We start from the raw sequence: 57,418 nt of genomic DNA, 5'->3' as shown, positions 1-57,418 counted from the left end.
CATCGGGGGTCGAAAAGGGAAGGATTGCTGACGTCACGTCCCCGTGTGGCAGCTATAACTTTTTGTAATGTAACGCTTTTCTTAAGACCCCTGCGTCATAGCGCCGCTTTGAGGGCACTCTGCAGGAGAAGCAAATCCTCCGGCAAAGGCGCCTCCCAGTGGAGTAATTCTCCGCTTCTCGGGTGCTCCAATACCAGAAGATAGGCATGCAGGGCCTGCCGTCCGAGCGCGGCGAGGGCGGCCTGCGACTCGGGGCCAAGCTGGTTGGCCTTGGTCTTGAAATGCGGGCCATAGACCGCATCGCCCATCAGGGGATGGCCGATATGGGCGAGGTGGACGCGGATCTGGTGGGTGCGCCCGGTCTCGAGCTCACAGGCGAGCAGCGTTGCGATCGGCTTGCCGTCGCGCCCCGTAAAGCTCTCCAGGATCTCCCAATGCGTCACCGCCTCGCGGCCGCCCTGGCGCACCGCCATCTTCTCGCGCGCATGCGGATGGCGGTCGATCGGGGCATCCACGGTGCCGCGATGCCGGCCGGGCACGCCCCAGGCAAAGGCCATGTAGCCGCGCCGCATCTCGCCGGTGCGGCCGTGATCGGCGAATTGGGCCGACAGCGAGGCGTGGGCCATGTCGTTCTTGGCGACCACCATCAGCCCGGTCGTGTCCTTGTCGAGCCGGTGCACGATGCCGGGCCGGCGCACGCCGCCGATGCCCGAGAGCGAGGCGCCGCAATGGGCGATCAGCGCGTTCACCAGCGTCCCCGTCTCGTGGCCGGCGGCGGGGTGGACGACGAGGCCCTTGGGCTTGTTGATGACGATGATGTCGTCGTCCTCGAACACGATGTCGAGGGCGATCTTCTCGCCTTTGGGCTCGGCGGGCGCCGCCTCCGGCACCTCGATTGTGATCGTATCGCCGGATGCGACGTGATAAGCGGGGTCGCGGACGGGGGTGGCCTTCAGGCTCACCGCGCCCGCCAGGATCAGGGTTTTGAGCCTTGATCGCGACAGGTCCGGCAGGCGCGCCGCCAGCACGCGGTCGAGCCGGGCCGAGCCCTCGTCGCCCTCGACCACGACCTCTAACCTCTGCGCTGAACCCGGGCTTTCCATGACGACGTCTGATACCGCTGTTCCCGAACCGACCCCCGAGCAGGCCGCGCTGTTCGCGCGGGTGCGGCGGATGATGCTGATCGCGGGGTTGACCACGGCGCTGGCTGTCTGCGCCGTGCTGATCGCGGTGGGCTACCGCCTTTTCAAGTCGGAGGGAAGGGCGGTCGAGCCCGCCGGCGACGTCACGGCCATCCTGCCCAAGGGCGCCAAAATCGTCTCCACCGGGATCGCCGGCGACCGCCTCGTGGTCACCCTGGACCTCGGCGGGGTCATCGAGATCCGCACCTTCGACGCCCGCACCTTGAAGCCGACCGGAAAGCTGAAATTCGCCAATGAGCCGTAAAAGCCCCATCGGGGTCCTTGCGGCGGACAAATTTCGAGGTTATTGGCTAGCCCACACGCTCCCTTCGTCTAGCGGTTAGGACGCGGCCCTCTCAAGGCTGAAACAGGGGTTCGATTCCCCTAGGGAGCGCCAGCAAACTCAGGCACTTAGGTAGCCATCAGCCACGTTCGTCGAATAATGGTTGAATAAGACGCTGGTGAACAGCGGCGAACGCTTGGGGAATCTGCTGCCCACATCATCAGACCTATCCTCGGCGCGACTCCTCACTGTCGCTGGCGCATTCGCGAAAAATTTCCTCGTCGCCCTTGGTGTCCGGAAATATTCAAACCGTCGCTGACGTGCGCTGTCGTACGCGAGCGCCCTCGGATGCTCGCATTGACGTTGCTCGTCGCACAATCAACTCTTGTCCTGTCGAGCGTTGTGCGAATAGGAGGGCCACGTGAGATACAATCGACGAGAGAAAACTGGCGGACAACAGTCACAAGTCAGTCTATCCGCTCCGAAAGTCGCAGAACCGAGCACGCCATTCGCCCAGCGGCTCACTTGCACGATTGACGATGCATGCGAAGCGACCGGCTTGGGACGCACGAAGCTTTACGAGTTGATAGGAGCTCGGCGTATCGTCACGACAACGATCGGACGGCGGCGACTAGTAGTGGTGCGCTCACTTGTGGCGCTCCTTGACACCAACATGTCGAACTAATGGACGTGCGACTTAAGGGAGCAACCCCACTTTGAACGCGCTTTTCCTCAGGCACTCATTTGATGAAACGACCGTACTCACTTAGCCGGTCGAGCCCGGGAGCCCAACACCGCATCATCCGCACGGCGCGCCTGTCAGAATTCGGCGGCATGGGTATATGCGCCGCGGATCTCATTCGCCGCCATGCGCAAGTCGACGTTCGATCGCATACGCTTGCACCTGCCGCTTTCGTTCGGGGACGTTGACGCGGTGGATCGCACACCATGAATGGTCAATTCGATCTGGTCGAATCTGAGACGCGCGGCGCTGCGTTAAGGGTGCTGTCAATGATTGGGCGATGCCAGGATCTCACCGACGGGAAGAGATATCTTGATCCGCCAGTGATTTTGGCGGGTATGCGCCATTCCCCGTCAGCCAGGCTGAACTCGGTCCATTCCGCCTGTCGCAACTCGACGAGGTCGCGCAATGTCCAGCGGAGCTAGTTCGGGGCATAACTCGTCGCGGCGTCCTCGTAGGACCGCTCAACGATCCATGGCGGCGGGAAACGGCGGGGATCGGCCATCCTGTATTTGAGAACAAAGCTAGAACAATAGGCAATGATGAAGTAAGGTGGTGCGATCAGAAGATGAGAATCAGAGGTTGCGCGGAACCCGGTGGAACCCCACATAGAGATCAAGGGGGTTAAAAGCGCACTAAATCTGGGGGGCCAGAATGGCCGATTATTGGGAAGTTGATTTTCTACAGGTAAATTCGTCCCGCAGCGGGGACGCGATTACCGCTCGGTATCAGGTCGGTTCGACCTTCTGGGTTCATGTCATCGACGGCGGCTACGCGGCCGACGCTGAGCGGATCGCACGGCATATCCGCCAGCGTTACGCCACAAACATCATCGACCACATGATCGTCACGCATCCCGATCAGGACCATGCCGAGGGGCTGGCTGGGCTTGCCGAGCTTTGCGAGGTGAGAAATCTCTGGATGCTGCGGCCTTGGCACTACGCCGACGAGCTGATGCCCTATTTCACGACCTACTCTTCCGTCGATCGGCTCATCTCGAAACTGCGCTCGTCATACCCGTACATCGACGCGCTTGAGAAGGTCGCAATCAAGAACAAAATCTCCATCTCCGAGCCGTTCCAAAACGCGAGCATCGGTATGTTCAAGGTGCTGGCGCCTTCGCCGCAGCGCTGGGCGCATCTGGTAATCGATTCCGACAAGACCCCGGAGAACGAAGATACCGGCATTCTGGGCAATCTCTTCGAGATAGCGAAGTCAGCCGTCCGCTTCATTAAGGCTGGCTGGGGCAGCGAAAAGTTCTCAGCGGAGGACACCAGCAACGAAAATGAAATGAGCGTCGTCCAGTATATGAATTTCAACGGCAGCAAGGTCGTGCTGACGGGCGATGCTGGCCGTGGCGGCATGATCGAAGCGGCGGTCTACGCGCCCCAAGCTGGACTGATTTTGCCCGGTGTAAGCCACTTCCAAGCGCCGCATCACGGCGGACGGCGGAACGTTAATTCGGAGATCCTCGATACCTGGCTCGGGCCAGTCGTGCCGAGTCTTCCTGCGCCTGGCACTGAACTGTTCACCGCTGTGATCAGCGCGTCAGCCGAAGATGCGGCACACCCGCGTAAGGCAGTGCGGCGCGGTCTGCTTCATCGTGGTGCAAAGCTCTTGACGACCGAAGAGCACAATATCTGGCTTCACAGCACAGGCGCTCCCGCGCGCCCCGATTATCACGCCCTGCCGAACAATCCCTATCCCGACGAGCAGGAGGATTAAGGCGTGTTCAAGTATCTCGACCCGTACACGCTGCGCGCTCGCCTGTCCCCCGCAATCATCGCAGCAGCCCCCGCATTCGCGGCAATCGCGCTGCTGCTGTCGTGGACGCAGTTCTCGCTGTCCAACACCATCGCGTCCGTGGGGCTAGTCGCGCTCCTGTTTGCCCTGGCCGATATCGCGCGGCGGCGCGGCAAGAAAATCCAACCTCAGGTCTATGCCGAGCTTGGCGGCATGCCCTCGACCACCATGCTCCGGCACAGCGACCCGACGTTCGACGCGGCATCCAAAGCCCGGTATGTCGCGTTCCTGGCCGGCAAGATCAATGAGGCTGCGCCGACCGAGGCGCAAGAGAAGGCCGATCCGGCGGCAGCGGACGCCTTCTACACCCGCTGCGGTGATTGGTTGCGCGAGAACACCCGCAACGCCAAAAAGTTCAACATCCTGTTCAACGAGAACGTGACCTACGGCTTCCGGCGCAACCTGCTCGGAATGAAATGGTCAGCGCTAGCTCTGAATCTGCTGGTGGTCATTGTTAGCGGGTGCGTGCTGTACCACGGCTCGGTCCCGTTTCAGAATATCCAGCATGTCGAGGAGCGCGTTATCGTCGTGTTCGTTGTCGCGGTGTTGCACGCGCTCTATATCGGGTTCGGCGTGAACCGCGCGGCGGTAGCAGAGGCAGCCAAGTCATATGCCCGGCAGCTCGTTCTCTCCAGCGAAACGTTGTTGGGGAAGGTGAAGCTTGCGCCTGCGGCAAAGCCGCCCAAGACGCCCAAGAAAGACAAGTAGGACGACATGACCGGCGATGAAATGAAACAGCGCAATATTGAAATGATGGGCGAGGCGCTCGGTATTCAATACACTGCACTGTTTCAGGAGTTCGCGTCGCTGAACCTCTACTGGAAGGAATTTCTGGAGCTGTTCGGCACGAACGACAAGCGCATTGCGCGCATGAATAAGTCAGCGCCGGGCTTCTTCCAGATGCTCCAAGAGCAACAATTCGAGACAAACATGTCTCATCTCGCACGCCTGACCGATTCCCCCAAGTCGGTCGGCAAGGAAAACCTGACCATACAGAATTTGTCCGAATTGGTTGCCGATCCGGGCCTGAAAATCGATCTGGAAAAATTCGTTGAGGATATCAAAGAGAAAACGAAGTTCTGCCGAGACTGGCGCAATCGTCGGTTCGCCCATCATGACCTGTTGCTTGCCACCAAGGACAGCAGGGCGAAACCCCTAGAACCGGCTACGAAGGAAAAGATCGTTGCCGCCATGCAAGCGATTTCGGACATGCTGAATGTGATGGAGCGGTTCTATTACCGAGGTGGTTGTGCCTTCGATGTTATCGCTGCGCACAACGGTGCAAACACGCTGCTTTACCTCTTGGGGTTTGGCGTCATGGGACGCGACGAGATGATCGAGCGGATCAACAAGGGTGATTTCTCGGGCGGTGACACGCCTGAGCACATTTAGCACATGCGACCCGACCTATTAGAAGCCCAGGCCTGTGTCGATTGGCCCATGAGCCAATTTGGCGACCTGAACAAGCGGCTCGAAGAGTGGTTGACGCGCGGTGTAACGATTGAGCTGAAAGAGCTTCCCCCGCCGGCTGAATCGAACCTCATCGTCGCTACCGAGAACGAATTGCTGCCTCTCCATTTTCAGGCGGAGGTTGGCGCATATATAAACTCGATCCGCAGCAGCCTCGATGTGCTGGCGATGGTGCTGGTGAAAAGGCACAATCTGCAAATCCGAGAGAGTCGCGTCTTCTTCCCGATCGTCAAAAGCAAAGAGGAATTTGAGCGAACCGGAAGCGATGCGCAGAAATTCCTCGAAGGTCTGCCCAAGCTAGAGCGGCAGTTAATGGAGCATCTGAAGCCGTACCAAGGCGGCAATGATGCCCTGTGGGCGTTGCATCATCTCGACATCGTTCGGAAACATCGTCGTCTCCTCAACGCGCGGCTCAGGCCAATCCATATGTCGATCCAAGGCACACTCGCCGAAGGCGACTTTACGCCGCTGGGCGGTGAAGGCTCGATCCAAGTCGGCGCTGAAACGGTGCTTGGAATGATAAAGAAGGGTGTGCCGCCGCTCGCAGTCCACACCCGGTTCTACGTTGGTATCGATGAGGAGGGCTTCGCTGCGAGGAAACCGGCTACCGCGGTGTTGGTGCAACTAATCAACGCAGCTACCTACGCCATCAAGCTGTTCGACGATTCATGACGAACAATATACATTTTGCGAAGCGTCACGCGCGCAAGTTTTCTACGCCGGGACGGGCGCAAGCTTCAACCATCCGAGCGGGCGGTAGCTATTGATGATGGCCTCCACACGCTCGATGTCCTCAGTGACATCTTCTGCCTCGTAAATCTTGAGGGGATAGCCTTGTCAGAGCAAGTAACTACTGAGGCGCCGCAGCTAGCGCCAGCGAAGCCCGCGGTCACGGCGTCGCAAGTGATCGCCTTTATCAAGGAATATTTTGTCCTTGTCTCGGCGGCGGCGCTACTGCTCGGTGTCACGCTATCGACGACGTTCCTGGCCGCGTACCTTTCGGTGTTCGATTGGCATCTGCTCTGGTTCGTCCAGTACACGGACATTATCACGTTCGGCCTGCTCGCTGTCGGCGTCATCACGGGGTCTCTGACATTCATTCAGGCGTCGGCGCAAACGGTGCTTGGCTTGTTCGGCATGAAGGGAAAGAGCCAGCGCGCGCATGCGGTCTTCCTATTCTTCTTCATCGCTGCCATCATCGCGTTTCAGGTATGGGGCGCGAGACTCAATGGCGACGGCTACTTCCATGTCCTGATGGGAGCGATGGTCCTGGGCCTTGGCATCGTTATCATCATGCAGGTCATGGGTTATGTGATGGCGGCAACGTTTCCGAACACGACACAGGCATTTTGGCTGATCCTGTCGTTGGGGTTCGCGACCGTTAGCCTGGGCCAATGGCTCGGCTACTCGGTGCAAGAATCAGCGAAAGGACAAGAGATCACGCTGAAGGACAAGACTCTTAGCGATGTGAAAGTGGTGCTTGTTATGTCGCGGCACACGATATTGTTGAAAGACGGTATGCTCTATGTCGTGCCAACGGCGGATATCACGAGCTTCAAGGGTGGCGACCAATTCACGCCGTCGAAACCGGCCGCGAAGTAAGGCACAGTTCCGTACTGTTCCTCCAGCCCGCAAGAAGCAGGCCATGTGAGGTGGAATTAGAAGAGGCTTGCTTAAGCAAGTGTTCTTCTTTCGCGACGAGCGTCCCCAAAGACAATCCTTGTCCATCGGCACGAGGCCATTGCTTGCCGCTGTCGCTCGCCCATGTCGTAACCCGCCATGTCATCGAGCTGCTCGCGCAGCTTGTCCACTCCGGCAGCGTCGCCGTCGGCGGCAAGGATCGGTAGATCGGCCCATACGCTTGCGAGGGTTTTCCGGCAAGATCCGTGTGACGTGCATTCTCAAGAGTCTCTATTCCGACCTTGCGAACTGGGCGAACGCCTAGCGCCTCGGTGTCCTCCACAAGAGTCCCGTTCAGGGGCTCTTTGGCTTCCCATACTGGTGATCGACGATAGGGCGGCAAATTGCTTCTACCTGTGTCCGAAACCCGTCCGCGAGATCCCCGATCTTGTCCTTATCCTTGCTCTCCGTCGGTCCGCGATAGACTATTTCTTTTATCTCTCGCAATTGGTCCCTCGAAAACGCATCATCGTCGTCGTATTCAATGCGACCCATCTCGAACAGTTGCCCGGCCGCGGCCTCAAGCTGAGTACGAGCGCTGTATAAGCGCGAGAATATTTGTTCCGTTTCGGCCCCGAATACCGCCATGAAACGAGGCTCAATCTTTGTAACGCGGTCGAAGAACTCGGCGCTGTTCTGTATTCGCTTCAGCACCGCATACGGGCTTCGTTGAGCTTCTCTGAGCTGAATCTTGATGCCGCCGGGGACGGCATAGCTTTCGTCGCTTCCGTCTTCGTGTTCGTCACTGGTGAATGCCCGAGCTCGGATCGACTGGAAAACAAACTTCGATTCGTACGCGAGCGTTAGGGCGTCAAGGGCGACTTCGATGCGGCGCTCTTCAATCTTCTCGCGCTTGAATTTGGCGAAGGACTTAAGTCCGAGGACAGCCACAGTGCCGGTGACCGCAATGCCAATCAGAGTTACAACGGGCGCGGTAAAATCCTTGAAGAACTCATACAGGTAGGTATGTTGCACGCCACTTCCTTACTTGCCGTAAACGCCACGGTAGAGGCGCTCCAATTCAGAATTCAAGATTTCAATATTTCTGCAAACGTCGTTCGCTCTTTCCCTAGAGTCTTGTGTCGGCCCGAATTCGATTATTTCTTCGATCCTCGAACGAATCATGCTCTTGCCATATTGATAATCGGTCAGGATCGAATCGAGTTGGCGCGAAACCTTCGAGCCCGCGAGCTTGCCTCGAAGCATCGCAAGGTCCACCAGCGTTTGGTTCACCTTTTCCTGCGAGGATCGGAATTTCTTTTTCAGCTCGACGAATGTCTTTTTTTCTTTGTCGCCTTTCGCAATGTTTTTGAGCAGGCCTAACATGCCATCGCCCCAGAACATGAGCTGACCGGCTTGCGCTGCGGCCTTCCGCTCGTTTCGCTGTGCCCACGCGTCAACGAACGGACGCAATAGAGCGATCACCGCCGATTCTGACTCTGCCATGACATACCCCGGCCCCGACTTTCCCCTGGAATCTCAAATTCCGGGGAGATGGAACCATATGAACCACACAACTTACAAGCTTTACGGCAAGTCTTGGTAGCAGTCCTCATTCCTGTTCTCTGGCAACGACACCGATCCAATGGCAGGGAGACAGTCGGTCCTTTCCCTGCTTTCGCATCAATGCCCTTACGAGAGCCTGATTTGCGTTTTCGTTTTGCAGCGGTCGTATTTTACGTCGTTTAATCCAAACCGACGTTTGCTGTGTGGAGTGAAAGAACCGAGATTGGCTGGTGGGGGAAGCAAACACACCAAAGGCGCGTCCGTTTCCTTCAGCAAATGAGGCTCAAGATATAAAGTACCCAAGCGTCCTTTATCCTCGCGCCTCTCGGCCTACGATCCTTCCCAGTGCTCATTGATGATATTTCGCCGAGCTAGAGCCTCGGACTCAAGTTGCGCCAGGAAACCGGTGCAAACGCCACACGCTTGCTCGGCGAGATCCTTATCACCGAGCGTTTTCGCATATTCCGCCGGCTTCGGTTCGAGTGCTTCGATGTAGACCTTTCGCAGATAGGCCATCTTCTCGTCGATTTCTTCCGAGTCGAGATTGTGGGCCAGCTTGTTGCGGAGCTGGTTTATTGCCCAGAAGACCGGCCACATCTCATCGTTGACCCGGCTAGCCGCCAGAGAGACCGCGAAGTTGCCTTTCACATGAAAATTCGTTCGGTCTAGCTTCACCTGCTCAGGATTGAAAAGCGCTTCCTCAAGAAACTCATTTAGCGCTTCTTCCATGATAAGGTGGCCCTCAAGGACAGCGAGCCTCAGACCGACCAATTTCTTGCGGCGCTCCTGAGCGGCTGCGACCCGCTCTTTTATTTCCTCTTCGTTGAGCTTCATCTTTCCCTCCCGGCGCGTTCTGGTTGATCATGCATTCATCGTGGCGGGTGGGGAGATCACGAAGGCGGCACGCAATTGGCTCGGCGGCAAACTGGACCAGACCAAACGCAGCCAGATTATTTTCATGGACCGCGAGGATATTTTGAATCTGTTCGTCGTGAATAACATTCCCTTGCCGGCGGCGGCACTTCCCGATCGGCCTCAATCCTCCATGGACGACGATATTCCCTTTTGACCCCGTGGCCTTGAGCAAATCCACATTTGCTCAAATATGGAACAGGGGCAGCGCGACGCAGATCAAACCGACGATAGCCTGCCCAGGCGTTTAGGTTCGTGAACGCAGGCGGGCATAGGTGGACTTAACCAGCTCATCGAGGGCGGTCGCCGCGTCTTTGTTGAGATTGGGATCGTCACGGATGATCGTGGAAATCTGGGCGAGCGGGCTCGCGCCACCGAATCCCATCTGAGGGACACCCATAAAGCGATCGGCTGATAGCCCCAGCCAATGCGTAAGGGCGGTCAAGCTGTCCACGTCAGGCCGTTTTCCCTGCGAAAGGCGTGTCAGGGTCGAAGCGCTGACCCCCGACTCCTCCGACACATCCTTCCAAGTCAAACCGCGGGCAATGCGTTCGGCGTCGAGCGCCGCGCTTAGCGCACCAACCTGGAACTGGGTTGTCTCATTTTTTTTTGATTTCACTCTTGCAATTCTCCGTCAAGGATGCAATATTCAATTTCACATTAGCAATTTAGTTTCACTATTGCAAGGAGGTTTTGATGAGCCAAGACAAGGAAGATAAAGAGAAAAAGCCTGATCCGGGCTCTGGACATGCCGGTGATGGAGACCATGGGGGTGGCGATTCCGGTCCCGGAGGTGATTACGGCGGCGGCGACCCGGGTCCCGGCGGCGATCATGGCGGCCACGGCGAGAAGATCACGGTCCTGGTGAACGAAAAGCCGGTGACCTTCGAAAAGGAGAAGCAGACGGGTCTTTCCATCAAGCAGGCGGCTATCGCGCAAGGCGTGCAAATCCAGATCGATTTCGTCCTGAGCATCGAGCGTGGCGGCGGCAAGACGGAGCTCATCGGTGATGGCGACTCCGTGAAGGTGCGTGACGGCGACCGTTTTCTCGCAATTCCGAACGACGATAACTCATGACCCAAATGCAGCCCCAGATCGAGAAGGCGATCGGCGAAATCCGATCGTCGTTTCCGGGCCTCAATGTAGAGGCGGAAGCGGATGGCGCGGGTGGCGCGCATGTCATCGTCCATGATGTGCCACTCGGTCCGCCTTATGCGCAACAGACAATCTGGGTCGGCTTTCAAATCACGTTTCAATATCCGTATGCGGATGTGTATCCGCATTTCACCTGTCCCAACCTTGCGCGCACTGATGGCAAGCCTTTGGGCGAGGGTATCGGTAATGGCGCCAATTTTCGCGGGAAGCCCGCGGTTCAACTCTCGCGCCGTTCCAACAAACTGAACCCCGCAACCGATACTGCGGCGCTTAAACTCCTGAAAGTGATGCAATGGCTCCGAACGCACCCGTAAGACCGTGGCGACTGACAATTCCCGAAGACATGTATGCAAAGCTCACACAGCATCTGTTTCCGGGCGACGGCGACGAGCACGGCGCGATCATCCTCGCGGGTCTTTGTGAATCCGACCGGGGATTGCGCCTCGTTGCGCGCGAGCTGCACCTTCCGGTCGATGGCGTGGATTACGTCCCCGGGAAATACGGCTATCGCATGTTGCGCGCCCAGTTCATTCAAAGCCGTATTCTACGAGCCCGCGATATGAAGCTTGCCTATCTGGCAATTCACAATCACGGCGGCACGACCTCGGTAGGGTTTTCGTCAGATGACTTCGCCTCGCATGAGCGGGGGTATCCTGCGCTTCTCGATATTTCGCGCGGCATGCCGGTGGGAGCGCTTGTCTTCGCGCGGCAGGCGGTCGCAGGCGATCTCTGGTTTGCGGGCAATAAGCGGGCCGAACTGGGCACGGCCGAAATTGTCGGAAACCGCCGGCAGCATATTTTCCCAACACTGCCGGGGAAACGTTCTGCCGATCCTGCGTATGACCGTCAGAGCAGACTCTTCGGTGATGCTGGGCAAGAAATTCTTTCCAAAGCCCGCGTCGGAATCATCGGGCTTGGCGGCGGGGGCTCGATCTTGGCGGAGCTGCTCGGACGGCTTGGGGTTGGGGAGTTCGTGCTGGCCGATCCCGACAAGGCCGAGTTCACGAATTTGCCGCGCTTGATCGCGGCAACTGAAAGGGACGTCTGGCCTTCCTGGCTCCCAGTCTTTCTTCGCGAGCGGTTTCGCCGGTTCAAGGTCGATATGGCCGCGCGCAATATCAAACGCGCTAACCGCCACGCGAAAGTCACGTCCCTCGCGCGCGATTTTCTGGATGCCGATGTCGCCGAGAAATTCAAGGATTGCGATTATCTGTTCCTCGCAGCCGATACGATGAGCGCCCGTCTGCTCTTCAACGCGATTGTCAATCAATATGGCATCGCAGGCGTGCAGGTCGGCGCTAAAATTCCCGTCGGGCCGCATGGCGAGGTTGGCGACGTGTTTTGTGTGTCTCGTACGGTCAGGCCCGGTCATGGGTGCCTGTGGTGCAATGGCCTGATTAATCCCTCACGTCTTCAAGACGAGGCCGTGCCGGCGAGTGCAAAGAAAGGTTACGCTTATGTCGATGACGCCGGGGTTTCTGCCCCAAGCGTTATCACAATGAACGCGGTTGCGTGTGCGCACGCTGCCGATGACTTTCTCTTTCACATGACCGGCCTCAAGAACGAAAATGCCGAAGCTGGATGGTTTCGGTGGAATGCTCGGAAAGGATTGGCGAGCTATGATAGCCCGCGGAAAGACCTCGAGTGTATGGAATGTTCCGGCGCAGAGCATAGCCGGCTGGGTCGCGGCGATAATTTCCCACTTCCCACGAGGCCCAGGAGTTAAGGGCCTTTTTTTTCCCGGCAGTGGTACAGAGTATCATCTTTGATGACCGTGACGATTTCCTTGTCCTTATCGACATCGCGGCGTATGAGCACTCCCGGCAGATGCAAGGCGAGAAGGCCTGCCTCATCTTTGCCGGTCGAGGTCGCGTCGAGGATGCTGTGGCCGTACATGCGCCGCATGCCAGGTGACGCTTGATTATAAGAATCAACCGTCGATATCTCGGTGATCCATGTGAAATGCGGCAAGTGCATTCTTGCGAGTACGTCCTTAAGATCGTCGCAGGCGGTGCCTTGAGTGATGTGCTTGCGATACCCAGATGCTGACGTGAGATAGGTGCGCAGCACGATTTTTTTGTTTTTGTGGGCTTCGATCAATTCATCGAGCAATCGGTCATTAATTGATGCGCCTTGATCAGCAAGCTTTGCCCGGATCGAGGCCATGTTGGCGATGGCGAACTCCAGTCGCCCGACGGCAGTGCGTTCAGCCGCGCGTGCGGTGGCGAACACGCGCATAGGCATCAAGGCTACCCCGAACACAGCATGTTGCTCGACGTTGAGGTCGATCGGATTCGTGGTGCTGAAGCGATGTCGGACAAGCTGATTGTTATCGAAGTTGTGAGCTTTCGCCGATTGATCGGTCCGCGGCAACAGCATATAGGGTCCTGCCTGATCATCATGAACAATGTAGGCTGGCACATATTCTGCCAATTGATTGGTTGGCGTGCTCTTTGATGCGAATACACGGCCGACGACGGTTACGGCGTGTCCAAGTGAGCGATCGACGCGTAATCCCAAGATGACAGGTAGTCCCGATTCTACATACGGAAGGATGTCAGCAGCGATATCTTTGCCTGCACCGTCGATGTACAGCGGTTGAAAGCCCATTTCATGAATGGCGTGGATCATATGATCGGGCGTGAGAAATTCCGAGCCTGCCGGAAGAGATGTTGCCTGATAGGCAGTCGTCGGAGCAGCCATTCTTGTGATGTCGGCGACCGAGAGCCAATTGTATTTGTGGCGCTGATGCATGTGGCGTGCGCCAATCCAGATGGCCACTTGGGCGCAAGCGCCGACACGCGAATCTTGTTGCATAAAGGAAGCGGACGAAACATCGAGCTCCGCGCCAAGCAAATTGGCGCGGACGTCGGCCCGGCACGTGACGACGGATTCCAGGCTAGCGCCAGTTGGTCCGGCTTGGAGAAGGGCAGTGCGTCCGATCGGAGCGCTCGGCAGTGGCCGCACCACGCAAAAGCCAAGGTAGCTACGCTTCGACGTTCTTTGAAGCGCGGCTACCCGTTCACTCCACGAGGGAAGAGCAAGAATATTGCCCACATCTTCCTGGAAGAAATGGACACGCTCGCAATGACGGTCGTAGGTGCGGAAAGTCTGGGCGTAAAACCGGCGGTAGTCGGCCGAGTAGTCACGATCGATGTAACGCGATTCGACAAGATACGATTTGGCGCCGACGGTGATGAGATGGCGGATAATGCTCTGAACGGGTCGTTGGTGAGCTCCGCCTAGAACACCCGCGAGCGTTGCCCAGTCTGCGCTAGTCTCCAGTTTGCCTACGGCGTAATCCAAGTTCATCGGCGATCGTTCTCTTACGAGCGAAATTCATTGGTCTTCCAAAATCGGAGGAAAGAATCAGAGCGCTATCTTAGCGCAAATTTCTTGACGTCCTGCGCTGCCTTGATCGCGTTTTCTTGAATTTGTTCGATATCGCGGATCGTCTGCTCGTCGCTCTTGAGCGTGAAGCCGATAGATTCGGCGCTCAACTCAATGCGTTGAGAAGTAGGCGGGATGGTGGTTGGCGCTGCGGGCGTTTTTTCGGTCACAATCGTGGCGGTTGCTAGAGGTTGTCTGAAAAGGACATGCGGGCCACACGCTTCAGGCAGGCGCCTGGGGATCAGCACGAAATCCACCGAATCATTTAGGGCCGGACAGGCTGCTTCGTCAATCGAAGACCTGGGACGTCCGCTCCCTGAAGGCCTGCAAACAGTGAATTTCACCTTTCGTTCTGTATGCCGCACTAACCAGGTCGTTCCTGTGAGTTAAGGTATTGTTTTAAAAGAGAAATTAAAGAGATTTGGTAAATCTCGATGTTGATATGCACACGTCATTTCGTCTTCAAAAGAAATCGACGCGAATTCCTGCTTTTGCTGGTCAGCAAAGGCATCGGCGGCAGCAAAGCTGCTGACGAGATTACAACGGCAGCGCCAGCTGTGGTTCTACGTCGTCGACACGATGCAGCGCCGATAGCGAGACTCCCAGGAGCCGGACCGGCTTGGGGACCGGCATCTCGTTCTGCAGCAAAGCAACCGACAGGCGTTCGAGGTCGCTGCGGCTCGAAACCGCGCCGGGCATCGACCTGCTGCGCGTAATCACCTCGAAGTCGTTAAATTTTACCTTTAGGGTCACCGTCCGCCCCCGCGTTGCCTTGCCTTCGCAGTGCTTCCAGACCTTGTCGATCAGTGGCTCAAGTTCGGCAGCCATGGCTTCGAACTCGGTCAGGTCGTTGGAGAAAGTATTCTCTGCGCCGACCGACTTCCGGATTCGGTCCGCGCGAACCTCGCGATTATCGACGCCTCTCGATATCCAATAATAGTATGCGCCCGCCTTGCCGAAATTCGCCTGCATGAATTCGAGCGACTGATTGCGCATGTCGAGCCCCGTGTAGAGGCCCAGCGCATTCATCTTGGTGGTGGTCGCAGGCCCAATGCCGTGGAATTTGCCGACAGGCAGTGATTCTACGAATGCCGCGCCCATCTCCGGCGTGATGACGTACTGGCCGTTAGGCTTGCGGTGGTCGGAAGCGAGCTTTGCCAGAAACTTATTGTAGGAGATGCCGGCCGAAGCGTTGAGGCCGGTCACCTCCTTGATCTTCGCACGGATCGCCAACGCGACGTCCCGCGCCAGCGGAATGCTCTGCAGATTTTCGGTCACGTCGAGGTAGGCCTCGTCCAGTGACAGCGGCTCGATGATCGGGGTGTGTTCGGCGAAGATTTCACGGATTTGCAGGGAGACCGCCTTGTACACCTCGAAGCGCGGCTTGACGAAGATCAGGTCTGGGCATTGTCGCTTCGCGGTAACCGATGGCATGGCCGACCTGACGCCGAACTTGCGCGCTTCGTAGCTGGCCGCCGCCACGACGCCGCGCTCCCGGGATCCGCCGACGGCGACCGGCTTGCCGCGAAGATCCGGATTGTCCCGCTGCTCGACCGATGCGTAGAAGGCATCCATGTCGATGTGGATGATCTTGCGCTGGCGGCTCGGGGAAGCCGCTTGGTCGTCATCGTCCTCGATGGTCACGTCGCTAGCCCGGCCGTATCTTCCTTGACGCCGCGGGCGACAATCCGGAGCGTTCCGTCGGCAAGCGGCCGCTGCAGCTTCAGGGCCTCGTCCAGAGGGGCCGTCATCCAGGCCTCCACTTCGTCCGGCGTTGTCAGGATCACCGGCATCGCCTTGGGGTGGATGGCACCGACCTCCGCATTCGGCTCGGTCGTGAGGAACGCGTAGAGGTCGTTGGTCGTCTCGCCTTCCTTGACCTTCCGGACGGACGTCCAGTTGGTCCAGATGCCGGCGAAGCAGGCGAGGGGGCGGGTCTCGTCGAGCGCGAACCAGATATCACCGCCCTCGGCCTTGTTGAACTCGCTGAAGGAGTTGAACGGCACCACGCAGCGGTTTTCGGCTTCCAGCCATCTCGTCCAGTGCTTGCTCTTCACGTTGCGGATGTTCGTCGTGCCGCCGTCCGGCTCCATCCGTAGCAGCTCCTTGAAATCGACGGTCTTGCCCTTGGCCTGCAGCTTCTCGGCCCGTTTCTTGGTGGCGTCCATCAGCGCTTTTGACGACGACGGCATTCCCCAGCGCGCCGTGGCGAGTTCGCGGCCCTCGGCCCCGTTGCGCACGATCGGTGCCTTGTAATCGGGAAAAACCCCGGGCATCGGCGCCAGATTGCCGACGTATCGGTTCACGACGCGGAACAGCGCGCTGATGGCGGCCTGGTTGGTCGTGATCGAGTAGAGATTGCACATCGGTCAGGCTTCGGTCCGAGGGTGGCGCGGCTGCCAAGCTAATTGTAGCAGAGTCGCGGAAGGACGCCGGCCCGCCTTGGCGCATTTGCGGCAGCGCAGCCGGCTGGCGAGATCGTGCACGAAGGTGGTCGGCGGATGCTTCATCGCCGCGAGGTCAACGTCGCTCGGCGCCTTGCAGCGCGCGCACTGGATCTCCAGCCAAGGGAAGCCGCCATTCACGGCTTGGTCGATCGTCGGGGATGGATCAATCGGTTCTCCGTCTGACGGCATGCGTTCGTTCCAACTCTCGCATAGCAGCTTGTCGGCCCGCTGGATGAGCGCTTCCCCCTTCGCCCGCGTCTCCGCCGATTGGGTAGCCAGGATGTTGGCCATTGCCCGCGCCTTGCCGAGCTCCTTCGCCAGAGCCTTTCGGTCGCCGCCCGACAGCGGCGTAGGGTGATACTTCGGGGCCATCCGGACATCCAGGCGCTAAAAGATCGGATTGGCGATCCGGAGCGGGCTACGGCGTCTCGAACGCCGGCCAGCACCCGTCTTCCTCATGCCTGCCGGTGCGCTGCTGGCAGGTGTTGTCGAGCAGCCTCTGCGCCACGTCCTTCCAGACGGCGTTGCCGCCATATAATCGGACTGCATCGGCGGTCTGGATTTCCACGGTTCGCTCGCAGCGGCGGCTGGAGACGCGCAGGATGTGGCGCTGAATGTCCGATAGACGTCGCTGCCGCATCTCGGCCCCGGTCGTGCCGGCGCGAGGATCTTTGAGTACCGATTCCCAGTATTCGGCCGGGAGCGGCGCATCTGGAGCCGCAGCGGGAGGAGCCGGCCTGCGGGCGGCTTGAGCGGCCAGTTTTTCCATCTGCTTCGGGGTCGGCATGCGCCAGCTCGCGGGTCGATCGGTCATTCTGAATTAGAACATAAAGAGAACAAAAGTCGAGTCCGCTCGGGCAGGCATCTGAGAAAAAATCACCAAGTTGGGAGGGGAGCGATGTCGGAACCAAGCCGGGCCGTTCGTCTTGAATCCAGCGTCAGTATCGGAGTTCCCCCGTCATGGCCCCCCGCGCTAACTGGAAAGGCTTCCTCCGCCTTTCCCTGGTCACCTGTCCCGTCGCGCTGTATCCGGCCACGTCGGAATCCGAAAAAGTCTCCTTCAATCAGCTCAACCGGAAGACCGGCCACCGCATCAAGTATGCGAAGGTTGATGCCGACACCGGCGAGGAGGTGCCCAACGAGGACATCGTCAAGGGCTACAAGGTCGACACCGACACCTTCATAGAGGTGACGAAGGAGGAGCTTGAGAACGTCGCGCTGGAGTCGACGCGAACGATCGAAATCGACGAGTTCGTCGACCGCAGCGAAATCGATCCCAGGTATCTGATCCGTCCCTATTACCTAGTACCGGACGGAAAGGTTGGCCATGACGCCTTCGCGGTCATCCGCGAAACGATCCGCGAGATGAACAAGGTCGCAATCGGTCGCGTGGTGCTGACTAACCGCGAGCACATCATCGCGCTCGACCCGCTCGACAAAGGCCTGATGGGAACGCTGCTGCGGTATCCGTACGAAGTTCGCTCCGAAAAGGAATATTTCGACGACATTCAAGACGTCAATGTCACCAAAGATATGCTCGATCTCGCCAGGCACATCGTCAATCAAAAGGCAGGTCATTTCGAGCCGGACAAGTTCGAAGACCAATACGAAACCGCGCTCATCGATCTCATCAACCAGAAGCGCGCGGGCAAACCGATCACGGCGAAGGAGCGTCCCAAAGGCAACAACGTGGTGGACCTGATGGATGCGCTGCGTAAGAGTATCGGCGGCGAGAAGGCGGCAGCGACAGAGGCGCCGAAAAAGCCAGCCAAGAAGGCGCGCAAGGCGACGGCCGGGCAGAAGGAAATGCTCATGCCGATTGCCGGCAAGAAGCCGGCGAAGGAGGCTGCGGCAAAGAAGCCGGCGGCGAAACCGCAGCGGAAGTCGGCTTAAGGACTGATTAAGCGGCGACCTTGCCAATTCCGAAACGAGTTTTGAGCGCCTGAACCATTTCGGCAAACGATTCGACGCGAGCGGCTTGGGGAGGGAGTTTGGTCACGCTCGATAGTCGAAGATAGCGCTTGGTCATAGCCACAGCCGGAATCAATACGCAGTCGGCAATCTCGCGGTTGGCGGCGCCCAGTCTCAGCACAGCCAGCATGTCGGCTTCTATCTCCTGCCGCCGGTAGACGCGCCAATGCGTGGTGTGGCCAGGCTTCAGCTTCTTCGTTTGGCGGGCGACCATGAACGTTACGCGAGCCGTTCCCTGCACCTTGATGGTGTGATCGACCGCCGAGATGTCCGACGGATGTGCCCGGATCGACGCCAATACTTCCGCAACATAGGCCGCGTGCTTTCTGATCACCTCAGCCCAGGAGTTCCGGGTGTCGATCCAATCGCAGTCGCGCTTCGTGACGTATCCGATGCGCTCGAACGCCGCTCTCAACGTTCCGAAATGCAGAACGAATGCCGACACCGAGGGTACTCCTGGCGTCTCATTGATCAGCCTGCTGCTGAGCCTGCCTTTACGATGAAGTAACAGTCGCAATCTGCGCAGCATCTCGTCTTCGGGCAGCTCCATGCGCCGTTCTGCCAACATCTTCTGCGTTCGCGCGAACAGGTTGGCATCGACGACGGGGTCGATGACACCGTTGTGCCGAACCCATTGATCGGAAGGATTGGCGATCAGTTTCTGACCGAGCCGGCGTGACGTTCTGTTGTAGACGAGGTTTCCGACATAATTCTCGTTTCCGAGGATCGTTCGCACCTTGCCATCGGTCCATCGGACTTTGTCCCCGCAGGGCACAAGGTTCCGATTGAGCCGGCGGGCTATCTCGGTAAAGGACAGCCGATCGGTCACGAATGCATGAAATATCCAGCCGACGACGGCCCTCTCTTCCTCCGAACCGAGAACGAGCTTGACGCGGTCCGTCTTCAGCGCCTTGTGCTGGCCTTTCGACAGTTGGCCTCTCGACTGATGGGCCTCATCGAGTAACTCCCGGCGCAGTCCAAAGCCAACCGGCCCGCCCACGCGATAGCCGAGACCGGCGATCCGGGCTTGTCCGGCATGCACCTTGACCCCCAGCTCCCGGCTCCATTCACCTGCCATTGCCCGCTTGATGTTCTTGGCGATGTTGGACAGCAGACTTCCGTCATTGCTGAACTGCTCAGCGCAGTAGACGACCTTGATGCCGTTTTTCTTGCAGATGAATTCGTAATACGCGCTTTCGTCGACATCCTGGAATCTTCCCCAGCGAGTGACGTCATACACAAGGATGTGGTCGTAGTCCGCCCGCCCGGAACTGGCATCGTCGATCAATTCAGTCAGCCCGGCCCTGTTCCTGATCCGGAGTCCACTGCGCCCATCGTCCCTGTAGGTTCGAACGATCGCGAGATTGTTTTGTTGCGCATAGATCGCGATCGTCGCAGCCTGGTTCTGGATCGAATACCGTTGATCGTGTGTCGACATCCGAAGGTACTGCGCGGCCCGCAACGTCCTGTCGCGTTTCGCAACATTCGTGCCCTTGCGTATGACGAGCGAGTTGGCCATCGGCCTCACTGCCTGGCTTGGCTCGAGGTATGTTATCGAAGCCCCGGAGCTGGATTGATTGTTTGGCTGAATTAGCCCAGCGCCTTCATCTTGACGCTGGTTGACGGCAATTATGAGACCGGCGACCAGGCAACGGAAGTCGGCATGAGGCAAAGGCGCGTCCTTCGTTGGGTGGGCGCGTCCGCTGGCCGCGGACCGGGCTCTCGTGAACCGTGCCGCTTCGCGTCACGGCCATGCGGCTTCGATCCCTCGCGCGATCACGAGTCGCTCGCCGGAGGCACTCGCTCTCGGTCCCGCCGTCACTTCGTTCCGGCGTCGCTATCACTGCCCTTCGTTCGGGTGCCTTCTTAACCGGTCTCGCGACTGCAGTCGCCTCGGGTCCCGCGGTCATTTCATGCCCGCGTCGCTATCACTGCCCCTTCGTCGGCTGCCTTTTTCCCACGCCTCCGCTTCGCTTCGGAGCTTTTTTTAAGGCACGAAGCCACGTGATGAATCCGTATTCCGTGTCACTTCCTTGAGTTTGTGTCGCGCGGCAGAGAGTGAGAGGGAAGTCGATTCCTCTGTGACGGGTTGGAGGTCGAGAGAGAGTCTCCCGATCGCCCGTCGTGGAGACTCCGACATGGCAAGCGCCGTTCAGAAAATCAAACTCAGTCCCTCCCGTGATATTCCCTTCAACAAGCTGGTGCTCAGCCAGTCCAACGTTCGGCGCGTCAAGGCCGGCGTCTCGATCGAGCAACTGGCAGAGAGCATCGCCCAGCGCACGCTGCTGCAGAGCCTGAGCGTTCGTGCGGTCGTCGATACCGACGGTCAGGAGACCGGCATGTTTGAAGTACCGGCGGGCGGGCGGCGGTATCGTGCGCTTGAACTGTTGGTGAAGCAGAAGCGCATGGCCAAGACCCAGCCCGTGCCGTGCGTGGTCCGGGACGGTGGCATCGCCGAAGACGATTCCCTAGCCGAGAATGACGAGCGGATGGGCCTGCACCCCCTCGACCAGTTTCGCGCATTCCAGAGCTTGCGTGACGGCGGGATGAGCGAAGAAGAGATCGCCGCACGTCACTTTGTGAAGCCTGCGATTGTCAAGCAGCGCCTGCGGCTAGCGTCGGTCTCGCCGAAGCTGCACGAGGTCTATGCCGAAGACGGCATGACACTCGAACAGCTCATGGCGTTCTCGGTCACTGCCGATCACGCCCGCCAGGAACAAGTCTGGGAGAACGTCAGCCGGTCCGGTAGTGACGAGCCATACCAGATCCGCCGCATGCTCACCGAGAACACGGTACGCGGGTCAGATCGCCGGGCGCAGTATGTCGGAATCGATGCTTACGAGCAGGCTGGGGGCCCGGTCCTTCGGGATCTGTTTGAGAATGACGATGGCGGTTGGCTCCAGGACGTCGCGCTCCTCGACCGTCTCGTCACCGAGAAGCTGAAGATCGAAGCCGAGGCAATTGCGTCCGAAGGCTGGAGGTGGATTTCGGTCGCGGTCGATTTCTCATACGGTCACACCGGGGGCTTGCGAGAATTGGAAGGAAAGCCTGTAGATCTCACAGTCGAGGAGCAGGCGACCATCGATGCGCTCAACGGCGAGCGTGACAGGCTCGAGGCCGAATATCAGGATGCGGACGAATTGCCCGACGCCGTAGACCAGCGTCTGGGTGAGATCGAAGCGGCGCTACTGGCCTTCGAAGACCGATCCGTGGCCTACGATCCCGCCGATATCGTTCGTGCCGGCGTCTTCGTCAGCATCGATTCCGAAGGGCGGCTCTCGGTAGATAGGGGTTATGTCCGACCGGAGGACGAGGCGCCCGTGGCCGATCCCGAGATCGGGCAGGGAGTCGCTACGTCATCGACCGGAGGCCAAGATGTTGCGGCCTCGGTGCCTGGCACAGTCATTTCGGTCGCGGGTAACCCGACCGAGGCTGAAGAGGACGACGAGGACGTCGCAAAACCTCTGCCGGATCGGCTCATCATAGAGTTGACGGCACATCGCACATTGGCGTTGCGGGATGCACTGGCGGAAAATCCGGCGATAACGTTCCAGGCGGTGCTGCACAACTTCGTGCTGACGGCCTTTTACCGGTTCGCTTCGGGCGGCGGCTGTCTGGAGATCGGGCTTCGCACACCGACTTTTCCCACTCAAGCTCCCGGGCTGAGGGAGAGCGTGTCCGCGAAGGCCGTTGCGGCGCGGCACGAGTCTTGGAAAGCGCGGTTGCCGCAGAGCGAGAACGCTCTCTGGGATGCGTTGACCACCCTCGATGGTGACGCACAGGCTTCCCTGTTCGCTCATTGTGCGTCATTTGCGGTGAACGGGCTCTACGAACCTACCAACCGCTTCAATCAAGGCCGTGTTTCCGCCCAGGGCGTTCGCACCCGGCTTGACCACGCGGATGTCCTGGCGCGGGCCGTCGGGCTCGACATGGTCCAGGTAGGGTGGAGACCAACGGTCGACAACTATCTCGGCCGGGTCACAAAACACCGCATCCTCGAGGCGGTCAGGGAAGCAAAGGGCGAGCCGTCGACGCAACTGATCGACCATCTGAAGAAGGCCGATATGGCCAAAGAAGCCGAGCGCCTTCTCGAAGGTGCAGGCTGGTTGCCGGAGCCGCTCCGTCTCGTCGACGCGACGTCGGCGCAAGAGCAGGATGGCGAAGCCGGACCGCTGCCCGAGTTCCTTGCCGACGACGAGGACCGAGACAGCGCCAGCGACGACGATCGGCCACAACTCGACGCAGCAGAATGACTTCTTGATCGCAGGCAGCTTTTGTTGCCGCGCACGCTTTGGGGACCGGCGTCGTCGCCGGTCTCCGTTCTTTGTGCGGGCTTGAGAGGGAGAGGGCGGCCGGGAAGGGTTTGAGCCGTCGCGGTCTGAGGAGAGCGCCTGACGGTTCGACCCATTCCCGCTCTCCCGAGACATCCTCCCATGACCGAACCTCTCGCCGGCGGCGCCGTCGCGCCGCTTTCAATCCGTGCCACCGCATCTCTCACCTCCGCCGTCATCAGAGCTGCGCGACAGCTCTTGACCGATCTCGAACGCGGGCGTCGCGTCGATGCTGCTGTCCTTCGCAGCGCGATGGAGGCTGCCTTCGGCGCCTCCGACGCGACCGGCGCCTGGAACTGGAAAATTGCCTACGACGCCTGTGAGGTGGCGACCGTCCTTTTCCTTCGAAAATTCGGCGCGGGCATCCGTGCCAGGGCCGGTTCGCCGCCCGCCATGCTGCCGATGCTCGCGAAGATCGCGGCTCTGCTCCCGACCCATACACGGCGTTCCCTGGAAAGCGAGATGTTTCAACAATTCTCGACGCCGATCCCGCTTGGCTTGGCCGCATGCACCGCGGCTGGCGTTACATCTGATGACCGCGTTCTGGAACCGTCAGCGGGGATTGGCTTGCTTGCCATCTATGCGGAGCTCGCCGGCGGCACCGTGGTGCTGAACGAGTTGGCCGAGGATCGCGCCACCTTGCTCGATCATCTGTTTCCCCGGACTAGCGTGACGCGGTTCGACGCCGCACAGATCGACGATCACCTCGATGTCGACATTGTTCCGAGCGTGGTTCTGATGAACCCGCCATTCTCGGCGATGGCGAACGTCGATCGCCGCATGGCGGATGCAGCTCTCCGGCACATCACTTCAGCCCTGGCGCGCCTTTGCGACGGCGGGCGTCTTGTCGCCTTCACCGGAGCGAACTTTGCCCACGACAATCCAGCTTGGATCGACGCCTTCGAACGTCTCCAGGAATGTGGGCGTGTCGTGTTCTCTGCCGCAATCGATGGCGCTGTCTTTGCGAAACATGGGACCCAAGTCGATACAAGGCTGCTTGTGATCGACAAACAGCCCGCCGTCGACCCGACCGTGTTTCCCGTCTCGCCGGGCATGGCGAGCGATGTCGCCACATTGCTCGACTGGGTAATCAAGCATGTGCCGCCCAGGCTGGCATTTGCAGCCCCGATTCCGGTCAACGCCATCAGGCGTCCTGTGATGCCACGAGCGGTCGGCGCTTCCACAGCGTGCCCGTCGTCTACTCCGACGCTGCTAGCACCAGAAGGCGTTGAACTCTCCTACGAGACGGTCGAGTGGACTCCGCCGGAAGGCGGCCGGCTGACCGAAGCGCTCTACGAGGAATTCGTGCTGCAGTCGATCCGTATTCCCGGATCCCACGCGCATCCGACAAAGCTCGTACAATCCGCGGCGATGGCGTCTGTGGCGCCTCCGAAACCATCTTATCGGCCACACCTGCCTTCGAGTCTGGTAGGTGACGGACTCCTGTCGGCCGCCCAACTTGAAAGCATCATCTATGCTGGCGAGGCTCATTCGGACTTTCTTGCCGGCTCCTGGACGGTCGATGCGACTTTTGACGTCGTAGCCGCCGCGCGTGACGATGCTTCGAATGCCGTCCGCTTTCGCCGCGGCTGGTTTCTGGGCGACGGCACAGGCGCCGGCAAAGGCCGGCAAGTCGCGGGCATCCTGCTCGACAACTGGCTGAAGGGCCGTCGTCGTGCGATCTGGATCAGCAAGTCGGACAAGCTGATCGAGGATGCGCAGCGCGATTGGTCAGCGCTCGGCATGGAGCGGCTTCTCGTTACGCCCCTGTCGAGATTCCGCCAGGGGACACGGGTCCGGCTAGCGGAAGGCGTCCTCTTTACCACCTACGCTACGCTGCGCACCGATGAGCGAGGCGAAAAGCTTTCGCGCGTGCAGCAGATCGTCGAATGGTTGGGCTCGGACTTTGACGGCGTCATCATCTTTGACGAGAGCCACGCGATGCAGAACGCGGTTGGCGGTAAGGGCGAGCGCGGTGACCAGGCCGCGTCACAGCAGGGGCGTGCGGGGCTTCGCCTCCAACACGCGTTGCCGAACGCCCGCGTCGTCTACGTCTCCGCGACGGGCGCCACGACGGTGCACAATCTTGGCTACGCCCAGCGGCTCGGCTTGTGGGGCGGCGATGACTTCCCATTCGCCACCCGTGCGGAATTCGTCGAGGCGATCGAGCAAGGCGGCGTTGCCGCAATGGAGGTGCTGGCGCGCGACCTTAAGGCGCTTGGCCTCTACGCCGCCCGCTCGCTCTCTTACGAAGGCGTCGCGTACGAAATGGTCGAGCATCAGCTTACGCCCGAGCAGGTCCGCATCTACGATGCCTATGCCGGCGCGTTCAGCATCATCCACAACAACCTCGAAGCCGCGATGCGGGCCGCCAATATCACGGGCGAAACCGGCACGTTGAATGGACAAGCGAAGTCTGCGGCCCGGTCTGCCTTCGAAAGCGCCAAGCAGCGCTTCTTCGGTCATCTCTTGACCTCGATGAAGACTCCGTCACTGATCCGGTCGATCGAGCACGATCTTGACGCTGGACACGCCGCCGTCATCCAGATCGTCTCGACCGGCGAGGCCTTGATGGAACGCCGTCTGGCCGAGATCTCGACTGAAGAGTGGGCCGACGTCCAGGTCGACATTACCCCGCGCGAATATGTCCTCGACTATCTCGCTCATTCCTTCCCGGTTCAGCTCTATGAGCCCTTCACCGACTCGGAGGGCAACCTCTGCTCCCGGCCGGTCTATCGCGACGGCCAACCAGTCGAGAGCCGGGAAGCCGTCGCGCGCCGCGGCCGTTTGATCGAGAAGCTCGCCTCGCTGCCACCGGTGCCGGGGGCGCTGGATCAGGTCGTCCAGCGCTTCGGGACCGACATAGTGGCCGAAGTGACGGGTCGCTCGCGCCGGATCATCCGAAAGGGTGATCGGCTGGTGGTCGAGAACCGCGCCGGCTCCGCCAACCTCGCTGAGACCGCGGCCTTCATGGACGACGTCAAGCGCATCCTGGTGTTCTCGGACGCCGGCGGCACGGGGCGCAGCTATCATGCCGAGTTGTCGGCACGGAACAGGCGGCTGCGTGTTCATTACCTGCTCGAACCTGGTTGGAAAGCGGACGCCGCCATTCAAGGCCTCGGCCGCACCAACCGGACCAACCAGGCGCAACCGCCGTTGTTTCGCCCCATCGCAACCGACGTTAAGGCCGAAAAGCGCTTTCTCAGCACCATTGCCCGCAGGCTCGATACGTTAGGGGCCATCACGCGCGGTCAGCGGCAGACCGGCGGGCAGGGCCTGTTTCGGCCCGAAGACAATCTCGAAAGCCAGTATGGCCGCGATGCCCTGCGACAACTCTACACGCTTCTGGCGCGTGGCAAAGTCGACGGCTGCTCGCTCGAGAGGTTTGAGGATGCGACCGGCCTGAAGCTTTTGGATACCAATGGGCTGAAGGACGAGTTGCCGCCGATCACGACCTTCCTCAACAGGTTGCTGGCGCTCACCATCGAGTTGCAGAATATTCTCTTCACCGCCTTCGAGCAGTTGTTGACCGCCCGCATCGAGGGCGCAATCGCGTCCGGCACCTATGATGTCGGGCTGGAAACGCTCCGCGCCGAGAGCTTTGTCGTGACCGACCGACAGACGATTTATGAGCATGCGGCAACCGGCGCCGAGACGAGGCTGCTCACGATTACGCAGCGCGAGCGCAATCGTCCTTTGAAGCTGGATGACGCGCTTGATCGGCTCTCCGATCATCGTGCTGTCCTGTTGATCAATGATCGGTCGGGTCGTGCCGCCGTTCAGGCATCGGCCCCAAGCTTCATGCTGGATGACGGCGAGATCGAACGGCGGGTCCGGTTGATCCGTCCGATGGAGCAGCACAGCGTCCCCCTGAAGATGATGGAGAACAGCCATTGGGTCGAAGCAGATCGCGAGCGCTTTGCCGCGGCCTGGCGGGCGGAACTTGCGGAAGTGCCCGAGTTCACGGAGAGAGCGATCCACGTCGTGGCAGGCTTACTGCTGCCGATCTGGAAGCGGCTGCCAAACGAGTCGACCCGCGTTTATCGTCTGCAGACCGATGTCGGCGAACGCGTCATCGGTCGCAAGGTCTCGGCCGTCTGGGTCGCAAACGCCCTTACGACCGACGCGCCCAAGCTGACGCCGGACGCTGCGTTCGCTGCGCTGATCGAGGGACGAGCCGTTCTCGACCTGGCTGAAGGCCTTCAACTTCGCCGCGTCCGAGCCATGGGGGCACATCGCATCGAGCTCTCTGGCTATACCGATGCCATGCGCGACCGGCTCAAGGCCTACGGCCTCTTCCACGAGATCATCTCGTGGAAGCTGCGCATGTTCGTGCCGTCAGACGCGGCAGGCGTGGAGATCCTGGCGAAGGTCCTCGACCATTATCCGATCGTGCGCGTCGGCGAACGGGAGGCCGCGTGATGGCCCGCGACGCCTCTGAATTGGCGCACCGCCTCGCGCGCGAGGCCGAAGCGGTGTGCCGGCACTATCTCTCCAACGGCCGGCGAGAAGGGCGGTACTGGCTGGTCGGCGACGTTCACAATACACCGGGTCGCTCGATGTTTGTGCGTCTACAGCAGTCGACGAAGGGGCCCGCCGGTAAATGGACCGATGCTGCGACCGGCGAGCATGGGGATCTCCTCGATGTCATTCGCGAAAGCCAGGGCTTGCGCGATTTCCGCGAGGTTGCCGAGGAGGCAAGACGCTTTCTGAAGCTGCCTCGCACCGAACCGGAACTCGCCCAAAAGTCGGTCTGTCCACCAGCACCGTCCGGATCACAAAATGCCGCAAGACGGCTGTTTGCGATCTCAAGTCCAATTGAGGGGACTGTGGTCGAGACATATTTGCAACGTCGTGGAATTGCCCACGTGCACCACGGTGGGAGCCTGCGCTTCCATCCACGCTGCTACTACCGACCTGACGAGCACTTGCCGACCGAAACCTGGCCGGCAATGATTGCCCGCGTCACCGACATCGCTGGTCGGATCACCGGCGTGCACCGTACCTGGCTCGATCCGGAAGACTTCGATCGCATTCGATTAGGCAAAGCTCCGATCGAAACGCCACGACGGGCGATGGGCGACCTGCTCGGCAACGCGGTTCGTTTCGGCTTGGCGGATGACGTGCTTGCCGCCGGCGAGGGGATCGAAACCATGCTGTCGTTGCGCTGTGTGCTGTCGACCCTGCCGATGGCCGCAGCACTCTCCGCCAATCACCTCGGTGCTATCGACTTCCCACTGAGTTTGCGCCGGCTCTACATTGCCCGCGACACCGATGCCGCCGGAGACACTGTGGTGGCAGTTCTGACGCAGCGCGCGAAAGCAGCCGGCATCGAAGCGATCAGATTGTCGCCCCGGCTGGGTGACTTCAACGAAGATCTGCATATCTTCGGCCTCGATACTCTCTGGGCTGGGTTACGGATGCAACTCGTACCGGAGGACGTCGATCGCTTCCTGCCGGCGTCGATTGCGGTCGCATAAGGTCCCGCGCCATGGATCAATGTCGACAGATCAGCCAGGTGAGGGGCACCCCGCCGGGCTTGGTCGCGCTCACGGCCTTCTAGAGGGCGATCGGACGGCAAGCGGCCCGACCCGGCAATGGCTGCGCCCGGCTATTTTCCGCCGCGCGCCGGCATCGAGAAAACACGTCTTGGATGATTGAATGGCGCGCTTTGCATCGCGAGGCAAAATAGCCGGCCTCCGCCATCCTCCGCTATCGCTGCGGCCCTCCGCTTCGCTTCGGGTTCTGGTCCGTTCCGCCTGCCGCCTGAGCAATCGCCACGAAGGCCGCGATGGGCGCGGCCAATCCGACAAGGAACCGTCTCCCATGACCGATCATGACGACATCGAACCACCGCACTCCACGTCTCCGACCGAACACGTCCTCAACGAGCTGCAGCTCTTCGGCCACCGTCCATTCGACGACCAACCCGATCCGAGACCGCTTCCCGAGGGCAAGATGATCACCGGCGCTGTCGCCGATATCTTCGATGCCCTGGTTGCCACCCTAAGCGACACCCGGCTTGAACCTGATCTCGAGGATCTGCTCTGGTCGACCGTCAACTTGTTCCACCGTGCTGGGGACCGGATTGGACGCGAACTCGACAACAACGAGCAAGCGCAACGCAAGAGTCAGCACGAGCAGAACGGCTCGGAGGTGAGATCGGTCGAACTGGAGCGACTGACGGCCGAAGGCATCACGTTGATCGAGCGCCGCAATTGTCTGGAACTGTTCCGCGATCAGGCCATCGAGCGCTTTGAGGCCCACACTGGTTCGATCTGGCGCCCCCGATCGGGATCACTTATCAACCACCGCGCGCTGACCGCGGCGATGATCGACTCCAGAGACTATCTCGCCGCCAAGCGCCGCGCCGAAAACGAGGTCTTGTTGCCGTCCGGGCCGAAGATCGCACTCACCGGCGGCCTCGACTTCAACGATCACCGTCTGATCTGGGATCGCCTCGACAAGGTCCACGCAAAGCATCCCGACATGGTCCTGGTCCACGGCGGTTCGCCGAAGGGCGCTGAACTGATCGCCGCCAAATGGGCGACTAACCGCAAAGTGCCGCAGGTCGCTTTCAAACCGGATTGGATCAAGCACGCCAAGGCAGCACCGTTCAAACGCAACGACGCCATGCTCGAACTACTGCCGATCGGCCTCATGCACTTCCCAGGCACGGGAATCCAGGACAATCTCGCCGACAAGGCGAAGCGTCTCGGCATTGCCGTTTGGAAGTTCGGCGGCGTGTGAGCGCCGTCTTGGCTACTTTCCGAAATTAGGCGGAGTCGCATGCGCCGCAACTCCGCCAAGTTTCGACTTTATGTCCAAAATTGCGCCGCGGTGGTGGTGGAAGGCGCGACCGTTCCCTCTATGCAAACGGAGCCACCACCATGCTTGCCCTTGGACTTGTTCTCAACACCGTCGGTCTCGGCTTGTTCTGCTGGCTGATCTTCGCGCTTGCGGTATATGCCGTGCCGTTTTTCGTCGCCGTCAGCATCGGCATGTTGGCGTTTAATAACGGAGCTGGCGTCGTCGGCGCCGTTCTGGTTGGCACTTTCGCCGGCGCATCGACGCTGGTTCTGGGTCAAATCGCTTTTGCAATGACGCGGTCTACAATCGTGCGCGCGGCCATCGGGACCGTTTTCGCTGTCCCGGCAGCCATTGCCGGCTATCATGTGATTCTCGCAATGGCGCAGATCGGAGTGCCTTCCCTGGCTTGGCGTGAAGTCTTCGCTTGTCTCGGCGCAGTTTCCGTTGGCGCTACGGCATGGGTACGATTGACCATCTTCGCCGAACCCCGCCCGTTGGTAGCGATCGGGGCTTAGAGGAGCCGAGCCTCACTCGCCGTTCTTCCCCTGCCCGCCACGTGCGGCGCATAGTCCTCCGCCACCTTCATCATCGAACAGGTTTGCGTAAATCAGCGCATTGAAGGGAGGATCGTCGAGCTTGAGCGAGGAGTAGCATCCTTCCTTCCGGAGGGCATCGAGCAGACTGCGCCGATCTCGGCCCGGCCCACATGGATTCGATGGTGGGGTGGTACGTTAGAGGCCATGGTCTGCTGACAATGCCGCCGTTTCCTGCACCTCGTTTCTTTCTCTACGCCCAAACGTTGCTACCTCTTGTTCGTCACAACCGAGATGCGCCAAGTCTTCTCCCGACATTGTGGTTCAGCACGCGGACGCACGTGGCCTCATTGATGGCTCGATCTGGCCGAAGACCGGCTACGCCTCGATCGTCTGAGCCGCAACGCCGTCGCTTAAGACTTTCTTCCCCTGGGCTAACGCCCATTCCTCGCGAGGCAAGAAAGTCTTCACGCCGGCGTCCTCCGCTACGCTGCGGCCCAAGCGGGTGCGTCGCCGATCGTCCTCGGCCTGTAGATCGCCATCGAGGCCGCGGTGGTCGCGGGCTCGAAACACAACAGGAGAAGTGACATGGCTACCATCGGTTCTTTCAAGAAGGTCGGAAACGATTTCCAGGGCGAGATCGTCACTCTGAGCTTGCAGGCCAGGGGCGTTCGCATCGTGGCTGATGCCAACCGCTCCAACGAAAACGCTCCCAGCCATCGCATCTACGTGGGCCGAGCCGAGAACAGCGCAAGTCACCGAAAATATCTATGATACCCCAACTGGCCGCGTCCGACTGATTCCGCAGGGCGCGCGCTTAATCGGGACATATGACAGCCAGGTCGCATTCGGGCAGTCGCGCGTGCTCCTAGTCTGGACCAGACTGTTACTGCCGAATGGGCGATCGATCGTGTTGGAACGACAAGCCGGCGCGGACCCCGCAGGAATCTCCGGCCTCGAGGATGAAGTCAACAATCACTGGAAAGAGTTACTCGGGGCTGCGGCGCTCTCGACCCTGCTCGCTGTAGGCACTGAGGTGAATTCAGGAGCGGACGTCAACAACACTAACAGTGTCGTAATTCAAGCGCTACGGCGTTCGACCGGGCAATCTCTAAACCAAACAGGCGAACAGTTGGTTCGACGCAATCAAAACATCCAGCCGACCCTGACGATCCGTCCGGGATTTGCGGTACGGGTGATGGTCACCCACGATCTCGTGCTCGAACCTTGGAGGGATAGCGCAACATGACTAAGCTTAAAATTCAATCATTTGAGGAGGCTAAGCCCGTCAAGGTTACACTTGAACTGCCGGCAAGCGTTCATCGAGACTTGGTCGTCTACGCCGAGCTTCTTGCACGTGAGTGCGAACAACCTGTCCGGGATCCGCTGAAACTGATCGTCCCCATGTTATCGCGCTTTATGGCAACAGATCGAGCCTTTGCGAAGCTTCGACGCACACATCAAGTTTTTAGGAAACGCGAGGGATAGCGTTCGGAAAGTAGCTTCAAGAAAGTTCCGAGCGCAGGATTTTCATTATCGCTTTTCCAGTAGGCTGCATAATTCATTACGCTAGGTCCGCAACCGTCACGAAGCTCCCTATATGTGAGACCGGAGAAATTGGCGCCAATATCTGATTCGAGAACAAGGCTGACACCGACTTTCATTGTGACCAGGCTCTTTACTGCGCCGCGGCTTATATCATGAAGTTCAATCTTCGGCCGATCGTCGGGTGAGGACAGCTTCGATACCAACAGATCCTCAATTTCGCGCCCAGGGTCGTACTGACTCAAGATAACTGTTTCGCTCCGCAAGTCGGTCCAGTAAACGACGTCACGCCTCGCCAACGAATGTTCCACGGACAAGGCGACCAAAACACGTTCGTTCCAAAGCGATTTTGTATTTATGTTTGGAAATGGAATCCCACGCGTCAGGATAAGTACGTCAAGCACGCCATGGCGGAGCGCAGACATTAGATGCGCACGTCGTCGTTCCGCAGTAACGACTTCGATCTGGGGAAACTTGTGAAGGAGATCGAGGAGCGATTCTCTCAGATTGCCAGCGGTGAGAGATGTGCAGAATCCAATTGCGAGTCGACCAGCTTCCCCTCGGCCACTTGCTCTTGTAGTAGTGGCAAGCGTGTCCACCTGATCGACTATTGAGCGCGCTACCCTCAAGAAGTTACGGCCGGCCGGAGTCACGCGCACTCCACCGCTGAATCGCTCGAATATATTGGCTCCAAAGTTGTATTCGAGTAGTTGAATTGAACGGCTGAGCGTCGATTGTTTGATGGAGAGCGCTTCGGCGGCTTGTCGGAAGCTGCCGTAATCGGCCGCTGTGATCGCGTGTTGAAGTTGATCAAAATTTAAACTAAGGGGCCGTCCTCCCCTCAGGAGCCCGGGAAAACTGGGACGCTCCATGATAGCCACACCATCCAGATGAAAGATGGTGATGGTTGTACATAGAAATAAGACGATTCTTGGTTGTTAATTCAGTGGGTCTAAGTCATCGGTGATTGCGTTCTATTCCAGCGGCGAAGTTGCAAGAGCATTTCCGCTGTGTCCTCCTTGAGGACACGTGATTTATCTGAGGACGCTGCTTCTAGAAAAATGTGCTGTCTTCAAGGACACAAACTCGAATGGCCTTGGATGATCCAGGGAAAACAAGCTGTTCCGTGAGATGCAATCGAAGGCGATCGGATGGCATGGGTGTTGCTCATACTTGGGGAGCAAGCATGACCCTCTGAGCCCCTCTCATTGGATGCTGCGTTGCGAGATAAGGATGAAGCCGTACTTAACCCTCCATCACCCGGCGAGTGCTCGGCGCTATTATAGCGAGCGTATGTGGCGCGATGACGCCTTCTATAGTCTTTTGACGCGTCATGCGTCGGAGCAACCTGATGCTGTACGTCACAGAATGCTCGCCAGGTGCTGACATGGAGCGAGCTGAAGCGTTGGACTGACGGGGGCGCAGCCGATCTGCGCGAATACGGGTTGGGTTGGGCGGTGGCAACCGTGTGATGATGAGGCTTTCGAATCGCGCGGAGGCGGACCGCAGAAGGTATTGAATGAAGGCCAAGAGCCGCGATGTTCTTCGCCATCTACAACAACAAATCGGATCCAAGGAGACCAGAATGCCCACCAATCAATTGCGACTCAGAGCCGTTGCGGCTGCGCTCGCGTTGCTTGCGGCCACGAGCAGCCCGTCTTTCGCGCAGAAGAAATATGACTTAGGCGCCACTGATACCGAAATCAAGATCGGCAACATCATGCCGTACTCGGGCCCAGCCTCTGCCTATAGCATTATGGGCAAAACCGAAGAAGCCTATTTCCGCAAGATCAACGCTGAGGGCGGCATCAACGGTCGCAAGATCAACTTCGTTTCTTACGACGACGCCTACTCGCCGCCGAAGGCTGTCGAGCAGGCTCGTAAGCTCGTCGAGGGCGATGAAGTGTTGCTGGTGTTCAACCCGTTGGGCACGCCGTCGAATACGGCTGTCCAGAAGTACATGAATTCCAAGAAGGTGCCGCAGTTGTTCGTCGCCAGCGGTGCTACCAAGTGGAACAATCCGAAGGATTTCCCCTGGACGATGGGTTGGCAACCCAGCTTCCAGAGCGAATCCCATATCTACGCCGAGTACATTATGAAGGAGAAGCCGAACGGTAAGATCGCAGTTCTCTACCAGAACGACGACTACGGCAAAGATTACGTCAAGGGTTTAAAGGACGCCCTCGGCGCCAAGGCTGCCTCGATGATCGTGATCGAGGAGAGCTACGAGGTGTCGCAGCCCACCATCGATTCAAACATCGTCAAGCTGAAATCGACCGACGCGGACGTGTTCTTCAACGTCACGACGTCGAAATTCGCGGCGCAGGCGATCAAGAAGATGCGCGAAGTCGACTGGAAGCCGATCCACATCCTCAATAACGTCGCCAATTCGGTCGGCAACGTGATCGAGCCCGCCGGGTTCGAAAATTCGCAGGGCATCATCTCCTCGAGCTATATGAAGGACCCCGCCGACGCGCAATGGAAGGACGATCCGGGCATGAAGGCCTTGAGCGATTTCCTCGACAAGTATTATCCCGAAGCCGATCGCACCGACGTCAGGGTGGTGTACGGCTACAATGTGGCCCAAGGCCTTGTCCAGGTTCTCAAACAGTGTGGCGACGATCTAACCCGCGCCAACGTGATGAGGCAGGCGGCCAGCATCAAGGACTTCGTACCCGACGGCGTCCTGCCGGGCGTCAAAGTCAACACCTCACCGACCGATTTCGCCCCTATCTCGCAACTTCAACTCGCGCGCTTCGAGGGCAAGACCTGGAAGCTGTTCGGTGAGATCATTTCAGATCATTTTAGAAATTAATCTTCCCGGGCTGTCGTCGCGAAGAATTCGCTTCAAAAATGACTTCCGCGAGGCCGCCGCGGAAGGCCCTTTGTTGCAGCAATCCGCGGACAGGCAGCCGAAAAGCGCAAGATATCCGGTTTCCCTCCAAAGAATTGAAGGGCCTGCGAATGCTTCACATCGAAAGTTGTCAATCGACAAATGGTATCATGCCTTTGATATGGACGACGCGCGCTCGAAATACGATGGACGTTAATACGGGTATTTCTCTCCATATCTTGCCGCGAGTTCGCTCGCTTGCGTCTCACGATCTTTCCTGATTGCAGTAAACTGAACAAGGGCGGACTTGCCTTCCGCTATCCGCAACGTCAAAGCGAACATCTAAAGGCCGCCACGACAAGGCGCGTCAGCGGTTCAACTACGCATATCGGCGGAGTTCTGTTCTGCATATCGCTTGCGCCCGCTTGTTTCAGCATCTTGTCGGCTTCGTCGTTCCGCCCGTTGGGTTCGCCCTCGCCTCCAGATCAAGGCCGATCAATTGATTGAGCCAATACGTGTCGTTTTTTGTCCGATCATACAATACTGTGCGAATATGCTAGTAATTTATTAGCTTGCAATGGATTTCGTTTGCTGCAATGATTGAACCAATGGAGGAAACAATGCGAGGCATCGTCGTCCGTAACATCCCGCGGTCGCCCCCGTCCGTTTGTGCGGACTTTCCGGGATTGGGGGTCGCGACGGTTCATGAGTCCATGGGACGGCAAGGGCTCGCGTTGCCTGTGCTCCGGCCCATCTACACGGGTGCCTCGATCGCCGGCAACGCCGTGACCGTTCTTATTCCTCCGGGCGACAATTGGATGATCCACGTCGCGATTGAAATGTGCCGGCAAGGCGATGTCCTCGTGGTTGCGAGCGAGAGCCCTTGCACAGATGGAGCCTTGGGCGAACTGCTCGCCACGTCCTTGCGGGCCGCGGGAGTGGTCGGAGCAGTGCTGGACGTTGGCTGTCGGGACGTGCGAGCACTGCAAGACATGCAGTTTCCGGTTTGGTGTCGCGCTATTTCGGCGAGGGGAACGGTCAAGGCGTCGCTTGGAAGTGTGAACGTACCAATCGTGTGTGCCGGAATGATCGTAAGCCCCGGCGACTTGATCGTGGCCGACGACGACGGCGTCGCATGCGTTCCTTACGCTAAGGTCCAAGAGACAGGGCAGGCCGCAGCCCAACGCAAGACCAGGGAAGACGTGTCGCGCGAGCAAATGACCGAAAAAAAATTGAGCCTCGACAGACTGGGGATGCGGCCAAAGCTCGCTGCTGCAGGGCTGCGCTACGTTGATAATCTGGCTGATGTCATGGACCAAAGCGAGAAATAGCAGCGTTGTTTGGTTGAACATCGAAAGGAAAGGGCTACTCCATGAGTGAGTCAGTTTCGACGAAATCTTTGCCCCATGTCGGGCCGGGCACGCCCATGGGACGGTTTATGCGCGAATATTGGCTTCCGGCCTTGATGTCCCGCGAGCTCGAGCGCGGAGGCGCGCCCGTTCGACTGATGCTTCTGGGCGAGAAGCTGGTGGCATTCCGGGATGGCAAAGGCGCCGTTGGAGTGATTGACGAGCGCTGTCCGCATCGTGGCGTCTCGCTATTCCTTGGACGCAATGAGGACGCCGGGCTGCGCTGCATCTATCATGGCTGGCAATTCGGCGCCAACGGCCGCTGCGTTGACATGCCAAGCGTGCCTGCTTCGCAACGCTTCCAGGGCAAGGTGCGCGTCAACTCATATCGCACCGCGGAGCGCGCCGGCGTCGTCTGGGTATATATGGGGCAACGCACGGAAGCTCCGCCGCTTCCCGCGTTTGAGGCGACTGTGCTGCCCGACGCCGAAGTCAGCGTGTATTGTGTCCAACGCGAGTGCAACTGGCTTCAGGTGGCGGAGGGCGATCTCGATACTTCGCATTTCGGCTTTCTGCACATGGGCAGTGTCGATCCGGAGGATATGGCTCCGGACAATCTGCTACGTCACACGGCCGAGAATCGCATTCCAGAATTCTCGATGGGTGATGCCCCATGGGGAACCAGTTACGCAGCCTTCCGAGGAACCACGGACGGAAAGACCTATTGGCGGTTCGCGAACTTTCTCTTCCCCTGTTGGACTCAGAGCCCGCAAGGCCCGTTTGAGGATCATATCGATGCTCGCGCCTTCGTGCCGATGGACGATCATCACACGATGTTGTTCCACTTCTCCTGGAAAAGGAAGTCGCCTGCGCTCCGGGCCGTCGACAAGCACGGCAAGCAGTTGCCCGGATTGCGTAACGACAACGACTTCCTACCAAATACGACGGACTGGTTCGGCCGCTGGCGAATTCGCCAGAGCGTCGAAAACGACTGGGAAATGAGTCGATCGGCTCAGCAGGATGGCACGATCTATTCGGGGATCGACAACCTCAGAGTCCAAGATCAGGCCGCTGTGGAGAGCATGGGCTATATCGTCGATCACAACCTTGAGCAGCTCGCGCCCACGGACCAGATGGTCGCCCGCACCAGAAGGCGGCTCGTCAAGGCTGTGCAGGCCTATCTGGCTGGAACGGCACCTCCGGGCGTTGACGATCCCGCCGTATTCTACGCGGCACGCAGCGGATATTTCCTCACGGACAGCCGTGTTGGTTGGCAGGAGGCGTATCAGGAGCGCATGGCGCAAGCCCTGCATCCGGCGCCTCTGGCTGTCGCCGCCGAATAACCGAGGATATCCACACGTGAATGTGAAGCTTACATCGGTCGAAACGAGTTCCGCTCAGGAATGCATCGATATGCGGGTCGTAAAGATCGCATATGCAGGTCCGGGCGTGAACTTCTATGAGTTACGTCCCGTCGCCTTCGAGAGCGTCCCGGAGTTCACTGCAGGGGCGCACGTAGATCTTTATCTTCCCAATGGCGTCGTGAGACAATATTCCATTGCAAACGATCCCGAAGATCGTAGTCGATTTCTATTCGGCATAAAACTCGATCAATCGGGCCGCGGCGGGTCTCGCCTCGCCCACGAGGTGTGCAAACCCGGAGTGATAATTCCGGTCGGCAAACCTCGCTGCAACTTCTCGCTTGTCGAAGATAAGAAGCCTGCGATCTTTATCTCAGGCGGCATCGGAGTGACGCCCTTTCTCAGCATGTCGGCACGGGCGAGCCGGATCGGCATGGACTGGAAACTTCACGCAGCGATCCGCACTCGCGAAGAAGTTGCTCTTTTTTCTTCATCTTGCGGGACTAACAACCGCGTCTTCATACATATAGATGAAGAGCACGATGGGCTGCCCTTGGATCTGGAGCAGATCGTTCGGGCTGCTGAGCCGGATACTCATTTGTACTGCTGCGGTCCTTCGCCCATGTTGGACGCGTTTGAAAAGGCAACTTCCACCAGGGACGGTCATTTCAATCACGTCGAGCGCTTCAGTTCGGAAGTTCCGGCAGCTATTACCGGCGGATTCACCGTGCGACTGTACCGATCCAATCGCACGATCCAGATTCGCTCCGGTCAGACAATCCTCGCGGCGCTCCGCGACGCGGGCATCCAGGTCACCACTTCCTGCGAGCAAGGCGTCTGCGGATCCTGCGAAACAAGAATCGTCTCCGGACGCGCAGATCACCGCGATCTGATCCTTACGGACGAAGAAAAAGCCGCTAACCAAACCTTGATGATCTGTTGTTCGGGCAGCTTGGACGATGTCCTGGTGCTCGATCTGTAATTCCCCGCGGAGCCACGTATGAAACTGACAAGCTTTACATGCCCGCATGGGGATAGGTTCGGGATCGTCGTCGATGGCGGCATCGTTGACTTGAGCCGGAGATTCGATAAGTGCCCGGATTTGAAAACGCTGATCTCGACGACGTCTCTTGAGCAGATTGCCCGGCACTCCGGTATGGCTCCGGACTATAACATGTCCGAAATAACGGTCCGTCCACCCATTCCGAACCCCGACAAGATCATCTGCATCGGGATCAACTACCACGCGCACTTGGCCGAGGTCGGTCTACCCAAGCCCGACTATCCGATGGTATTCCTTCGACTTGCATCATCCCAAGTGGGTAATGGCGCCCTCCTGATACGACCCAAAGAGTCGGAACAATTCGATTATGAGGGCGAACTGGCCATCGTTATCGGAAAGAAGGCACGTCGCGTTTCCGAGGAGAATGCTTTCGAATTCGTCGCAGGCTACTCTTGCTACAACGAGGGCACTATCCGCGATTGGCAATCCCACACGAGACAAATCTCGCCCGGTAAGAACTTCCCCGCAACCGCAGCCTTTGGTCCCTGGCTAGTTACGAAGGACGAGGTCCCGGACCTTCGTTCTCTCATTCTGTTAACGAGGATAAATGGGCAGGAAGTTCAGCGGGCCCAACTCGACGACATGATCTTCAGCGTCCCGCAGTTGGTGGCCTACTGCTCTCGATTCACGGAATTGGTTCCTGGCGACGTGATCAGCACGGGCACGACCGGAGGCGTCGGCGCGTACCGAAAGCCCCCACTGTGGATGAAGCCGGGGGATACCGTCGAGGTAGAGATTTCAAGCGTCGGAAAATTGAAAAATTCGGTTGTCGCAGAGTAACTCGAGACAGTCGATCCGGCGCATCTATCGGGGGAATGCAACCTTGAAGAAGAATGTTCTCGGCCGAACCGGGTTGCCAGTCTCGGTGCTGGGATTCGGCTGCGGCTTCGTTGGTGGCCTCATGGTGCAGGGATCGTCTGCCGACCAGGAGGCCGCCGTCGCGCTCTGTGCGGACCTCGGTATATCGTACTTCGATACCGCTCCTCACTATGGGAATGGTCGTTCCGAAGAGAACCTTGGCCGCGCTCTGTCGCGATCGAAGTCCAAGCCGCTCGTCGGAACTAAGGTCATGGTGCCGACCGCAGAAGATGCCAATTTACCCCAAGCAGTCAGGGCTTCCGTCGAATTGAGTCTTAGTCGGCTCGGGGTGGAGCGGATCGAACTTCTGCAGGTCCACAATGGCGTGTCGGCCAATCCGGCAGGAAATGGCCTTCGTCCGGAAGCTGTGCTCGCTGAGATTCTGCCCGAGTTGAAGTCGCTACAGACGGCAGGAAAGGTCCGGTTCATCGGAATCAGCGGCCTTGGAGAGACTAGATCGATCACAAGATTGATAGCCTCCGGTGAATTCGACACCGCCCAACTAGTGCTCAATCTTCTCAATTCCAGCGCCGCATTGCCGGTCGGTTCGAAGCATGAGGCACAAAATTACGACGGTATTCTCAGCTTCGCCGAAAGCAAAGGCATGGGAACGATCGGCATTCGGGCTCTCGCGGGCGGCGCGCTGGTCGGGACGATCGATCGTCATCCGGTCGCACTGGCGAAGGTCGATCCGATAGGATCCGGCACGAGCTATGCCGACGATGTTGAAAAAGCCCGACATTTTATCCCGCTCGTAGAGCAAGGCGCCGCCGAGGACTTGCTCGACTTGGCCGTGAGATACTCGATTTCCTTCGGTCTTTCGACTGTCGTACTCGGCTTTTCGGACATCGACCAAGTCAGAGCTGCCGCAAAGAGCGTTGAGCGGGGGCCGCTTGGCGACGAGATTTTGAAGCGCATCGAGGCGATCCGATCCGGCAGCCTCTCGCTCGATGAGAGAATATCCGGTCGTACTTAGTTGCGATTCGTCCGTCAGCGACACGGAGAGCCTTGATGACGCCTTACGAGTTCAAAGCTTGGTTTGACGGCTTCACCGCCTCTGATGATGGCCCCCCAAGCCTCCCGAAGCGACGAGTCATTAACGAGCGTGTCGCCGAAGTCGACGGGTTCGCCTTGGACGGGAGGATGTTTCTGGAGACGTTCTACACCGCGGCAATCAGCGCCCCGATGCAGCAAACGAGGGCTGATATTCTCCGCGGCGTTACATTCGATAGTGAAACGTTAATGTACTCCCTTGGCCAGGCAGAATCCAATGTTCTTTTCCCCAGCGAGAGCTGAAACGTAAGCGAACTCAGGTTGATGGTGCCAATCATGATCTTTACTGTGTCCATTGAAGAGAACGGTCTCTCATTGCACGGAAAGCGCAGGGAAATGTCGGCGAAAAAGGCAAGTGCGAGCGGATCAACGAGAGGCTCACGCGACCGGCCCGTCTCAAGTTCCTCCCACGCGCAACTTATAGACGATCTGCAGTTTCAACCGGTGGGTGATGCGCGAGCGTTCGAAGATATTGCCAGGCAGATCCGCAGTGAGCTCGCAGAAGGCCGGCTGAAGGTCGGGAGCCGACTGCCATCTGAGCGGGCGATGGCCATCCAATTGGGCGTATCGAGACATGTGCTGCGGGAAGCTCTTCGGTCGCTGGAGAATGCCGGCCTGATCAGGATGCGGAAAGGCGCTACCGGCGGCGCCTTCGTGGCTGCGGGTGGAGGAACCAGCATTGCGGCTGGGATGCTCGATCTTTTCCATATAGGTGCGATTTCGCCCGAGCAACTAACCGATGCCCGCATCTGGATCGGGGGCATCGTCGTCCGAGAGGCGTGCAAACGTGCCACGCCGGTCGATATCGCCGAACTCGAATCGAACATCGACGCTCTCGAGGCCGCAATCACGATTGGCACTCATCCTCAGCGCGTCGAGATCAATTTCCAGTTCCATCGAACCTTGGCGCGAATCGCGGGCAACCCGATCCTCGCCATCATGACGGAGGCGATGCTCAATATCGTACGCGATTTCATCCGAAGCCTTGGCGAGTACGATAGCCGCTTTATTCTCTCTTCGCGAAGGCTCTTCATGAGAAGATTTATTGCGGGCGATGCCGAAGGCGCCGCTCAGGAGCTCGACGAGAGCATCAACCGTCTCTATCGGACCTACCTTAAAAACGCTCGCGCCCTCGGTCTGTCCGATCGCTTCAAAGTCGTGCGAGGCAAGGTCAATAGGGAGTAAATTTAATGAACGGTGCTGAAAGTCTCGCCCGAACGCTCGTCGCGGGCGGCGTTGACTTGTGCTTCGCAAATCCCGGTACGTCCGAGATGCATTTCGTCGTCGCTCTTGATCGCGTCGACGGAATTAGATGTGTCTTAGGGCTCTTCGAAGGCGTCGTCACGGGAGCCGCGGATGGGTTTTACCGAGTCGCAGACCGCCCGGCGTCGACACTCCTGCACCTGGGGCCGGGCTTGGCGAACGGGCTGTCGAACCTTCACAACGCGAAGAAAGCACGATCGGGGATCGTCAACGTCGTGGGCGAGCATACAACATCGCATCGAAATATCGATGCTCCTCTGAGTGCCGACATTGAGGGTATCGCACGTCCGATGTCGCATTGGGTACTCACCTCTCAATCCGCTTTGAGGATCGGAGATGAAACGGCGCTGGCGATCGAGGCAGCCCGCTCAAACCCAGGTCAGATCGCAACCTTAATCTTACCGGCCGACATCTCTTGGTCGCCGTCGAACCGCGTTGGTCAACCGAATGCCCCGCTGGCGCCTCGGAAGGTTCCCGAGGAAGTCGTGGCGGCCGCCGTCGAAGCGCTACGCGGAGAAGGACCTACCACGCTGCTTCTGGGTGATCGCGCGCTCCGCGGACGCGCATTGGAATGGGCCGGCCGCATCGCAGCGAAGAGCGGCTGTAGGCTGATGTCGGAGGCGAACAACGCGCGAATGGAAACGGGTGCGGGTCGCGCGGATGCACCGCGCTATTCCCCTAACGTGGATGCTGCGATAGCGGCTTTTCAAGACACCAGACGCATCGTCCTCATCGGCGCAAAGCCGCCCGCGGCCTATTTCGGTTACCCAGGTCGACCTGGCTTATTGGCTCCCCCCCAGTGTACTGTCCTGTCGACTGCCGCACCGGGAGATGACCTCGAGGGCGCTCTTGAAGCAATCGCTTCCGAATTGGGCGCACTGACCAGCCCGCCGAGAATTCTGAGACCGTCCGTTGAAGGATCACCGACGGGACCGATCACGCCGCAGGGGATCGATGCCGTATTGGCCGCGGTGGTGCCAGAGAACGCCATTGTCGTCGACGAATCGGTCTCAATCGGGCGGACGCTGTATCCGCGTCTCCGGCAGGGCAAGCCCCATGATCAAATGAACAGTATGGGCGCATCGATCGGCTACGCGTTACCGGTAGCAATCGGCGCATCTATTGCAGCTCCCTTGCGAAAGACGATAGCCTTATCGGGTGACGGGAGCGCTATGTACACGCTTCAATCGCTATGGACCATGGCTCGCGAAGCGCTCGATGTGACGATCGTTGTCTTTGCGAACCGATCGTACGAAATACTTCGCGGCGAACTGAAGAGGGTAGGGGCGATCTCACCCGGACGAAAGGCGCAGGACATGCTGAGCCTTGAAAATCCCACCATGGATTTCGTCAAGCTCGCACAAGGACACGGCGTAGAGGCAGGCCGCGCCACGTCGCTTGAGGAATTCCAGTCGGAGATAATGCGCGGGCTGGCAAGCGAGGGTCCATACCTCATCGAAGTCGTCTTCTGATCCGGAGCGGCATCCAGTGTGGCCTCGCGGATGAAACCCAGTTCTAGAGCGTTTTTCGTTTGATGTGAATCGGCACGGTGAGGGGGGTCGCAGAGGGGCGCGCAAAATCAGAGTCGGGTTGCTTTAACGGCAGCGGCGAGGTCGCGCGATGGCGAAGGGATACTCGAAGGAAGGGCGCGGGCGGTAACGCTTGTCGAAGACGACGGGAAGCGGCGCAGTAACTCGGACTCGGCACCTCGACCGCAATCCGCTGTATCGAACGCTGCGCGACGACGGGCAGTGAAAAGGCACTGCCCGGCACGGGCCAGAGCCGCTCGCCGCTCGAGGCGCATCGCCAAGGGCTGCTTGATTTGACCGCAGTGGAGCAGCACTTGAGGCTCGAAGAGATTCGCGGGCGGACTCAACTCCGAGAAGCGGATGAAAACCCGTACGGCCTCGGTCTGTCACTTCTACGCAGGCCATGACATCACTTTCAACAAGACATTACGTAAGCAAATGTCCTCTGGTCAAGAAGCAGAGGTTCGCTGAGCTTGCTGTGCTCCAGCGGCCCGGGCCAAAGCTTCTGATCCCGCACGCCTGCTCACTGGTTCTGTGTTGTCGAACTCCCACGCCGATCATCATTGCACATGAAGGCGGTTTACAAATTTTTGCGTCACCCGAAAGTAACTTTCCTCCAGGAGAAGTCCGAACGGATACTATTCATTTCGCGGGACGAGCTACGGCCGCTTTCACAAGCGGCGGTTTTGTTTGATGAAGTTGCAAGTGCATTTCCGCTGTGTCCTCCTTGAGGACACGTGAGTCATCTGAGGACGCTGCTTCTAGAAATTGTGCTGTCTTCAAGGACACTATTTCGAATGGCCTTGAATGATCGAGGGAAAACAAGCTGTTCCGCGAGATGCAATCGAAGGCGATCGGATGGCATGGGTGTTGCTCTTACTTGGGGGCGCATGACTCTCTGAGCCTATCATTTGATGCTGCGTTGCGAGATAGAGATGAAACCGTACTTAACCCTCCATCACCCGGCGAGTACGCAGCGCTATTACAGCGAGCGTATGTGGCGCGACGACACTTTCTATAGTCTTTTGACGCGTCATGCGTCGGAGCAACCTGATGCGGTTGCGTTGCAGGATGCTCGCCGTGTGCTGACATGGAGCGAGCTGAAGCGTTGGACTGACGGTGTCGCAGCCGATCTGCGCGAATACGGGTTGGGCGGTGGCGATCGTGTGATGATGTGGCTTTCGAACCGCGTGGAGGCGGTTGTCATGTTCCTGGCTTGCGTACGCGAAGGGATCGCGTGCAATCCGTCCATCCACAAGACCTACACATGTGGTGAGGTCGGCGAACTGCTCGAGACGCTTTCGGCACGCGCGCTTCTGACCGAAGATGGTTGGGGAGCCGATCGCGCGACCGTCGACTTCGATGCCGCGCTTGTCCGTATCAAAAGCCTAAAGGTCGTTTATACGCCGAAGGCCTTTCCCCCGCCCGCGTGCAACAATACTCCACCTTGCATGGATCCGGACAAGGTATCCTACCTAGCGTTCACGTCTGGGACGACAGGACAGCCGAAATGCGTTATGCATTCCGACAACACGTTGCTTGCGAATGCGCGAGACTTGGTGGCCGATTGGAAGCGCGGCTCCGAGACGGTAATTCTCTCTCTTTCACCGCTATCGCACCACATCGCGTGGGTAGGCATTGCGCAGTGGCTGCTCACCGGCGGGCGGTTCGTGATGGCCGACCCGCCGGAAGGCATGAGCCGGATTGACTGGATCGAGACGACGGGAGCCAACTATGTGCTCGGGGTTCCGACCCACGCGATGGACATTCTCGGAGAGCAGCAGCAGGTCGGTATAGAGAGGCTCGGCTCTGTAGAGACGTTCTACATGGCGGGAGCTCCGATCCCGCCAAGTGTGGCGTCCGCGTTCGTGAGCCAGGGCATCAAGCCGCAGAACGTCTACGGCATGACGGAGAATTCCTCGCATCAGTACACGCATCCCGACGACGACGCCGAGGCTATCGTCAACACATGTGGACGGGGCGGACGATCCTACGAAGTAAAGTTGTTCGATCCGGCCGATCCGGATAAGGAAGTCGCAGTCGGCGAGGTCGGTCATATCGGTGGGCGGGGCGCTGCATTGATGCTTGGATATCTGGGTAACCAGACGGCAACCGAGGGAAGCTTCAACAAGGACGGCTGGTTTTTATCCGGAGATCTCGGCGTTATTGATGCTAAGGGTAATCTCCGCATCGAGGGGCGCCTCAAGGACCTCATAATTCGGGGCGGCCACAACATCTATCCGTCACATATCGAGGCGATAGCTATCCGCCACCCCGACGCGGGCCGCGTCTCCGCGTTCCCAGTGCCCGACGATCGTTTGGGCGAGCGAGTATGCATCGCGGTGTCGGGCTCGGTCGAAGCGACCGATCTGCTGGATTACCTCCGCCGCGAAGGTCTCTCCAAGTACGACATGCCGGAATACTTTCTCCGCGTCAGTGAATTTCCTCTCACTGCGAGCGGCAAGATCCTAAAGCGCGAATTGGTGCTTCAGGTGCAACGCCGTCAATTAGATCCGCAGCGGATACGAGCGACCGCAAGCACGAACAGCGCGTAGACGAGATCAGGAAAAGTCACAACACATGCGCCCGCTCGATGACATCCGCGTTCTCGACTTCAGCACGCTCCTGCCAGGCCCCTTCGCGAGTCTCATGCTGACTGAGGCAGGCGCCCAAGTTGTCAAGGTCGAGCGGCCGGGTCGCGGGGACGAGATGCGAAGCTACGTCCCGAAGTTCGGGGAAGACAGTGTTAACTTTGCACTTCTCAACGCCGGCAAGCGCAGCATCGCTGTCGATTTAAAGGCCCCGGATGCGGTCCAAAGGCTCCGGCCGTTGATCGCTGAGACCGACGTCTTGATCGAGCAGTTCCGTCCCGGCGTGATGGACCGGCTTGGGCTTGGCTACGAAGCGCTCAGATTAATCAATCCTCGGCTAATCTATTGCTCTATCAGCGGATGGGGGCAAAGCGGGCCGAAAGCCTTGGTCGCCGCGCACGACCTAAATTACCTCGCAGAGTCAGGCATACTTGGCTTGAGCACAGGCGTCGACGGAGCCCCGGTAATACCTCCAGTCCTGATCTCCGATCTAGCTGGCGGCGCCTATCCAGCCGTTATGAACATTTTGATAGCACTGCGTGGGCGAGACAAGAGCAATGAAGGAACTTATCTCGACGTATCGATGGGCGAGAATTTACTGACGTTGGCCTATTGGGGGCTCGGCAACGGTTTCGTTGCCGACCTGTGGCCGGGGGGAAGCGATGCGCTGGTGACCGGTGGTAGCCCACGCTACCAGATCTATCGGACGGCTGACGATAGGTTCCTCGCTGCCGCGCCGATCGAGGACAAGTTCTGGGACAATTTCTGTTCGATCATCGGCCTCGATTTGGTGATGCGAGCTTCTAGCGCTGACCACGCAGCCGTCACCGACGCCGTCGGCCGTATCATTGCGAAGAAGACCGCAGCCGACTGGATGGCGATCTTCGAAGGTAAAGACGTGTGCTGTTCAATCGTCGCTAGTCTGAAGGATGCGGTGATCGATCCACACATCTCAGCACGAGGCGTGCTGGCGCGCAAGATCTCGGTGGATGGCCGCACAATCCCTGCTTTGCCGGTGCCCCTGAATGAGCAGTTCCGTGGATCGAAAGAGGCCAAGCCGCCACGTCTCGGCGCGCATACCGACGAAATCTTGGGCAACTAAGCGGGTTTGGGTGAGGGCTTTTCAGGCTATCGAACACGGAGCGCCATCACGACTAGCGTGCAACGAAATTTCCGATCTCGCGTCTTGTGCGGGGCAACTCCGCGTGGACATTCGGCCGGCAGGCATCAACTACCCGGACGTACTGATGGCTTCTGGCAAGGATCAGGCTGTAAACTTTGCGGGTCGACCGCCGATCAACGATGCAAGAAATCAACTGGAAAGGAAACGCCGTGCCATTCAGCACTATTCTGTATAAAGAAGACGGTCCGATCGGCACGATCACCCTTAACCGTCCTCAAGACGGCAACATGTTCACGGTCGAGATGTGTCATGAGATCCGAGACTGCATCAACGAGATCCGCCGCGAGACGCGAACGCGCGTGATCGTTATCACCGGTGCTGGCGACAGGTTTTTCTGCATCGGTGGCCGCAAGGAAGGCATGGAAAAGACCATGCTTTATGCCGGTGTTTTACCTACGCTCGAAATGTACGAATCCATCGACCGGCTACAGAAGCCGGTGATTGCGAGCGTCAACGGCTTCGCCGTCGGCGGCGGCAACGTTTTGCAGGTAGTCTGCGACTTAACGATTGCTAAGGAAAGCGCCGTATTCCGGCAAGTCGGGCCCATGATGGGATCATTCGATGCGGGCTACGGTACCTGGTATCTCGAGGATCTGGTCGGCAAGAAGAAAGCCAAGGAGATGTGGTTCTGCAATCCGAAGATCTCGGCGGCCGAGGCTCTTGAGATAGGGCTGATCAACAAAGTGGTACCCGACGATAAGCTCAAGGAGGAGACCTTTAAATTCGCGGTGGAAGTCGCCGAGCGCGGTCCATTCGCGCTGGCGTCGATCAAGGCCGCGTTCAACGCCCGGCACGGCGGTGTGTCTGGTCTCGCCCGTGTGTCGCACGATCTTCTGCTGCGGCCGTATCTAGAGACCGACGAAAGCCACGAGCTGTCGGCGTCCTTCGCCGAGAAACGTAAGCCGGATACCCGCAAATTCGGAAGGTAGGCCATGTCCGTCGAACTCACTAGACTGGACGACTGCGCGCTCCTACGTCTAAACCGCCCAGAAGCGCTGAACGCGCTTTCGTTTGGTGTCCTTGAGGAAATCTCGGCTGCCTTAGTGGAGGTTGCCACCTGGAAGGTGCGCGCATTAATTGTCACCGGCGCGGGCGAGAAGGCATTCTGTGCAGGCGCCGACATCAAGGAACTTGGTGATCGGCCGTTGATCGAGTGCAAGCGTGGGAGCGAGCTTGGACAGGCGGCTTTCGCGCAGCTCGACCGTCTTCCGTTCGCCTCAATCGCGGCCATCAACGGTTTCGCGTTCGGTGGCGGTCTGGAATTGGCATTAGCTTGCACATTCAGACTCGGGGTATCGAGGGCGAAGCTCGGTCTTCCGGAAATCAAGTTGGGTCTCATTCCGGGATACGGTGGGACGCAACGTTTGCCGCGCCTGATCGGAGAGGCACGGGCGATGGAGATGATAATTCTAGGCCGTACCGTCGAGGCCGAAGAGGGGGCGCGCATAGGCCTTCTGCACAGGATCGTTGAGGGAAATGTTGTCGATGCGGCTTTGGCGTTCGCGCATGAATTCTCGTCCTTTAGCCTCTTGGCACAAGGCTTCGCCCGGGAGGCGGTGTCACGGGCGCTAGACGTGCCGATCCACGAGGGGTTAAAGGCCGAAGCCAATTTGTCGACTCTTGCCTACGCCACGGCGGACGCGGCGGAAGGCATGACGGCGTTCATGGAGAAGAGGAAGGCGGAGTTCAAGGATGCGTAGCGGTCAGATCATCGTTACCGGTGCGAGCCGCGGGATCGGCGAGGCCATCGCGGTGGAGCTCGCCCGCCGCGGCTTTTCGGTCGCCGGTCTTTCGCGCAGCGGCGCCAGCGCCGCGGGCACCGGCTACGCCTGTGATATGACCGAGGAACGCGCAATCGCAGATGCAATCTCGAAGGTGGCGGAAAACGGGCCGATCATCGGAGTTGTCAATAACGCCGGAGCCCACGAGGCCAAGCGTAGCGCCGAGCTATCGCTCGCCGACTTCGAGACCACCATGCGACTGAATGCGTCGGCGGTGATGGTCGCTTGCCGAGAGAGCTACCCGCACCTGAAAGCGACTGGAGATGCGCTAATAGTAAACATCGGCTCGTTCTTCGACAAGCTCGCGGTAGTCGACAACATGGCTTACTGCGCCTCCAAAGCGGCGGTAGGCGCCATCACGCGTTGCCTTGCCGCCGAGTGGGCGCGCGACGGCATTCGCGTTCTGGACGTCGCTCCTGGATACATCGAGACCGATCTCAACCGCGACTTCCTAGCAAGCGAGAAGGTCCGCGCGTGGCTGAAGCGGCGCGTACCGTCCGGTCGGCCCGGATCGCCCCTGGAGGTGGCACGTCTCGTCGGTGCGCTCTATTCAGAGAACATCGCGTTCCTGACCGGCGAAACCATATACATCGACGGCGGCCAGGGAGCCAATCACTAGATGTCCATCTTCGACCAACTCGAAGGCCGTCGAAACTGGAGCGAGGACGACAAACTCATCCTTTCGCAAGTGAAACGTCTGTGCGCCGATGTGATCGCTCCAAACGCGCGGCACACTGACTCTACTGGCGAATTTCCATGGACGAACGTGAAGGCGATCAACAAACTAGGCCTGAACGGAGTGTATATTCCTGAGGAATTTGGCGGGTCGCCAATGCCGTTTCGACTGTACCTCGCTATCGTCAAACTCATCTCGGAGGCCTGCGCTTCCACTGGAATCATCTACGCGACGAACTTCCACGCGATGAAGCCGCTCATCGAATTCGGAACGACTGACCAGAAGGCGCGCCTGCTTCCATGTATAGCCGACGGCGGTCTTGCGTCACTGGCCATCACCGAGGAATCGGCTGGTTCCGATGCGACCGGCATGAAGACGCGCTTCACAGCCGACGGCGACGATATAGTGATCGACGGCGCCAAATTATTCATTACGAACGGTGACGTCGCCGACCGCATTCTTCTGTTCGGCAAGTTCGCTGGCATCGAGGACGCCAAGAAGGCGATCTCCGTGTTGATCGTCGAGAAATTCACCCTAGGCCTCGAGGTCGTCCGACTCGAGGACAAGATGGGTCATCGCGGTTCGTCGACGGCATCCCTGCGGTTTGACGGCGTCCGCGTGCCGCGTGCAAATCTGATCGGAGAACCCGGAGACGGCTTACGTATCCTGCTGGCGTCGCTTAATCGCTCGCGTCCAAGTATTGCCGCCCATGCTATGGGCATTGCTATGGCGGCCTTTAACGACATGACGGCCTATATGAACGACCGCAAGCAGTCGGGCCGACGCATCGTCGACTTCCAGGCGAACCAGTTCATGCTGGCCGACCTCGCCACCGACCTCGCGATGTCAGAGTGCTGGTTAGACCACTTGGCAGGCCTGATCGATTCAGGCACGACCGATTTCGGCGTCGAGGCGTCGATGGCCAAGATGCGCGCTTCGGACCTTGCGATGCGCGTGACGACTGAAGCAGTGCAGATGTTCGGCGGCTATGGATATTGCCGCGACTATCGCGTCGAGCGGCTGATGCGCGACGCCAAGATCACTCAGATATGGGAAGGCACTAACCAGGTCCACCGGCAACTTATCGGCAGGAGTTTTGCGGCAAAATGACGAGATCAATCAAGACGGTCGGCGTCTGCGGCGCTGCGGGCACGATGGGGGCGGGCATAGCGCTGGTCGCGGCGCGCGCCGGGTTCCGCACCATCTCCTACGACATGAAGGGCGACGCGCTGGAACGCGCCGCCAAACAGTCTACGAAATTCCTCGACAAGTCCGTCGAACGCGGCAAGCTTGATGCGGCCAAGCGCGACGCCATTGCCGGCGCCATGTCCCATACCAGCGATATCGACGAACTGGGCGCATGCGATTTGGTGATAGAGGCCGTGTTTGAGGATCTCGCGACTAAGCGCGATCTGCTCAAGCGGCTCGACGAGGTCTGCGCCAAGGACGCGATCTTCGCTTCGAACACCTCGACGCTGTCCATCACTGAGATCGCATCCGGATCCAGACTGCCGGGGCGCGTCGTTGGTATGCATTTCTGTCTGCCAGCACAGTTGATGAAGCTGATCGAGATGTCGTCGGGCATCCTCACGTCGACGGATACGTTCAAGACCGCCTGGGATTGGACCAAGGCCTGCGGTCAAATGCCGGTCAAGACGGAGGACAAGCCGGGCTTCATCTTGAACGCGCTGCTGGTGCCGTTCAACAATGACGCAATTCGCCTGGTTGAGGCGGGAGTCGCGAGCGCCGCAGACGTCGACAAGGCCATTAGATCGGGTCTCGGCTACAAGATGGGGCCGCTCGAACTTATCGATCTGATCGGGCTCGATACCCAGGTCCGTCTCTGCGAGGCGTTCTACCCCATCACCCTGGATCCACGCGCCGCCACGCCGCCCTTGCTGAAGCGGATGGTCGCTGCAGGCTTGCTCGGACGAAAGTCCGAGAGGGGCTTTTTCGACTACGAAGGCAACGCGATGTTTGGAGCTTAAGCGGATGATCTACGCAATCATTCTGGGCAGTCTGAGCCGATCCTTCCCCAAAGGCGATGCGTTCCTTTTGGGAGCATCGGCGGACACGGCCGACGTCGTGATACACTGCGGATCGCCTTTCGCCGCCGACGCCAGCAAATCCGCGATCCTCATCGAACTCGGCAACGAGAGCCTTGCTGAGCACATCGGCGACGACAGCGATTACAACAACGTTCTTGGCTTCGCGCGATACCGCAATGGCGACGACGTTCCTTCCAGGCTCGTCGAACTGGTCCGGCCGGCCTCTGCATCCGACGCCGCCGTCACCGCGGCCACCGAAGTCTTCAAAAAGGCGGGTTTCGAGGTTGTCGTCTCTGCCGATCAGATCGGTCGGATCATCAATCGATTGGCGATCCCGAAGTACAATGCGGCACTGCGCTTCCTCGACGAAGGATTGGCCACGCAAGCGGATATGGATCTGACCTGCAAACTAGGCCTCGGATATCCGGACGGCCCGCTCGAACGTATCTTCCGTGGTGGCATGGCACGGCACTACGACGTTACGCAAGCGCTGTTTGAGACCTATGGGACACCAGCCTACGCACCTCCGCGACGGGCGATCGTCGCGAGGAACCTCGACCGGAGCCGCGGCAAGAAATGATCTCATTCTCAAGCGACCACCAACATCTCGGAGTCTGAGAATGGCTAACCGTGATCTCAAAAGCCCGTTTGGCGGACGTTTTCCGGACGGATTTCACTTCGGTGATGTACTCGGCATGCGCAGAACGAGCGCAATCGCGGGCGAAGCCTCTTTTGAGATCGAGATCGGTCCAGAGCATCTCAATCGACACGGTACCGTCCACGGTGGGGTCCTCATGGCCATGCTTGACACCGCCGGCTTGTGGGCTGTCTCGGACCCGGCTGAAGATGTGCCGCCGAGGGCGGTCACGGTTTCGCTGAACTGTAGTTTCGTCGGAAGATCGGCGGCAGGAGATTTCAGGATCTTAGCAACTGGACGTATCTCGAAGCGGGGCCGGAGGACATACTTTTCCTCGATCGTTGCGGAAAGCCTTCCTAGCGGCGAGCTCGTAGCTACGGCACAGGGAATCTACAACATAAGCGACTGAAGTGTCTTCGTCGCCCGCCTTTGGTCGATATCATCCGCTTGTGCGTTGGCAACATGACCAAGCTTATGTCCCGTTCATCTGGGACAGCTTCCGGTACAGATAGGATCGCGAAATTCCAAGGCTTTCGGCAGCCTTCTTCTTATTGCCCTTGTGGCGTGCGAGGGCGTCACGGATTCCCTTATTTTCGACTTTGTCGAGTATCGAGCGCAGTCCGTCTGTGGCCATCGTGGGGGCGGATGCGGCAGACGTAGGGAGCGCTTCGGCCTGGGATACGGATTTCATCTCGGTCAGATCGCGAACCTTGATCATAGTGCCGTCGCAGAAGGCGAAAGCTCGCTCGATCTCATGTTGAAGTTGACGGATGTTGCCCGGCCAAGGCCTTTCCATCAGAGCCGTCAGCGCGTCGTCGTCTATCGACGGCGTTGGGCGCGCGTGACGATAGGCTATATCCTCAAGAAATTTTGAGGCCAGCGGTGGGATGTCCTCTATACGCTCCCGCAGGGGAGGTAATGTGATCACGATAGGCGATATCCTGTAAAACAGATCGAGGCGGAAAGTGCCCGCTTCGACCAGCGACTGAAGGTCTCTATTCGTTGCAGATATCAGCCTAAATTCAAGTTGGCGGGGCTTGTCGCCACCGATGCGTTCGACGATACGATCCTGCAACACACGCAGTAACTTCGCTTGGACTTCCAGCGGCATGTCGCCGATCTCGTCGAGAAATATAATGCCCTCGGTCGCCTGCTCGAATTTACCTTTTCGTCCCTTCTTGTCGGCTCCAGTGAAAGCGCCGGGCTCGTATCCGAACAGTTCGGATTCGACAAGTGTCTGAGGCATCGCGGCCGCGTTCACGGCAACCATAGGGCCGTCTCTTCGCGGACTTAGACGATGGAGAGCGTGAGCGACTAATTCCTTTCCAGTACCACTCTCGCCGCGGATGAGTACGGGAATCTCTAGCGCAGCGATCTTCACGATCTCCGCGCGAAGCCGCTGTACGGCGGGACTATTGCCTACGATGCTGTCGAGCCCGTACTTCTGCGATTTCAGTGTTTCAGTCTCGCGCTTGTAGAATTCGACCTGCCCCTCAAGGGCGCGTATCCGTGCATTTAGGATGGCGAGTTGTTCGGGCCCCTTGAACATCACTCGGCCATACGCTCCAAGGACCTTGTCCTTTCTGCGGATGGGGATCCTGGAAACTATTCTATCGGACCCGCGCATGTGCTGTATGGTGCCAACTTCCGCTTTGCCGCTCTTCACGACCTTATGCAGCCGAGTTCCTTCCACGACGTCCTCGATCGGTCGCGTTCGGGCCTCTCCCGGCTTTAGTCCAAAGAAGCGCTCGTGGACCGGTGACATGTAGGATATGTGTGCTTCGTCGTCGACGATAATCATGCCCTCGAAGGGGTCCGTGAGAAGCTGCTCCATCAGCTCCCAAGCGAAATCAACGCTCGTCAGAAAATCGAATACGGCGTCTCCCGGGGGGCCGCTGATGATGATAGCGTCGCAGCCTGTCACGGATATCACCAGAACGATATACGTTTGGCGATCGAGCGTCATAGGATTGATGCGCCGGATCCGTGCCTCCGCGATCCAATCAGGATCGAGGGCAAGGCTTTTCACGCGAGGATCGCTGCCGACGCCACTCGAATGAACTATTCTCGTTCCGTCCGATAGGATAAGGCCGCGGCCGTCCAGACTATGGTCAAGCGGTAACATGATCCGCGTTTGGCTCCCTAGGTGTAGTTCTTGAGGACACCTAACCACATGGGGGAAGGGGATCGCAATAATGCATTGCGCAGAAGTGTATGCACTAAAGACAACGCAGGTCGTCCAGTGGCCGGTTATTCTCGCCAAGCTCGGCCCTTCTTGAAGGCCTCAACCGTCTCCAGATCGAGCCAGCCGCTCAGCGCTTCATCGGGCGTACTCGGAGTGTTCGGAGCCCGCGGAGTTTCGGGAATGCTTCGACTGAAAAGCGGCGCCGGGGCAGGTTGGTTGACTCCGTCGAGCTCAATAAACGACTTTCGCGCCACCAAGTGAGGATCGACAAAAGCGTCCTCTACAGTGTCGACGATCGTGACGCAGCAGTCGGTGCCGTCGAATGCGGCTCGCCATTGCTCTGCAGTTTCGTATATCAGTCGGGAATTTTTGCTGAGACAGACATCGGGACCGAATCCCGGCCGAAAGCCTTCGATCAGCCCAATCGGCGTCCACCAGTTTCACGGTCTGCAGCTTCTTGAGATTTAGTTTCAGAACCTTTCGGCAGCCTGGCACGTTCGATGCCAAGCCCAGCATCGGCCTCTCGATCGATGCGAAGAACTGTGGCCTCAAATCGGCGAGAAGCATCGCTCAGAACGGCACCGGTCCGAGAGCGGGAAACTCTAAAACCTTCAAGCCATTCAACGGACCCATGCCATCTCGCTTCGATGGTTCATCGTCAGAACATTTCAGGAGAGGACACGAGCAGAGTATAGCGACGCGATTTCGACGTCAGTTCGCCCGAGCGAAGAAAGAATCTGGGTGGTGTGTTCGCCGAGCCCGGGTACCGCGCCGTTCGCGCCGATTTCGGCTCCGGGACAACCCGGTATAGCAGCGACGGGCAATGAACCCACGCCGGCGAACGGAAGGGTTTGGTATCCATCGACCGCCTTGACGTGCGCGTCGGCCAGCCAATCCGTGTAGCTCTTGATGGGACTCGCCATGACGCCTCGCTCGAGCATAAGAGCGACCCACTCGTCAGTCGTGCGCGTTCGCAATTGGTCAGTCAGCACGCGGTTCATTTCGTGCCGGTTCGCGTTTCTGCCGTCGACAGAGCTAAATCGCGCATCGGTGGCCAATTGCGGACATCCGAGTATCCCGCAAAGTACCTCGAAGGCGCGCGATCGCATGGTGCTCAGAAGAACATGACCGTCAGCAGTTTCGTAGACCCCAGACGGGGAATACAGCGGTCCGGGGCTAGGACCCTCCGAGGCGGCTTCCATCAATTTTGCAGCCTGGAATGCGGCGGCGCTTTGCATCAGACTCATGTCGATGAACGAGCCCGTGCCGAACCGTACCTTACGCATCAAGGCGGCGCTTACGGCCTGGAACCCATACAGTCCGGTGACGGTGTCGATAACGACCATGCCTTGCCGGTGCGGCTTGTCGACCGATCCGTTCATCACCATCATTCCGGAGTAGGCCTGTATCACCCCGTCGACGGCGGGACGATCGCGGTTGGGTCCCTGCTGACCATATCCCGAAACCGACATGTATATGAGGTTCGGATTGACCTTGATTGCATCGGAGTAGCCCAAGCCAAGTCGGGCGGCGACACCAGGGCGGAAGCTCTCGATCACCACGTCAGCCCCCGTAACCAGATCGGTTGCAATTCGACGTCCTTCCTCCTTGGTGAGATCTATAGCTATCGATCGCTTGCCCCGGTTAAACGCAACGAAGTGAATGGTATTTTTGGCCTTCGCTTTCCCGAGGATGCGTCCCCAGTCCCCTTCCGGCGGCTCAATCTTGATGACGTCGGCTCCATGCAGAGCCAACAGCATGGCTGCATGCGGTCCAGCCACCCCTTGGCTCGCGTCGATTACCTTGAATCCCTCGAACGCTCTTCGCATGCGCAGCAATCCTATCTGTGATCTTGCGTGAGGAGATTTTGCATTTCTTGTGCCGTCCCGAAACGCGCGGGTCAGAGGCATAGAGCTGCCATGTGTGTGCGCGTCGAAAACAGTCGACCGGACAATTGTCGCAAACGGCGACACCTAACGCGGCCGAGAAGGGAAATTGGCCATGCAGGGGGACTAAGCGGCACTTGGCATGGGCCTTGCGGTATCAAGCAAAAGGGGATCTCGCAATGCGTTCTTACGTCCGGTGCCTGTTGGGGTTGTTGTTGCCGGTTTGCGCCGCGAACGCACAGGAAGTGCCCGGGGTAACCGACAAGGAAATCAAAATCGGTCAGACCATGCCGTACAGCGGGCCTGGCTCTCACTATTCAACTATCGCGAGAGCCAACGAAGCGTACTTCCAGTTGGTGAACGACAACGGGGGCATCAACGGTCGGAAGATCAAGCTCGTTAGTCTAGACGACGCCTATAGCCCTCCCAAGACCGTCGAGCAGACGCGAAAGCTCGTTGAACAGGAGGATGTGCTGCTGATTTTCGACACTCTAGGAACGGCGACAAACGCTGCGATTCAGAAGTATTTGAACGCCAAGAAGGTGCCGCATCTCTTTCCGACGTCGGGGGCGACCCGGTTTGCCGATCCGGGGCAATTCCCTTGGACCATGGGTTGGCAGCCGAACTATCAATTGGAAGGTCATGCCTTTGCGACCTACATTCTGAATAATCATCCAACCGCGAAGATCGCAATTCTTTATCAAAAGGACGATCTCGGAAAAGACTACATTAAGGGCCTTCGCGATCGGCTTGGCGATAAGGCTGACGCCATGATCGTGACGGAGTTGAGCTACAACATCTCCGATCCAACGATCGACTCGCAGATCGTGACACTTCAGTCCACCGGTGCTGACGTGTTCATGAACTTCGCCACGACCAAGTTCGCGGCCCAAGCCCTGCGCAAAGCTCATGAATTGAATTGGAAACCGATGCAGATGCTTGCGACTGTCTCCGCATCGGCAGCCGTCCTGAAGCAGGTCGGAACCGAAGCAAGCTCGGGAGTTCTGGCGCTCCATTACCTGAAGGATCCGGCAGATCCGAAGCTGGCTGATGATCCCGGGCTCAAGGAGTGGTTGGCTTGGATGAAGAAGTACTATCCATCCGGGGACGTGACGGATGAGTTCAATGTGCTTGGCTATTCGAACGCTCAGACGCTTGTTCAAGTTCTCAAGCAGTGTGGAAACGATCTATCGCGCGAGAACGTCATGAAGCAGGCTCAAAATCTCGATATGCAGCTTCCGATGGCCCTGCCAGGAATCCGGCTAAAGACCAGCGCGACCGACTATGCTCCGATGAAGGACCTCCATATGGCGCGATTTACTGGAGAGGGGTGGGAACTTGTCGGCTCGATCATTTCGGGGAA

The 57,418-nt window shown here is 58.8% G+C and carries 53 protein-coding genes, 1 tRNA gene and 3 pseudogenes (1 of these 57 cut by a window edge); 40 read left to right on the top strand and 17 right to left on the bottom strand.

From position 1 onward, the window contains the following. Nucleotides 1-95: 95 nt before the first annotated feature. On the bottom strand, nt 96-1,103 hold the full coding sequence (locus UNPF46_RS31570) for an RluA family pseudouridine synthase (RefSeq protein ID WP_100178251.1): 1,008 nt from the start codon (nt 1,101-1,103) through the stop codon (nt 96-98). Between UNPF46_RS31570 and UNPF46_RS31565 the strand changes: the two genes are divergently transcribed. From UNPF46_RS31565 to UNPF46_RS31530, 8 genes are all read left to right on the top strand, one after another. Beyond that, a complete protein-coding gene (locus tag UNPF46_RS31565; RefSeq protein ID WP_142252636.1) occupies nt 1,102-1,446 on the top strand; it encodes a hypothetical protein in 345 nt (114 codons plus the stop codon). The two genes, UNPF46_RS31570 and UNPF46_RS31565, sit on opposite strands and share 2 nt — an antisense overlap. A 57-nt stretch (nt 1,447-1,503) precedes the next feature. Then, nucleotides 1,504-1,578 (top strand) — tRNA-Glu (locus UNPF46_RS31560). Between the two features lie 307 nt (nt 1,579-1,885). Next, nucleotides 1,886-2,149 (top strand): helix-turn-helix domain-containing protein, encoded by a 264-nt coding sequence (locus tag UNPF46_RS38775; protein WP_210248364.1) that lies wholly within the window; start codon nt 1,886-1,888, stop codon nt 2,147-2,149. Nucleotides 2,150-2,860: 711 nt separating this feature from the next. Continuing rightward, entirely contained in the window at nt 2,861-3,931 is a 1,071-nt protein-coding gene (locus tag UNPF46_RS31550) for a ComEC/Rec2 family competence protein (RefSeq protein ID WP_142252635.1), read from the top strand. Nucleotides 3,932-3,934: 3 nt separating this feature from the next. Continuing rightward, the gene (locus UNPF46_RS31545; protein ID WP_142252634.1) at nt 3,935-4,717 is read left to right on the top strand and encodes a hypothetical protein; all 783 of its coding nucleotides are present in this window, start codon (nt 3,935-3,937) and stop codon (nt 4,715-4,717) included. Nucleotides 4,718-4,723: 6 nt separating this feature from the next. Then, nucleotides 4,724-5,401: an AbiU2 domain-containing protein gene (locus UNPF46_RS31540; RefSeq protein ID WP_142252633.1), complete on the top strand. Its 678-nt coding sequence runs from the start codon at nt 4,724-4,726 to the stop codon at nt 5,399-5,401. A 48-nt stretch (nt 5,402-5,449) separates the two neighbouring features. After that, entirely contained in the window at nt 5,450-6,151 is a 702-nt protein-coding gene (locus tag UNPF46_RS31535; RefSeq protein WP_142252632.1) for a hypothetical protein, read from the top strand. Nucleotides 6,152-6,166: 15 nt separating this feature from the next. Further along, nucleotides 6,167-7,081 (top strand): hypothetical protein, encoded by a 915-nt coding sequence (locus UNPF46_RS31530; protein WP_142252631.1) that lies wholly within the window; start codon nt 6,167-6,169, stop codon nt 7,079-7,081. Nucleotides 7,082-7,453: 372 nt separating this feature from the next. Here the strand turns inward: UNPF46_RS31530 and UNPF46_RS31525 are convergent, their stop codons facing one another. The 3 genes from UNPF46_RS31525 to UNPF46_RS31515 all read right to left on the bottom strand — a co-directional run bounded on the left by UNPF46_RS31525 (nt 7,454) and on the right by UNPF46_RS31515 (nt 9,499). Further along, nucleotides 7,454-8,134, bottom strand: coding sequence for a hypothetical protein (locus UNPF46_RS31525; RefSeq protein WP_142252630.1), 681 nt, complete (start codon nt 8,132-8,134; stop codon nt 7,454-7,456). Nucleotides 8,135-8,143: 9 nt separating this feature from the next. After that, the gene (locus UNPF46_RS31520) at nt 8,144-8,605 is read right to left on the bottom strand and encodes a hypothetical protein (RefSeq protein WP_142252629.1); all 462 of its coding nucleotides are present in this window, start codon (nt 8,603-8,605) and stop codon (nt 8,144-8,146) included. 390 nt (nt 8,606-8,995) lie between these two features. Continuing rightward, on the bottom strand, nt 8,996-9,499 hold the full coding sequence (locus UNPF46_RS31515; RefSeq protein WP_142252628.1) for a hypothetical protein: 504 nt from the start codon (nt 9,497-9,499) through the stop codon (nt 8,996-8,998). Between UNPF46_RS31515 and UNPF46_RS31510 the strand changes: the two genes are divergently transcribed. After that, complete coding sequence (locus UNPF46_RS31510; protein WP_210248363.1) at nt 9,489-9,734, top strand: hypothetical protein; 246 nt, start codon at nt 9,489-9,491, stop codon at nt 9,732-9,734. The two genes, UNPF46_RS31515 and UNPF46_RS31510, sit on opposite strands and share 11 nt — an antisense overlap. Nucleotides 9,735-9,824: 90 nt before the next feature. Here the strand turns inward: UNPF46_RS31510 and UNPF46_RS31505 are convergent, their stop codons facing one another. Further along, nucleotides 9,825-10,196: a helix-turn-helix domain-containing protein gene (locus UNPF46_RS31505; RefSeq protein WP_142252627.1), complete on the bottom strand. Its 372-nt coding sequence runs from the start codon at nt 10,194-10,196 to the stop codon at nt 9,825-9,827. 77 nt (nt 10,197-10,273) lie between these two features. Between UNPF46_RS31505 and UNPF46_RS31500 the strand changes: the two genes are divergently transcribed. From UNPF46_RS31500 to UNPF46_RS31490, 3 genes are read left to right on the top strand one after another with little or no spacing between them, the layout of a single operon-like run. Further along, complete coding sequence (locus UNPF46_RS31500; protein ID WP_142252626.1) at nt 10,274-10,654, top strand: multiubiquitin domain-containing protein; 381 nt, start codon at nt 10,274-10,276, stop codon at nt 10,652-10,654. After that, nucleotides 10,651-11,046 (top strand): E2/UBC family protein, encoded by a 396-nt coding sequence (locus UNPF46_RS31495; protein WP_210248362.1) that lies wholly within the window; start codon nt 10,651-10,653, stop codon nt 11,044-11,046. Before UNPF46_RS31500 ends, UNPF46_RS31495 begins: the two co-directional genes overlap by 4 nt. Nucleotides 11,047-11,075: 29 nt before the next feature. Next, complete coding sequence (locus tag UNPF46_RS31490; RefSeq protein ID WP_210248361.1) at nt 11,076-12,458, top strand: ThiF family adenylyltransferase; 1,383 nt, start codon at nt 11,076-11,078, stop codon at nt 12,456-12,458. On the opposite strand, the gene UNPF46_RS31485 is transcribed toward UNPF46_RS31490, so the two are convergent. From UNPF46_RS31485 to UNPF46_RS31460, 6 genes are all read right to left on the bottom strand, one after another. Beyond that, nucleotides 12,455-14,044: a hypothetical protein gene (locus UNPF46_RS31485; protein ID WP_142252624.1), complete on the bottom strand. Its 1,590-nt coding sequence runs from the start codon at nt 14,042-14,044 to the stop codon at nt 12,455-12,457. The genes UNPF46_RS31490 and UNPF46_RS31485 overlap by 4 nt on opposite strands. Nucleotides 14,045-14,109: 65 nt before the next feature. Beyond that, complete coding sequence (locus UNPF46_RS31480) at nt 14,110-14,379, bottom strand: hypothetical protein (protein ID WP_142252623.1); 270 nt, start codon at nt 14,377-14,379, stop codon at nt 14,110-14,112. A gap of 280 nt (nt 14,380-14,659) precedes the next feature. After that, the gene (dinB, locus tag UNPF46_RS31475; RefSeq protein ID WP_142252622.1) at nt 14,660-15,766 is read right to left on the bottom strand and encodes a DNA polymerase IV; all 1,107 of its coding nucleotides are present in this window, start codon (nt 15,764-15,766) and stop codon (nt 14,660-14,662) included. Next, nucleotides 15,763-16,488, bottom strand: coding sequence for an SOS response-associated peptidase (locus UNPF46_RS31470; protein WP_142252621.1), 726 nt, complete (start codon nt 16,486-16,488; stop codon nt 15,763-15,765). Before UNPF46_RS31470 ends, dinB begins: the two co-directional genes overlap by 4 nt. A 3-nt stretch (nt 16,489-16,491) precedes the next feature. Further along, nucleotides 16,492-16,941 (bottom strand): hypothetical protein, encoded by a 450-nt coding sequence (locus UNPF46_RS31465; protein ID WP_142252620.1) that lies wholly within the window; start codon nt 16,939-16,941, stop codon nt 16,492-16,494. Nucleotides 16,942-16,987: 46 nt separating this feature from the next. After that, nucleotides 16,988-17,383, bottom strand: a complete 396-nt coding sequence (locus UNPF46_RS31460) for a hypothetical protein (RefSeq protein ID WP_181770198.1) — start codon at nt 17,381-17,383, stop codon at nt 16,988-16,990. A gap of 146 nt (nt 17,384-17,529) precedes the next feature. Here UNPF46_RS31460 and ku point away from each other — a divergent pair, with 146 nt between their 5' ends. Continuing rightward, the gene (gene ku, locus UNPF46_RS31455; RefSeq protein ID WP_142252618.1) at nt 17,530-18,462 is read left to right on the top strand and encodes a non-homologous end joining protein Ku; all 933 of its coding nucleotides are present in this window, start codon (nt 17,530-17,532) and stop codon (nt 18,460-18,462) included. 7 nt (nt 18,463-18,469) lie between these two features. On the opposite strand, the gene UNPF46_RS31450 is transcribed toward ku, so the two are convergent. Continuing rightward, nucleotides 18,470-20,059, bottom strand: a complete 1,590-nt coding sequence (locus UNPF46_RS31450) for a recombinase family protein (RefSeq protein ID WP_142252617.1) — start codon at nt 20,057-20,059, stop codon at nt 18,470-18,472. A 619-nt stretch (nt 20,060-20,678) separates the two neighbouring features. Here UNPF46_RS31450 and UNPF46_RS31445 point away from each other — a divergent pair. From UNPF46_RS31445 to UNPF46_RS31425, 5 genes are all read left to right on the top strand, one after another. Further along, nucleotides 20,679-22,793 carry a ParB/RepB/Spo0J family partition protein gene (locus UNPF46_RS31445; protein ID WP_142252616.1) on the top strand — a complete coding sequence of 705 codons (2,115 nt, stop codon included), beginning with the start codon at nt 20,679-20,681 and terminating at the stop codon, nt 22,791-22,793. A 180-nt stretch (nt 22,794-22,973) separates the two neighbouring features. Then, on the top strand, nt 22,974-27,293 hold the full coding sequence (locus UNPF46_RS31440) for a strawberry notch family protein (protein WP_142252615.1): 4,320 nt from the start codon (nt 22,974-22,976) through the stop codon (nt 27,291-27,293). Next, a complete protein-coding gene (locus UNPF46_RS31435; protein ID WP_142252614.1) occupies nt 27,293-28,351 on the top strand; it encodes a DUF7146 domain-containing protein in 1,059 nt (352 codons plus the stop codon). The genes UNPF46_RS31440 and UNPF46_RS31435 overlap by 1 nt, the downstream gene beginning before the upstream one ends. A 346-nt stretch (nt 28,352-28,697) precedes the next feature. After that, nucleotides 28,698-29,621 (top strand): DUF2493 domain-containing protein, encoded by a 924-nt coding sequence (locus UNPF46_RS31430; protein WP_142252613.1) that lies wholly within the window; start codon nt 28,698-28,700, stop codon nt 29,619-29,621. 140 nt (nt 29,622-29,761) lie between these two features. After that, nucleotides 29,762-30,196, top strand: coding sequence for a hypothetical protein (locus UNPF46_RS31425; protein WP_142252612.1), 435 nt, complete (start codon nt 29,762-29,764; stop codon nt 30,194-30,196). Between the two features lie 12 nt (nt 30,197-30,208). Here UNPF46_RS31425 and UNPF46_RS38420 read toward each other — a convergent pair. Next, a pseudogene (locus tag UNPF46_RS38420) lies at nt 30,209-30,405 on the bottom strand (DUF736 family protein); the annotation flags it as partial. Between the two features lie 397 nt (nt 30,406-30,802). Here UNPF46_RS38420 and UNPF46_RS31410 point away from each other — a divergent pair. The 3 genes and pseudogenes from UNPF46_RS31410 to UNPF46_RS31400 form a co-directional block, all read left to right on the top strand. After that, nucleotides 30,803-30,979: pseudogene (locus UNPF46_RS31410) on the top strand (DUF736 family protein); the annotation flags it as partial. Further along, a pseudogene (locus UNPF46_RS31405) lies at nt 30,957-31,463 on the top strand (TraB/TrbI/VirB10 family type IV secretion system protein); the annotation flags it as partial. The pseudogenes UNPF46_RS31410 and UNPF46_RS31405, both read left to right, overlap by 23 nt. Beyond that, nucleotides 31,460-31,702 (top strand): DUF2274 domain-containing protein, encoded by a 243-nt coding sequence (locus UNPF46_RS31400; RefSeq protein WP_142252611.1) that lies wholly within the window; start codon nt 31,460-31,462, stop codon nt 31,700-31,702. The pseudogene UNPF46_RS31405 and the gene UNPF46_RS31400, both read left to right, overlap by 4 nt. Here the strand turns inward: UNPF46_RS31400 and UNPF46_RS31395 are convergent. Further along, the gene (locus tag UNPF46_RS31395; protein ID WP_142252610.1) at nt 31,675-32,631 is read right to left on the bottom strand and encodes a LysR family transcriptional regulator; all 957 of its coding nucleotides are present in this window, start codon (nt 32,629-32,631) and stop codon (nt 31,675-31,677) included. The genes UNPF46_RS31400 and UNPF46_RS31395 overlap by 28 nt on opposite strands. 713 nt (nt 32,632-33,344) lie before the next feature. Here UNPF46_RS31395 and UNPF46_RS31390 point away from each other — a divergent pair. The 18 genes from UNPF46_RS31390 to UNPF46_RS31305 all read left to right on the top strand — a co-directional run bounded on the left by UNPF46_RS31390 (nt 33,345) and on the right by UNPF46_RS31305 (nt 52,393). Further along, nucleotides 33,345-34,574: an ABC transporter substrate-binding protein gene (locus UNPF46_RS31390; RefSeq protein ID WP_142252653.1), complete on the top strand. Its 1,230-nt coding sequence runs from the start codon at nt 33,345-33,347 to the stop codon at nt 34,572-34,574. Between the two features lie 638 nt (nt 34,575-35,212). Continuing rightward, nucleotides 35,213-35,923: a 4-carboxy-4-hydroxy-2-oxoadipate aldolase/oxaloacetate decarboxylase gene (locus tag UNPF46_RS31385; RefSeq protein ID WP_142252609.1), complete on the top strand. Its 711-nt coding sequence runs from the start codon at nt 35,213-35,215 to the stop codon at nt 35,921-35,923. 41 nt (nt 35,924-35,964) lie between these two features. Further along, nucleotides 35,965-37,284 (top strand): Rieske 2Fe-2S domain-containing protein, encoded by a 1,320-nt coding sequence (locus tag UNPF46_RS31380; protein ID WP_142252608.1) that lies wholly within the window; start codon nt 35,965-35,967, stop codon nt 37,282-37,284. Nucleotides 37,285-37,300: 16 nt separating this feature from the next. Continuing rightward, nucleotides 37,301-38,284, top strand: coding sequence for a PDR/VanB family oxidoreductase (locus UNPF46_RS31375; RefSeq protein ID WP_142252607.1), 984 nt, complete (start codon nt 37,301-37,303; stop codon nt 38,282-38,284). 18 nt (nt 38,285-38,302) lie between these two features. Next, nucleotides 38,303-39,145 carry a fumarylacetoacetate hydrolase family protein gene (locus UNPF46_RS31370; protein WP_142252606.1) on the top strand — a complete coding sequence of 281 codons (843 nt, stop codon included), beginning with the start codon at nt 38,303-38,305 and terminating at the stop codon, nt 39,143-39,145. Nucleotides 39,146-39,188: 43 nt separating this feature from the next. Further along, nucleotides 39,189-40,199, top strand: a complete 1,011-nt coding sequence (locus UNPF46_RS31365) for an aldo/keto reductase (RefSeq protein ID WP_142252605.1) — start codon at nt 39,189-39,191, stop codon at nt 40,197-40,199. A gap of 35 nt (nt 40,200-40,234) precedes the next feature. Then, a complete protein-coding gene (locus UNPF46_RS31360) occupies nt 40,235-40,519 on the top strand; it encodes a hypothetical protein (RefSeq protein ID WP_142252604.1) in 285 nt (94 codons plus the stop codon). 33 nt (nt 40,520-40,552) lie between these two features. Beyond that, nucleotides 40,553-41,461: a FadR/GntR family transcriptional regulator gene (locus UNPF46_RS31355; RefSeq protein WP_246668772.1), complete on the top strand. Its 909-nt coding sequence runs from the start codon at nt 40,553-40,555 to the stop codon at nt 41,459-41,461. Nucleotides 41,462-41,466: 5 nt separating this feature from the next. Beyond that, on the top strand, nt 41,467-43,011 hold the full coding sequence (locus UNPF46_RS31350; RefSeq protein ID WP_142252603.1) for an acetolactate synthase large subunit: 1,545 nt from the start codon (nt 41,467-41,469) through the stop codon (nt 43,009-43,011). 992 nt (nt 43,012-44,003) lie between these two features. Continuing rightward, on the top strand, nt 44,004-45,623 hold the full coding sequence (locus UNPF46_RS31345) for a class I adenylate-forming enzyme family protein (protein WP_142252602.1): 1,620 nt from the start codon (nt 44,004-44,006) through the stop codon (nt 45,621-45,623). Between the two features lie 25 nt (nt 45,624-45,648). Continuing rightward, nucleotides 45,649-46,761 (top strand): CaiB/BaiF CoA transferase family protein, encoded by a 1,113-nt coding sequence (locus UNPF46_RS31340; protein WP_142252601.1) that lies wholly within the window; start codon nt 45,649-45,651, stop codon nt 46,759-46,761. Between the two features lie 200 nt (nt 46,762-46,961). Further along, the gene (locus tag UNPF46_RS31335) at nt 46,962-47,771 is read left to right on the top strand and encodes an enoyl-CoA hydratase-related protein (RefSeq protein ID WP_246668771.1); all 810 of its coding nucleotides are present in this window, start codon (nt 46,962-46,964) and stop codon (nt 47,769-47,771) included. Between the two features lie 3 nt (nt 47,772-47,774). After that, the gene (locus UNPF46_RS31330; protein ID WP_142252600.1) at nt 47,775-48,542 is read left to right on the top strand and encodes an enoyl-CoA hydratase/isomerase family protein; all 768 of its coding nucleotides are present in this window, start codon (nt 47,775-47,777) and stop codon (nt 48,540-48,542) included. Then, entirely contained in the window at nt 48,535-49,242 is a 708-nt protein-coding gene (locus UNPF46_RS31325; protein WP_142252599.1) for an SDR family NAD(P)-dependent oxidoreductase, read from the top strand. The genes UNPF46_RS31330 and UNPF46_RS31325 overlap by 8 nt, the downstream gene beginning before the upstream one ends. Beyond that, nucleotides 49,243-50,409, top strand: coding sequence for an acyl-CoA dehydrogenase family protein (locus UNPF46_RS31320; protein WP_142252598.1), 1,167 nt, complete (start codon nt 49,243-49,245; stop codon nt 50,407-50,409). Beyond that, nucleotides 50,406-51,287, top strand: coding sequence for a 3-hydroxyacyl-CoA dehydrogenase family protein (locus UNPF46_RS31315; RefSeq protein WP_142252597.1), 882 nt, complete (start codon nt 50,406-50,408; stop codon nt 51,285-51,287). Before UNPF46_RS31320 ends, UNPF46_RS31315 begins: the two co-directional genes overlap by 4 nt. A 4-nt stretch (nt 51,288-51,291) precedes the next feature. Further along, nucleotides 51,292-51,927, top strand: a complete 636-nt coding sequence (locus tag UNPF46_RS31310; protein WP_142252596.1) for a 3-hydroxyacyl-CoA dehydrogenase family protein — start codon at nt 51,292-51,294, stop codon at nt 51,925-51,927. A 40-nt stretch (nt 51,928-51,967) separates the two neighbouring features. Then, complete coding sequence (locus UNPF46_RS31305) at nt 51,968-52,393, top strand: PaaI family thioesterase (RefSeq protein ID WP_181770196.1); 426 nt, start codon at nt 51,968-51,970, stop codon at nt 52,391-52,393. Nucleotides 52,394-52,456: 63 nt separating this feature from the next. Here UNPF46_RS31305 and UNPF46_RS31300 read toward each other — a convergent pair whose 3' ends face one another. The 3 genes from UNPF46_RS31300 to UNPF46_RS31290 form a co-directional block, all read right to left on the bottom strand. Continuing rightward, complete coding sequence (locus tag UNPF46_RS31300) at nt 52,457-54,013, bottom strand: sigma-54 interaction domain-containing protein (RefSeq protein ID WP_246668770.1); 1,557 nt, start codon at nt 54,011-54,013, stop codon at nt 52,457-52,459. A gap of 221 nt (nt 54,014-54,234) precedes the next feature. Then, nucleotides 54,235-54,525: a CoA transferase gene (locus UNPF46_RS38415; RefSeq protein ID WP_502705509.1), complete on the bottom strand. Its 291-nt coding sequence runs from the start codon at nt 54,523-54,525 to the stop codon at nt 54,235-54,237. Between the two features lie 312 nt (nt 54,526-54,837). After that, nucleotides 54,838-55,998 (bottom strand): CaiB/BaiF CoA transferase family protein, encoded by a 1,161-nt coding sequence (locus UNPF46_RS31290; RefSeq protein ID WP_181770195.1) that lies wholly within the window; start codon nt 55,996-55,998, stop codon nt 54,838-54,840. Nucleotides 55,999-56,234: 236 nt separating this feature from the next. On the opposite strand from UNPF46_RS31290, the gene UNPF46_RS31285 reads away from it, so the two are divergent. Continuing rightward, nucleotides 56,235-57,418, top strand: the 5' portion of a protein-coding gene (locus UNPF46_RS31285) for an ABC transporter substrate-binding protein (RefSeq protein ID WP_142252592.1). Its footprint extends 4 nt past the window's final position; only the first 1,184 of its 1,188 coding nucleotides appear in the window; it begins with the start codon at nt 56,235-56,237; its stop codon lies beyond the right edge, outside the window.

Origin of the sequence: Bradyrhizobium sp. UNPF46 (genome assembly GCF_006658625.1) — a bacterium.
In the GTDB taxonomy this organism is placed as follows: Bacteria; Pseudomonadota; Alphaproteobacteria; order Rhizobiales; family Xanthobacteraceae; genus Bradyrhizobium; species Bradyrhizobium nitroreducens.
This window is presented reverse-complemented; position numbering and strand designations above follow the sequence as displayed.

Bases quoted from the DNA above. Each gene is read 5' to 3' on its own strand.
- UNPF46_RS31565 (WP_142252636.1), top strand. From the start codon at position 1,102: ATGACGACGTCTGATACCGCTGTTCCCGAACCGACCCCCGAGCAGGCC.
- UNPF46_RS31570 (WP_100178251.1), bottom strand. From the start codon at position 1,103: ATGGAAAGCCCGGGTTCAGCGCAGAGGTTAGAGGTCGTGGTCGAGGGC.
- UNPF46_RS31550 (WP_142252635.1), top strand. From the start codon at position 2,861: ATGGCCGATTATTGGGAAGTTGATTTTCTACAGGTAAATTCGTCCCGC.
- UNPF46_RS31540 (WP_142252633.1), top strand. From the start codon at position 4,724: ATGACCGGCGATGAAATGAAACAGCGCAATATTGAAATGATGGGCGAG.
- UNPF46_RS31535 (WP_142252632.1), top strand. From the start codon at position 5,450: ATGAGCCAATTTGGCGACCTGAACAAGCGGCTCGAAGAGTGGTTGACG.
- UNPF46_RS31520 (WP_142252629.1), bottom strand. From the start codon at position 8,605: ATGGCAGAGTCAGAATCGGCGGTGATCGCTCTATTGCGTCCGTTCGTT.
- UNPF46_RS31515 (WP_142252628.1), bottom strand. From the start codon at position 9,499: ATGAAGCTCAACGAAGAGGAAATAAAAGAGCGGGTCGCAGCCGCTCAG.
- UNPF46_RS31500 (WP_142252626.1), top strand. From the start codon at position 10,274: ATGAGCCAAGACAAGGAAGATAAAGAGAAAAAGCCTGATCCGGGCTCT.
- UNPF46_RS31495 (WP_210248362.1), top strand. From the start codon at position 10,651: ATGACCCAAATGCAGCCCCAGATCGAGAAGGCGATCGGCGAAATCCGA.
- UNPF46_RS31490 (WP_210248361.1), top strand. From the start codon at position 11,076: ATGTATGCAAAGCTCACACAGCATCTGTTTCCGGGCGACGGCGACGAG.
- UNPF46_RS31485 (WP_142252624.1), bottom strand. From the start codon at position 14,044: ATGAACTTGGATTACGCCGTAGGCAAACTGGAGACTAGCGCAGACTGG.
- UNPF46_RS31470 (WP_142252621.1), bottom strand. From the start codon at position 16,488: ATGTGCAATCTCTACTCGATCACGACCAACCAGGCCGCCATCAGCGCG.
- UNPF46_RS31465 (WP_142252620.1), bottom strand. From the start codon at position 16,941: ATGGCCCCGAAGTATCACCCTACGCCGCTGTCGGGCGGCGACCGAAAG.
- UNPF46_RS31460 (WP_181770198.1), bottom strand. From the start codon at position 17,383: ATGACCGATCGACCCGCGAGCTGGCGCATGCCGACCCCGAAGCAGATG.
- ku (WP_142252618.1), top strand. From the start codon at position 17,530: ATGGCCCCCCGCGCTAACTGGAAAGGCTTCCTCCGCCTTTCCCTGGTC.
- UNPF46_RS31450 (WP_142252617.1), bottom strand. From the start codon at position 20,059: ATGGCCAACTCGCTCGTCATACGCAAGGGCACGAATGTTGCGAAACGC.
- UNPF46_RS31445 (WP_142252616.1), top strand. From the start codon at position 20,679: ATGGCAAGCGCCGTTCAGAAAATCAAACTCAGTCCCTCCCGTGATATT.
- UNPF46_RS31440 (WP_142252615.1), top strand. From the start codon at position 22,974: ATGACCGAACCTCTCGCCGGCGGCGCCGTCGCGCCGCTTTCAATCCGT.
- UNPF46_RS31435 (WP_142252614.1), top strand. From the start codon at position 27,293: ATGGCCCGCGACGCCTCTGAATTGGCGCACCGCCTCGCGCGCGAGGCC.
- UNPF46_RS31430 (WP_142252613.1), top strand. From the start codon at position 28,698: ATGACCGATCATGACGACATCGAACCACCGCACTCCACGTCTCCGACC.
- UNPF46_RS31425 (WP_142252612.1), top strand. From the start codon at position 29,762: ATGCTTGCCCTTGGACTTGTTCTCAACACCGTCGGTCTCGGCTTGTTC.
- UNPF46_RS31400 (WP_142252611.1), top strand. From the start codon at position 31,460: ATGACTAAGCTTAAAATTCAATCATTTGAGGAGGCTAAGCCCGTCAAG.
- UNPF46_RS31395 (WP_142252610.1), bottom strand. From the start codon at position 32,631: ATGGAGCGTCCCAGTTTTCCCGGGCTCCTGAGGGGAGGACGGCCCCTT.
- UNPF46_RS31390 (WP_142252653.1), top strand. From the start codon at position 33,345: ATGCCCACCAATCAATTGCGACTCAGAGCCGTTGCGGCTGCGCTCGCG.
- UNPF46_RS31385 (WP_142252609.1), top strand. From the start codon at position 35,213: ATGCGAGGCATCGTCGTCCGTAACATCCCGCGGTCGCCCCCGTCCGTT.
- UNPF46_RS31380 (WP_142252608.1), top strand. From the start codon at position 35,965: ATGAGTGAGTCAGTTTCGACGAAATCTTTGCCCCATGTCGGGCCGGGC.
- UNPF46_RS31370 (WP_142252606.1), top strand. From the start codon at position 38,303: ATGAAACTGACAAGCTTTACATGCCCGCATGGGGATAGGTTCGGGATC.
- UNPF46_RS31360 (WP_142252604.1), top strand. From the start codon at position 40,235: ATGACGCCTTACGAGTTCAAAGCTTGGTTTGACGGCTTCACCGCCTCT.
- UNPF46_RS31355 (WP_246668772.1), top strand. From the start codon at position 40,553: ATGATCTTTACTGTGTCCATTGAAGAGAACGGTCTCTCATTGCACGGA.
- UNPF46_RS31350 (WP_142252603.1), top strand. From the start codon at position 41,467: ATGAACGGTGCTGAAAGTCTCGCCCGAACGCTCGTCGCGGGCGGCGTT.
- UNPF46_RS31345 (WP_142252602.1), top strand. From the start codon at position 44,004: ATGAAACCGTACTTAACCCTCCATCACCCGGCGAGTACGCAGCGCTAT.
- UNPF46_RS31340 (WP_142252601.1), top strand. From the start codon at position 45,649: ATGCGCCCGCTCGATGACATCCGCGTTCTCGACTTCAGCACGCTCCTG.
- UNPF46_RS31335 (WP_246668771.1), top strand. From the start codon at position 46,962: ATGCAAGAAATCAACTGGAAAGGAAACGCCGTGCCATTCAGCACTATT.
- UNPF46_RS31330 (WP_142252600.1), top strand. From the start codon at position 47,775: ATGTCCGTCGAACTCACTAGACTGGACGACTGCGCGCTCCTACGTCTA.
- UNPF46_RS31325 (WP_142252599.1), top strand. From the start codon at position 48,535: ATGCGTAGCGGTCAGATCATCGTTACCGGTGCGAGCCGCGGGATCGGC.
- UNPF46_RS31320 (WP_142252598.1), top strand. From the start codon at position 49,243: ATGTCCATCTTCGACCAACTCGAAGGCCGTCGAAACTGGAGCGAGGAC.
- UNPF46_RS31315 (WP_142252597.1), top strand. From the start codon at position 50,406: ATGACGAGATCAATCAAGACGGTCGGCGTCTGCGGCGCTGCGGGCACG.
- UNPF46_RS31310 (WP_142252596.1), top strand. From the start codon at position 51,292: ATGATCTACGCAATCATTCTGGGCAGTCTGAGCCGATCCTTCCCCAAA.
- UNPF46_RS31305 (WP_181770196.1), top strand. From the start codon at position 51,968: ATGGCTAACCGTGATCTCAAAAGCCCGTTTGGCGGACGTTTTCCGGAC.
- UNPF46_RS31290 (WP_181770195.1), bottom strand. From the start codon at position 55,998: ATGCGAAGAGCGTTCGAGGGATTCAAGGTAATCGACGCGAGCCAAGGG.